The following is a 57671-nucleotide window of genomic DNA, read 5'->3' on the forward strand; positions in this document are numbered from 1 at the left end:
GCGCCCCAGGTGACCTTGGTGTCCTCACCGGTGATCAGCGACTTGGGCCGCGCCACCGGGGTGGTGTCCATGGGCGGCGACGACAGCAGGTTGTCGTAGTCGTAGCTCCACGGCTCGTAGTAGTCGGCGACCGTGGGCAGATCCGGGTTGGCGAAGATGTTCATCAGGCGCTTGAACCGCGAGCCCGACTTCAGGGTCAGCTTGCCGCGCTTGTTGAGCGTCCAGCCACCCTTCCACTTCTCCTGGTCCTCGTACTGGCGCGGATAACCCTGTCCCGGCCGGGTTTCCACATTGTTGAACCAGACGTACTCGGTACCGCCACGGTTGGTCCACGCCTGCTTGCAGGTGACCGAGCAGGTGTGGCAGCCGATGCACTTGTCCAGGTTCATGACCATGGCGAGCTGTGCCATTACGCGCATGTCAGTACTCCACGTTCTGGTTGCGGCGACGGATCGTGGTTACTTCGTCACGCTGGTTTCCGGTGGGGCCGTGGTAGTTCAGGGCGAAGGACTGCTGGGCGTAGCCGCCGATCAGGTGCGAGGGCTTGATCAGCACCCGGGTGAGCGCGTTGTGGATACCGCCGCGCTTGCCCTTGGCCTCCTTGGTGGTGTCCTCGGCGCCTTCGATGCGCGGCACGTCGACCGCGCGGTCCTGGGCGTGGTACATGAAGACAGTGCCCTCGGGCATGCGGTGCGAGACGATCGCGCGGGCCACGACCACGCCGTTGCGGTTGATCGCCTCGATCCAATCGTTGTCGGCCACCCCGATCTTCTTGGCGTCGACGTCCGACATCCAGATCGTCTGACCGCCGCGCGAGAGCGTCAGCATGTGCAGGTTGTCCTGGTAGGCGGAGTGGATCGACCACTTGGAGTGCGGGGTCAGGTACCGCACCGTCAGTCCGTTGCCGCTCACGTTGCCGATGCTCGGCTCCGCGAACAGCGCCGACATGTCGAGCGGTGGACGGAAGATCGGCAGTTGCTCGCCGAGTTCGATCATCCAGTCGTGGTCGAGGTAGAAGTGCTGGCGACCGGTGAGGGTGTGCCACGGCTTGTGCCGCTCGACGTTGATGGTGAACGGCGAGTACCGGCGTCCCCCGGATTCCGAGCCCGACCATTCCGCCGAGGTGATCACCGGCACCGGGCGAGCCTGGGTGTCGGCGAAGGTGATCCGCTTGCCCTCGGCCTCTTTCGCGAGGTCGACCAGTTCGGTGCCGGTACGCCGTTCGAGCGCCTCGAACCCTTCGACGGCCAGGCGGCCGTTGGTGGTGCCCGACAGCGACAGGATGGCCTCGGCGGCGTGGGTGTCCTTGGCCAGCGACGGCCTGCCCGCGGCGATGCCGGACACGATGGTGCCGTTCTGCCCGGCCAGGTACGCCACTTCTTCCTCGGGGAAGGTGGTGACGCCCTTGGTCGTCAGACCGAGCTTCTCCACCAGCGGCCCGAGCGCGGCCAGCTTCTCCGCGATCTTGGTGTAGTCGCGTTCGATCTCCACGATCTTGGGCATGGTCTTGCCCGGAATCGGTTCGCACTCACCGGCTTTCCAGTCCAGCACCTTGCCGCCGGCCTGCGCGAGCGCATCGGGGGAGTCGTGCTGCAACGGCACCGCGACGATGTCCTTGCGGGTGCCGAGGTGCTTCTCGGCCAGCCAGGAGAAACCACGCGCGATCCGGTGGAACGCCTCGAAGTCGGTCTTGGCCTCCCACGGCGGGGAGATGGCGGGGGAGAACGCATGCACGAACGGGTGCATGTCGGTCGAGGACAGGTCGTGCTTCTCGTACCAGGTGGCGGCGGGGAGCACGATGTCGGCGAACAGCGTGGTGCTGGTCATCCGGAAGTCCAGTGCGAGCAGCAGATCCAGCTTGCCCTCAGCGCCTTCCTCGCGCCATTCCAGTTCCTGCGGGCGCACCCCGGTCGCATCGGTGGTCTGCAGGTTGGAGCCGCAGCCGAGCAGATGCTTCTGGAAGTACTCGTTGCCCTTGCCCGAGGAACCGAGCAGGTTCGCGCGCCATACGGTGAGCACGCGCGGGAAGTTCTCCGGTGCGTCGGGGTCCTCACAGGCGAAGCGCAGGTCGCCGGATTTCAAACCGTCGACGACGTGCTCGGCGGGGGTCTTGCCCGCTTCGGCAGCCTCGTCGGCGAGGTCGAGGGGGTTGCGGTTGAACGTCGGGTAGCTGGGCATCCAGCCGAGACGACTCGCCAGGGCGATGTTGTCGGCCGCGGTGCGACCGGCGAACTTGCCCTTGCCCAGCGGCGACGCGAACGAGTCCGAGGTGAACGGGTCGTAGCGCCACTGGTCGTTGGTGAGGTACCAGAACACGGTGCCCTGCATCTGACGCGGCGGGCGCTGCCAGTCCGATGCCGAAGCCAGTGTGGCCCAGCCGGTGACGGGGCGGCACTTCTCCTGGCCGACGTAATGGGCCCAGCCGCCGCCGTTCTTGCCCTGGCAGCCGGTGAGCAGCGTCAGGGTGAAGAAGGCGCGGTAGATCTGATCGGAGTGGAACCAGTGGTTGGTGCCCGCGCCCATCAGGATCATCGAGCGACCGCCGGAACGTTCGGCGTTGTCGGCGAATTCGCGTCCGATGCGAGCGGCCTGCACGGCGGGAACGCCGGTGATGGCCTCCTGCCAGGCCGGGGTGTACGGCGACTCGGCGTCGTCATAACCCTTCGCCCACTCGCCCGGCAGACCGTCGCGGCCGACACCGTACTGGGCGAGCAGCAGGTCGAAGACCGTGGTGACGCGCTTGCCCGCGACGATTTTCGTCGGAACACCACGAATGATCGACCCGGCGACGTCGGTGTCGAAACGCGGCAGCGCGATCGTGGCCGGTGCGTCGTCGGAATGACCGAGCAGCGTGAGCAGTGGGTCGACACCCTCGAGGTCGAGGTTCCACTTGCCCGCGTCGCCCTCGCCGAAGCGGTGCCCCAGCGAGCCGTTGGGCACCACCGGGTTGCCCGCCTGGTCGAGCAGGACCGGCTTGTGTTCGACGCCTTCGCCGGTATGCCCGAGATCGGCGGCGGTGAGGAACTTGCCGGGTAGGGCGCCGTCCTGATCCGCCGCCTCGTCGAGGCAGATCAGGTACGGCAGATCGGTGAAGGACTTGATGTAGTCGGTGAACATCGGAGTCTGCTTCTCGATGAAGAACTCCTTGAGCACCACGTGGCCCATCGACATCGCCAGCGCGGCATCGGTACCGGGCCGCGCGGCCACCCATTCGTCGGCGAACTTGGTGTTGTCGGCGTAGTCGGGGGAGACCACCACGACCTTCTGGCCGCGGTAGCGCGCCTCGGTCATGTAGTGCGCGTCGGGGGTGCGGGTCACCGGGACGTTGGAGCCCCACATGATGAGGTAGCCCGCGTCGAACCAGTCGGCCGACTCCGGCACGTCGGTCTGGTCACCGAAGACCTGCGGCGAGGCCACCGGCAGGTCGGCGTACCAGTCGTAGAACGACAGCATGTAGCCGCCGATCAGCGAGACGAAGCGGGCGCCGGTGGCATGGCTGACCATCGACATCGCCGGGATCGGCGAGAAGCCGGCCACCCGGTCGGGGCCGTACTGCTTGATCGTGTAAACATGCGCGGCGGCCGCGATTTCGGCGGCTTCCCACCATTCGGCGCGGACAAAACCACCCTTGCCGCGCGCGGTCTTGTAGGCCTTGGCCTTGGCCGGGTCCTCGACGATGGACTCCCACGCCAGCACCGGGTCCTTGAGCTCGGCCTTGGCCTTGCGGTACAGGTCGAGCAGCGTGCCACGCACATACGGGTAGCGCACGCGGGCCGGAGAGTAGGTGTACCAGGAGAAGGAGGCGCCGCGCGGGCAGCCGCGCGGCTCGTACTCGGGCTTGTCCGAACCCACCGACGGGTAGTCGGTCTGCTGGGACTCCCAGGTGATCACGCCGTCCTTGACGTAGATCTTCCAGGAGCACGAGCCGGTGCAGTTCACGCCGTGGGTGGAGCGCACCACCTTGTCGTGCGACCAGCGGTCGCGGTAGAACTCGTCGGCATCGCGACCACCGACCTTGTAGACGGACCGGTTGTCGGGCGATACCTCGCCCCGCTGGAAATACTTACCGAGGTTCAGCAATGTGTCGCCGAAATCGGCGGGCGACGGACCTTGCGTGCGCGAATTAACCACGACGCCCCCTTCGAGCTGTGAAATCGGGCTGTTGGGGAAAACTGTAAGGAGGCAGGCTCCTTCGGCAAAACGAACTTTTCACATCCGGATTCGGGCTGCGGTGAGCTGTGAGGTCGGCGCAATGTCGTGGTCACGGGGGAGGTTCGCGACGACGCCCGCGATCGAGGGCTCACCAGGGTGAACGGGCCGCGAGCTGGCCGAACGCGGTGATCGGGGGGTGCGTCGACAGGCGGGCGGTGATGCTTCGGAAACGACTGGTTCTCCCGCGGTTTACATTTGTTTACACACCCGGTGTGCCCGCTGAACAGCGCTGATGTGACGCCACACACAACTATGGCCGGGTCGGGCCCACCTCGACGCGGTGCTCGGGACGGTCGACGGTGGCGGCTGAATCCACCGGTGCCCTACGGGCGCCGCGCTCGGCGGGAGGCGTTTCCGGGGCGATCCGCGGTGACCGGGGCCGTCCGGTCGGAGGCGGGGTGGGGATCGTGACGGTCGTGGTCGAGCGGTGCGGAATCTTATAGCACTGCTGAACGGAACGAATCAGAATCCTTTTAATTCGGTTCGGCACACCGTATTTCGTGACCACGCACACAGTTGCCCGCCGGTAACTACCCAAATGACGGGGCGCCAATATAAAGAAACGGCATCTTTTCCGGTCGGCGGTTGGCTCGAGGTTGAATAGTCATCCAGGATGAGCCCGTGCAGACAGGGAGGGTTGGGGTGATACCGAAGCCATCGTTCGACGGGCCTGACGGGCCGCCGAAACCGCCGACGCTCGGCGGGTTGCTGCGGCGACTTCGCGACGATCGGCGGATTTCGAGGGAAAAGCTCGCCTTCGCGGCGGGAGTCAGCTCCAGTTACATCACCCATTTGGAGAGTGGGGACCGGGACAGGCCCACGCACGCGGTGATCGAGGCGCTCGTGCGCTACCTCGACCGGATCGCGCCGGTGACCGATATCGAGCGCAGGCATCTTTTCGATCTTGCCGGGCTCGCCCCGGTCGACAACCCGACCGTCGAGGATCTGCGAGCCGAGATCAGCACCGAGATGCGCCGAACATTGGCGCTCCAGGAACCCGATCTCGCGGCGTACGTCGACACCCGCTGGAACGTGCTGGCGGTCAACGAATCCTATGATCGCGCGTTTCCCGGACTGGTCGAGGACGTCAATATTCTGCGCTGGTTCTTCGGCAACCCGTTGTCGCGCAAAGTAATGGTCGAATGGGAGACGGAGTCCACGCTCACCGTGCACTGGCTGCGCGGTCTGATCGGCCAGCAGGGCGGCGGCGACTGGGCCACCGAATTGCTCGACGAATTGGCGCAGTATCGAGACTTCCGCCGCATCTGGGACGATGGCGACACCGTCTACGGCCGCGAGCACACCGCCATGCGGCTGTGCGATCTGCACACCGGCGAGAACTACACCGTCGACGTCCAGCTGTTCCGGCTCGACTCCGTCGCCTACCCCGGCCGTATCCAGTACTACCTGGGTGTTCGCGGTCCCGACCGTTAGATCCCGGCGGCCGCCACCGACTCGACGGCGTACGGGGTGCAGGCCGTGACCAGTCCGGCCAGCGCCGCGGCGACCTGCTCGGGATGGGTCAGCGCGCAGCCGTGTCCCGCGCCTGCCACCGTGCGTACCTCGCCCGCCCCCGACAGCCCGGCGGCCAACCGCGCGCACTTGTCCGCGGTGCTGTTGTGATCGTGCTCGCCACGCAGCACGAGCGCGGGCACGGTGATCTCACCGAGCCGCCCATGGACCGAATCGCGGCCGATCAGGCAGTCCGCCGCCGGGCGAATGGCGCTGCGATCGCCGGCCAGCCAGCGGGTGATCCAGGTCTGCCAGATCTGCGGGTCGGTGCCGCCGATCAATCGTGGTGCGAGGTCTTCGGCCAGCGGCCGCAATGGGCCCGCCCCACACCATTCGTCGAAGAAGTTCTCGTAATAGGTTTCCTCGTCCCTGGTGCACGCGTCGGCCTCGGTATCGAGCAGCGCCAGTCCGGTCACGCGTTCGGGAGCCAGCAAAGCCATTCGCAATGCGGTGTATCCGCCCTGGCTCATGCCGCCGACAATCGCGTGCTCGATGCCCAGCGCGTCGAGAACCCGCAGGCCGTCGGTGGCCAGATCCCAGTAGTCGAAGCGCGGGTCGTCGCCGTATCCGGTGCGGCCGTGACCCCGGGCATCCCAGGCCACGACATTGATATCGGTGTGCGCCAAGACTTTCCGGATCGCGTCGAACATCGATTCGTCCATGAGGAATCCATGGGCCAGCAGCAGCGTCGGCCCGTGGACGGCATCGGTGCGGAAATGGACGTTCACAGAATCGGAGTGTACGAAGGGCATTGTCGAAACATACAAGCCATCCGGTCGTTTTCGCCTGGTTGCGGACTGAATGCGGTACTCCCGTCCGGGGTAGCGCCGGTCCTGTGAATTCACTGGCGAGTGTATGTACCTCACCGGGGACAAATATTTGTGCGCGCCCTGTGGACATGTGTGTTCATGGCCGATTGGATAGGGGGCGTACCGATATTCGGCTCGAATCGGAAAATGGGGATTTTGATGAGGGTGACGGAGCAGGGGCTGGACGCTCATATAAGTCTGGCCGCCGCGGGCGACAGTGTCTCGGCGACATTCGCGGTCTGCGATGCGGAGGGCAGGGCGATCTGGTACGGCCCGTTCATCGACGCCGACGCCGACCATCCGCGCGGCGACCAACTAGCGGCCACGATGGGGGCCGCGGGCCGCGCGATCTGGCTCGCGGGGCGAGCACGCGAGGACACCGGGGTCGAGAAGGTGACGTTGCACCTGGCGGTCAGCGAAGAGGGGCTCGACGCCATCACCCTGGCTTGCACCGCGTCGATGGCCGGGCTCGCACTGGATCTGGTTGTCACCGACGACAATCCGGCACTGGACTGGTGCCAGGCGTTCGGCAGGCTCGACTGGTCGTCGGAGCCGTTGACCGGTCTGGTCGATCCGGAAACGCCACAGACGATTCCGGCACTTCGGGCGATCACCGGCGGCCTCGACCAGCAGACCGAACCACAGGAAAGGCTCGTCATGCACGAACTAGCACTCGATCCCTCGATGGAACTGCGCTCGGCACTGGAAAGTCTGCTGCTGCACGACGCTATCGGCATGGATGCCAAGATGCGCCACGCCATCGCCGCCGTCGTCCACCTCGCCGTCGACACCCCCCATGGCCCGCCCGAGGACGCCGAGGAATTCCTCGGCCGCCTCGATGCCTCCTGGCTGGTCGCGGCCTGGCTCGGCCACGACACCGAACTCTCCCTCATCGCCACCCTCGCCGCCGGCGAGATCCCCGCTCTGTCCTGGTGCGAACTGATGTTCACCACCACGCTGGCACCGTGGTCGACCAGCCCGGTCGCGGTCCACGCACGACGGGTGTTCGGGGCGGTGCAGCGGGGGTCGTTAGGGGCGCTTCGAGCTCAGGTCGGCTGAGTCAGCGCTCGACGACGGTGACGCCGAGCTCGCGTAGGCGGTGTCAGATTTCCGGCGGGAACAAGTGCCGGCAGCGCACCGTGGAGGCCGACTAGTCGGTCGGTAGCTGTGGATCTATGTCAGCGAAGGAACTCACCCAGCGGTGGGGTGGGCGTGCGGGGTTGGGCTCGTCGGGGCGGTGTACGCCGACGACTTGCCAGCCCGCGGCGACGGCGGCGTCGAGTTCGTCCGGGTGGTCGGAGAGGAACAGAATGTCCTGTGGGGGGACCCCGATGCGGTCGGCGATGGATTCGTAGGAGGCGGGTGCGCGTTTGGGGCCCGCGGTCACCAGGTCGAAGTGGTCGGTGATGAGGCCGGACAGATCGCCCGCGTCGGCGAAGGTGAACCAATCGCGTTGGTTGCGTTCGGATCCCGAGGAGTAGACGAAGAGCTGGCAGCCGCTGGCGTGCCACGCTTTCAAGGCGGGTGCCACATCGCCGAAGAAGCGGCCGCGCAGTGCGCCCGCGCGGAAGCCCTGGGCGCAGATCGCGCCCTGTGCGGTCTTGAGCGGCTCGGCTTTGACATCGGATTCCAGCCAGCCGCGCAGGATCTCGGCGACGCGGTCGGGCCCCGCATCGGGTTCACCGGCGAGCTCGCGGGTCGCGGTGAGCACCGAATCGGCTGTGCCATCGGTGTTCTCGGACAGCCAGGCGGGCAGGTGAGCGGAGGTGTAGCCGTAGAGGTCGGTGCGGACCGCGTCGGTGGGGCTGGTGGTGCCCTCGATGTCGAGGACGATCGCGCGGGTCACGCGAGCAGTTCGTCGAGCGTCGGGAAGCCCGCGCTGATCTTGTCGCCGGTGAAGTCGCCCACCCAGCCGTCGGCCTCCTCGAAGAAGCGCAGGGCGATGAAGTCGGGGGTGGTGCCCATGTCGAACCAGTGCAGCGTGCCCGCGGGGACCGAGAGCAGGTCGCCCGCTTCGCAGACGGTCGCTAGCACCGAGTCGCCCACGTGCAGGTAGAAGCAGCCACGGCCCGCGGCGAAGAAGCGCACCTCGTCCTCAGCGTGGCGGTGCTCGTCGAGGAACTTCGCGCGCGCACCGGCGGCCGTGGCAGGCCACTCCGGGTTGTCGGCGTCCGGGTGGATGCGGGCGACATCGATGTGCTGGTAGCGGCCCGAGGCGTTGAGTTCGGCGATCTGCGGGCCGTAGTGGGCGAGCAGGGTGTCGGAGTCCGTGGTGGCGGCGTCGGCGAGCACCTCCCAGTGCGAGTACGCGATGCCGTGCTGAGCCAGCTCGGCGCCGATCTCGGTGGGGTCGGTGGTGCGCACCCGGACGTCGGCGGCGCTGTCGGCGGCCATCACTTGCAGCAGGGTCATGTCGGTCCGATCTCGAGGGGCGTGGCGTCGGTTCGTCCGGTGCGGGCGATCAACTCGCACAGGGCTTCCAGGCATTCGGCGCGATCGCGCGCCTGGGCAAGAGTGTCACCCCAGGTGGTGATCCCGTGCCCGGTGATGAACAGAATCGGTGGTGCAGAGGGGTTTTCGCGGAGGTGGAGCTCGATGTCGGCGCCGATCCGTGCTACATCGGGCCAGTTCGCGAACACCGGGACCACCACAGTCGACGGGTCCGCGAGGCCGAACCCCTTGAGCAGCTCGAAACCGCTGATCCGCAACTGGGTCACCGTCTCGCCGGGTCGCGCGGCAGTGGTTGCCAGCGCGGTGGCGAAAGGGGAATGCACGTGCACGACCGCGCCTGCGGGGCGGGTGCGGTACACGGCGGTGTGAATGCTGGTCTCCGCGGACGGTTTCCGGCTCTGGCCCGAATGCGCGGTGGTGTCCGAGATCCCGACGAGCACGCAATCGTCGGCGCTCAGTTCACCTTTGGACAATCCGCTGGCGGTGATGAGCAACGCGGGCCATGTGCCGAGGCTGTCGAGGGCAGCGCCGGCCGTCACGGTCCCCGATGGTGACGTGGGCGCCTCGATCCGCACCGAGATGTTGCCGGCCGTCCCCGGCATCCACCCCCGGCCATAGAGCTGACGCGCGGTGCCGGCGATCGCCCGGCCTTGTTCGGCGAAAGCCACGGTGCTCCCGCCGTCCGGCGGATCGTCGCGTTCGGCGGTCCGCGATCCGCTGCCGGGTCCGTCCGTGGCGGTCGCCCGGCCCTGCGCGTCGAAGGAATCCGAATTGCGGTAGACCACACCGTTTTCCGTGACCACGGCGGTGACGAGGTCGGTGGGTGTCACATCGAAGGCGGGGTTGAATACCGCGGTGTCCGTCGGTGCGGTGGCGACGCCACCGAATCCGGTGACCTCGGCCGCGGCCCGCTGTTCCACCACGATCTGCGCGCCGGTCGCCATCGCGGTATCGCGGGTGGACTCCGGCGCGACCACGATGAACGGAATGCCGTGGTGACGGGCGGCCAGCGCCAGAGTGAAGGTGCCGATCTTGTTGGCGACGTCGCCGTTGGCGGTGATCCGGTCCGCGCCGACCAGCACGGCGTCGACCTGACCGGTCGCCATCGCCCAGGCCGCGGCGGAGTCGATGGTCAGGCGATGTGGAATGCCCGCCTCGGCCAGTTCCCACGCGGTGAGCCGCGCGCCCTGCAGCAGCGGGCGGGTCTCGTCGACGATCACGTCCGCGACGGCGCCACGCTCGTGCAGCACCCGCAAGGCGCCGATCGCGGTCCCCACCGCGCTGGTGGCCAGGCGCCCGGTATTGCAGTGGGTGAGCAAGCGCAGCGGCTGCCCACCGCACAGGCGTTGCACCAGATCGGCGGCGTGGGTGGCGGCGGCCAGGTTGACCCGCCCGTCCTCGGCGAGCATGTCGAGAGTCTCGGCCAGCACCGCGTCGGCGCCCTCGGCGATCCGGGCTCGCACCCGGTCGACCGCCCATGCCAGGTTGACAGCGGTCGGCCGGGCCGCGGCGATCCGGTCGGCCTCGGCCTGCACAGCCGCCACGTCGACCACGTCACCGGCGCGACCACCTGCCTCGCCGGGCGAGTGACTCGGCGAGTCCACCGAGTCGCCGTGAGTGTGCGCCCTGGTGGCGATGACCACGCCGAACGCGCCCGCGATCCCGATCGCCGGAGCGCCGCGAATGGCGAGGGTGGTGATCGCCTCGATGATCTCGTCGACGGTGCGCAGGCGCAGTTGCCGCACCTCGTGCGGCAGTCCGCGCTGGTCGACGGTGACGAGCGCACCGTCGTCCCAGATCAGGGAACTGTCGTCCATCTCCGGCGTCCTGTCTGCGTGGCGATTCTGGCTGATAAACGGTATCCGACCTGGTCGCGACTCGATCCTCGGGGCCCGCGCGCAGCGGCGCCCGGCGAATGGGCGGCGGTCCGTTACTCCGCGGCGTACTCGGCTTCGCGCTCCACCGCGTCGATCGTGCGCTGCGGGACCTGCACGGGGCCGGGCGTGTAGGTGATCGCGCGCAGGCTCCCGGTATAGCGGAACGGGCCGCGGCGCTCGCGCAGATCCCACGAGACCGGACCGCGCGCGTCGACGCCGACGGAGATCCCGGTCCACGGTGCCATGCCGACCAGCTGCACCTGATCGGTGAGTTCCGCGAGCGGCGTGCCGTCGACCTGGATGGTGAAGTCCCAGCGCAGACGCGGCTCGATGGTGGCTCGTACGGTGATCTCGCGCGTCCCGATGGGCAGCGGCACGCCCACCGACGCGTACCGCCCATAGCTGTTCACGCCGAGCACTACTTCGCCGTCCTCGATGTAGAGCAGGTACCCGCCGAGCGGGTCACCGTGCGCCACGAGTACGCCCTCGTCACCGAGCCGGAATCCGGCCACCTCGGCCCGCTCCGCGACATCGGGCGCTGCGTCCGAAGCCCGCGATGTCGTGGGCGCCGTCGCGGCGGCGGGCGGTCGGGCCCCCGTCAGGTCGGCGGTGATGGTGAAGTCGCGGTAGGCGATGAGGCGCTGGGAGCGGTAGCGCTCGAGGGTGGGGGTGCCAGGGAGGAGGCGGACCGGCGCGGCGAACCGGGCTTCCTCGGGGCGGCGGCGGAACAGGTCGGCGCGCGTCAGCAGTGGAAAGACTGTGTTGGCCCAGGCCGACTCGTCCCATGCGGTGGCGAGTTCGGCGGCCTTGTCCGGGTACTGCGCCGAAAGATCGTGCAGCTCTGTGGGATCGGCGCGCACGTCGAACAGTTGCCAGTTCGGCGCGTCGATGTCGGCGTCGGCCTCGTGCAGCGACAGCAGCTTCCAGCCGTCGCGATAGAAGCCACGATGACCGGTCATCTCCGAGTACTGCTCGGTGTGGCGCGCCGGGGCTGCCGGATCGCGCAGCAGCTCGGCCGCGGAGATTCCGTCGAAGTCCTTGGCGGGCAGCCCGTTACGCACAGTAGGGCGGTCCAGGCCCGCCAGGTCGAGCAGGGTCGGCGCGAGATCGGTGACGTAGGCGTATTCGTGGCGGATACCGGAATCGGTGCCGGTGCGCGGCAACCCCTTCGGCCACGACACCACCAGTGGCACTCGCACGCCACCGGCGAAGGTCTGGCCCTTGTAGAACCGGAACGGCGTGTTGGACGCCTGACCCCAGCCGCGCGGGTAGTGCACGCCCAGCTTCGCGGTGCCGATCAGGTCCTCGTCGTGCGGGACATCGCCCACCCAGTCGGGATCGTCGACGTGGGCGAACTCGGCGAAATAGGAGCGTGTGCCCTCCGGTCCGCCCTCGGCGGTGCCGCCGTTGTCGGAGGTGAACACGATGATGGTGTTGTCCAGTTCGCCGAGATCGTCGAGCAGGTCGACGATCCGACCCAGGCTCTGGTCGATGCTGTCGACCATGCCCGCGTACACCTCCATGTACTTGGCGTAGCGCCGCTGCTCGTCGGCCGACAGCGAATCCCACTCCGCCGCCTCGTAACCCGGCTCGGTGTTGCGCGGCTTCTGCTCGGTGCCCGGCGGGAACAAGCCCTGGGCCAGCTGTTCGGCGAAGCGTCGCCTGCGCAGTTCGTCCCAGCCCTGGTCGTAGCGACCCCGATACTTGGCCTGATCCTCGGCCTTGGCCTGCAACGGCCCGTGCATCGCCACGTGCGCGAAGTACAGGAAGAACGGTTTCTCCGCATCGTGCGCGCGCAGATCCTTGATGTAGGACAGCGCCTTGTCGGTGAGATCGTCGGTGAGGTAATAACCCTCCGGGTACTCCTCCACGTCGACCACCGAGCTGTCCGAGACCAGCTGGTTGGGATAGTAGAAGGAGTTCAGACCCTCCAAAGACCCGTAGTAGCGGTCGAATCCGCGCTGGGTCGGCCAGGAGTCCCGATGCGCCGACGGGTTCATCGTGGCGTCGCGCACCAGATGCCATTTGCCCACCGCGTAGGTGGCGTAGCCGTTGCCGCGCAGGATCTCCGGGAGTGTGAGCACATCGTCGGCCAGTTCCAGGCGCAGGCCGGGGTAGCCGGGGTCGGCGTTGGCCACGAAGCCGAAACCCGCTCGGTGGCTGTTGATTCCGGTCAGCAGCGCCGCGCGTGAGGGCGAGCACAGTGGCGTGGTGTGGTAGTTCGAGAGTCGAACACCCCGGGCCGCGAGCCGGTCCAGGTTCGGCGTCTCGATCTCGGAACCGAACGGGCCGATATCGCTGTAACCCATGTCGTCCACGAGCACGACGATGATGTTCGGCGCGCCGGCGGGCGCGGTGGGGGGATACGTCCAATCGGGGGTCGACTCCGCGGAGGTGCGACCGGCCGAGCCGCCGAAGGATGCGTAACCGCGAGCATGGGGTGGAACAGGCATTCTGGCAGTAAAGGCGACGTATTCGCTGGTCACCAGGGTTATGTGCAGTGTGCGTGGAATCGGTGACCGGTCCGCCGCAACTTGTTAGCGTCACTGCCGTGCCCACGAATCAGCCACCCTGCTGCTGTTCGTGTCGCGTCCTGCGCGGCTGACGAACGTCCACGACGTTCGCGGCCGATCCGATGTGTTCCCTTTCCCGCGGTGCGCTGTGCACCCTCCTCGGCCCGCCGCGCGGGTCGATGCGTCTTCGAGGATCTTCACCATGAGTTCAACGCCCAGTGGCTTCGGCCGCCGAGACTTTCTGCGCACCAGCGGCATCGCCGCCGCGGCCATCTTCGGCGGTGCCGCGCTGGCGGCCTGCACCTCGGCGGTCTCGGAACAGAAAGCGGGCGGGGACGGCGCGACACCGGTGCGTGGCGGCACCCTGAAGGTCGGCATCCGTGAGGACCTGGTGCCGGCGAACCTGCTCACCAACACCGCCGCGACCCCGGTCGTGATCGGCCTGGTGTACGAGTCGCTGATCCGCTACCCGAACGACAAGCTGGAACCGCAACCATTACTGGCCACGTCGTGGCAGCTCGCCGCCGACGGCCGTTCGCTGAGCCTGGACCTGCGCGACGACGTGAAGTTCCATTCCGGGCGTCCCTTCACCGCCAAGGACGTGGAGTTCTCGCTGCGCACCTACGCCGACGCCAAATGGTCGGCGCAGCTGCGTAGTTCGGCCGCCGCCGTCACCGGGTTCGACATCGTCTCGCCGACGCGGATCGTGTTGCAGCTCGCCCATCCACTGAGCAACATCTACGACCTGCTCGACACCGTGCCGATCCTGGACAGCGAAACCGCCGACAAGCTCGGCACCGGCGACACCTATATCGGCACCGGTCCCTTCAAATATGTCCAGCGCGTGCCGAACTCGCAGTTGATCTTCGAGAAGAACCCGAACTACTGGGTGCCCGAGCGCCCGTACCTCGACCGGGTCGAGGTCTCGATCATCCCCGACCCGAACGCGCTGCTGAACGCGTTGAAGTCCGGTCAGATCGCCGCGGCGCGCGAACTCGGCTACCGCGATGCCGAAAACCTGGGCAAGAGCGGCGGATTCACGGTGCACGACCTCGAAGGCGCCGAGCTGCAAGCCTATGTCGGCGTCAATGTGACCGAACCCGCGCTGGCCGATGTCCGGGTGCGCCAGGCCATCGCCTACTCCCTCGACCGCGAACGCATCATCAACGAGGTGTTCCGGGGCGCGGGTTATCCGCTGAACGTGCCGTGGCCCAAGAACTCGCCCGCCTTCGACGAATCCCGCAACACCAAGTACAACCGTGACATCGGCAAGGCCAAACAGCTCCTCGACCAGTCGGCGAGGCCGCCGAAGCTGCCGCTGACCTTCGCCCCCGGTTACGGCGAGGTCGCTCAAATCGTGCAGGCCAACCTCGCCGACGTGGGCATCGAGGTCGACCTCGACCCGGTCGACGCCGCCACCTTCGTCAAGCAGCTCACCGGCCAGCAGTTCCGTGGTCTGTGGGTCACCGACCATTCGTGGGCCCAGTTCGTCCCGTCGACTCTCACGGTGAGCGCCTACCCGTTCAACGCCCGCCGCAATGCCTCACGTTACGAATCGCCCGCCTACACCGCGGCCGCCGACACCGCCTGGCAGCTGGCACAGGGCACTGGGCCCGAAGCGGTCCGCGCCTACCAGGCCGTCACCGACCAGCTGCTCGAAGGGCTGTTCCTGATCGAGATCGGCGTGCGTTTCCAGCAGTACTCCACCGTCAACAAGGTGCACGGGTTCGCCTGGACCAAGCGGCGCGAGCCCGTCCTCACCGACACCTTCCTGTCATGACGCGCTACCTGCTGCACCGGCTCCCCTCGGCGCTGCTGGTGCTGTTCGGGGCCTCGGTGCTGATCTTCCTGCTGCTGCGGCTGGTTCCGGGTGACCCCGCCACCATCCTGGCGGGCAACGACGCGACACCGCAGACCATCGAGGTGATCCGCCACCAGCTGGGCCTCGATCGATCCATCCCGGTGCAGTATCTGCAGTGGCTCGGCGACGTGTTCACCCTCGATCTCGGTCGCTCCTACATCATCGGCGGCGAGATCACCGACCTGGTCGGCCGCGGGCTCACCAACACGCTGGTGCTCACGGTGACCGCACTGCTGCTGGCCGTGCTGGTGAGTCTGGTCGTGTCGGTGGCGTCGGTGCTGTGGCCGAGCCGCTGGCTCAATACTGTTGTCGCCGCGGCCAATACGATCGCGGTGGCGCTGCCGACGTTCGTGGTGGGGCCGCTGCTGGTGCTGGTGTTCGCCGTCGCGATTCCGGTGTTGCCCGCCGGCGGGGTGCCGCCGGACGGCTTCATCGCCCGGCCCGATATCGCCGTGCAGTACCTGCTGCTACCCGCGATCTGCCTGGCGCTGCCGGTCTCGGCGGCGCTCACCCGCTTCCTCACCGAAGCGCTGCGCACCGAACTCGCGAAACAGTATGTGCTGACGGCACGTTCACTCGGCGTCGGATATCGCGAGATCGTCACCCGTGGCGCACTGCGCAACGCGCTGCCGACCATGCTCACCGTGCTCGGCATCCAGACCGGGCAGCTGCTCGGCGGTGCGGTGCTGGTGGAGGCGGCCTTCGTGTGGCCGGGGATCGGGCAGCTCATCGAGCAGGGGATCAGTCGTCGCGATTATCCGCTCGTGCAGGTGCTGTTGCTGCTGTCGGTGGCGGTGTTCGTGGTGATCCAGCTGATCACCGATGTCGCGCACGCGTGGCTGGACCCGCGGATTCGCATCGGAGGACGCTCGTGACCGTCACCAAAACCACTGTGGCAGTGGACGAATCACCACGGCACGAGGGACCCTTGCGCGCGCTGCGCCGTGGGCAGGGACTGGCCGGGGTACTGCTGGTAGCCGTGGTGGCACTGGCCGGGGTGTTCGCCGGGCTGCTCAGCTCCTACGATCCGCTCACCCAGATCCCCGGCGCCAACCTGCTCGGCCCCAGCGCGCAGCACTGGCTCGGCACCGACCACCTCAACCGTGACGTGGCCGCCAGGGTGCTGGCCGGTATCCGGATCGACCTGCTGATCGCGCTGCTCGCCGTGCCGATCGGCGCCCTGGTCGGTGCGCTGGTCGGGCTGGCCGCCACCGTCCACCCGATCGCGGACGTGACCGTCCAGCGGGTGTTCGATCTGATTCTGGCCTTCCCCACCCTGATCTTGGGGATCACGCTCGCCGCGATCACCGGGCCCGGCTGGCACGCGGTGGTCATTGTGATCATCGCCGCCGAGATCCCGATCTTCGGCAGGCAGATCCGCACGGCGGTACTGGCCGTGCGCGAACAACCGTTCGTAGAAGCCTCGGAGGTGATCGGCGCCGACACCTGGTGGACCTTGCGAAAGCACGTGCTGCCCAATGTGATCGAACCGCTCGGCGTGCAGTTCGCGCTGTCGCTGTCGGTGGCGGTGTTCATCGAAGGCGCGATGAGTTTCATCGGGATCGGTGTGCTGCCGCCGCAGCCGTCGCTGGGTTCGCTGATCGCAGGCTCGATCGCCAACCTCGACGCCAACCCGTGGATCGCGATCGGACCGCTGATCGTGGTGGCCGCGTTGACCCTGGGATTCCTGTTGATCGCCCAAGCATTGGGCCGCGCAAGGAGATTGGCATGAGCACACCAACCGACCAGCTCGACCCCGTGCTCGACATCGACGAGTTGACGGTGAGTTTCGGCGACCGGACGGTTGTCGACCGGGTGAGCTTGCGGGTTCGCCGGGGTGAAGTCGTCGCCCTCGTCGGGGAGTCCGGCTCGGGCAAGTCGCTCACCGCGCGATCGGTGCTCGGGTTGCTGCCGGAGACCGCGCGCGCAGGCGGGTCGATCCGGCTCGCGGGCACGCAGGTCGTCGGGGCCGCCGAATCGGCGTTGCGGGACCTGCGGGGAACCAAGGCCGCCATGGTCTTTCAGGAACCGCAGACCGCGCTGAACCCGGTGCAGAAGATCGGCACCCAGATCGCGCAGGCGCTGCGCGCGCACGGCGTGACCGACAAGGCCGCCGCGCGAACCCGCGCGATCGAACTGCTGACGGCCGTGGACATTCCGGAGCCGGACAAGCGCCTCGACTGGTACCCGCATCAGCTCTCCGGCGGGCAGAAACAGCGCGTGGTCATCGCGCTCGCCCTGTCCGGGGAGCCCGCACTGCTCATCGCCGACGAACCGACCACCGCACTCGATGTCACCGTGCAGGCCGAGATCCTCGCACTGCTGCGCACCCTGCAACGTCAGCGCGGGACGGCGATCCTGTTCATCACCCACAATCTCGGGGTGGTCGCGGAGATCGCCGACCGGGTCGTGGTGATGCGCGAGGGGCGGGTGGTCGAAGAGCAGACGGTGTTCGGGTTGTTCGCCGAACCGGGCGAGGACTACACGCGGACGCTGCTGGCGGCGGTGCCGCGGTTGCCCGCGGTGTCGTCGCGGGAGGGAGATCCGGAACCTGCAGCCGATGCGGATGGTGAGAATCGGGTTGCCGCAGGGAATGCTGAGGTCAGCGAGGCTGCAGTCGATGTCGATGTCGATGTCGATGCCGGTGCCGGTGCCGGTGCGACGGGTGACGGTCGGTCGACGGTTCGGCGTGCGGCCGCGGACAACGGCGAAGCTGGTGAGGTTGCCGATGGGGTCGACGCGTCCGATCGCGTCGACCCCGAGACGGAGGCTCTCGCGGACGAACCGGATGACAACGCCACGGCAGAACCTTCGGAACGCGGTGTTCGCCGGATCCTGCGGCGGGTCGTCGTGCGTGGGCCTGCCGTTGTCGCGGAAAAGGGTGGCGGGCGAGGGGAATCCGAATACCGCGACGTGCTCCGGATCGACGATCTGTCGGTGGTGTACCCGGGCCGCCACGGCGGTGCGTCTTTCCCCGCGCTACAGGATATTTCGATCACTCTCGGGCCCCGTGAAGTCCTCGGGCTGGTCGGTGAGTCCGGGTCGGGCAAGAGCACGCTGGGGCGCACTGCGCTCGGGCTCGTCCCTGCTACCTCGGGACGGGTTGAGCTGCAGGGTGTTCCGTTGGCCGGATTGTCGCGGCGCGAACTGCGTGGACTGCGCAAGCATGTCGCGCTTGTGCATCAGGATGTGAGTGCCTCCCTCGATCCGCGACGCACTGTCGCCGACTCGATCGGCGAACCGTTGCAGGTGCATCGGGCGGCATCGGGGACTCTGTTGCAGGCCAAGGTCGAGAACCTGCTCGAATCGGTGCGACTACCGAGGGATTACGCGCAGCGCAGGCCGGGGGAGTTGTCCGGCGGGCAGCGTCAGCGGGTGGCGCTGGCTCGCGCGCTGGCCTTGGCGCCGCGCCTGCTGGTGGCCGATGAGCCGACCAGCGCGCTCGATGTGTCGGTGCAGGCGCAGGTGCTCGACCTCTTCGTCGACCTCCGTGCCGAGTACGGCTTCGCCAGCTTGTTCATCAGTCACGATCTGGCCGTGGTGCACCAGGTCGCCGACCGGGTTGTGGTGCTGCGGCAGGGCCGGATCGTCGAAACCGGCGAGGCGCGCGCGGTATTCGCCGCACCGGCTCAGGAGTACACCCGCCGCCTGGTCGACGCGGTACCCGTTCCCGATCCGTCGACGGCTCGGCGTGGGCGGGACGGATCCGGGGCAGGCGCGCTACTGAGCATCGGGGCATGACGTGGACGAGCCGCCGGTAGCGATACCGGCGGCTCGTCGACTCACGTATTTCAGTGATGGCCGGGGCGGCGCTGTTCACGCCGATCGTCCTGGCCTGCTCGCGTCATCCCTTGCGAGTCCTGCCCCTGCCCCTGCTCCTGCCGCTGCTCCTGCTGCTGGCGCGGCATCTGCTTGGGCATTTTCTTCGGTGCTTTTTTAGACTTGTCAGCCATCTCCACACGGTCCTTTCCGAGGGATAAGTGATTAAGCCTTCAACGCACTGTCCGACGCAATCCACCTCGCGTGCGGGGCGTCCCACGCCTGACCCGTCCAACAATAAGCACCATTACGGCGCGAGGATAGACCTGCGGCAAAAATAGGTTTCTGACCTGTGTGAATTCGGCGTGTCAAGCATGTGCGGGCGTGCTCCGGCCAATTAATCCGGACTTCGCCGTTCTGTGACAATGTGAGAATTGCGGCGAGTGCGCGAGATTCGACTTCGGCCATTGTCAGGAGTCGCGGTCAGGAGGGGAGGGGGATGAATTCGACGATCGAGCCGTCGGTGGCATTCGGGGGGACGATGACCAGGCCGTCGCGGTCGATCAGGCCGGCGAGGTGGGCGGTGCGGACCGTGGGGTCGCCGAGCCAGCCGCCGTCGGGGGCGTAGCGGGCGGGGGTGATGCGCTGGACCGGGGCGGTGATGTCGGCGGCGTTGTGGAGCGAGCCGAGGATTCTTCGGGGGAGGGGGGAGCCGGTGCGGGCGGCGACGATCGCGGGGGTGAGGGCGAGGAGGACGGCGATGGCGGCGAAAGGGTTGCCGGGAAGGCCGAGGACGGTCTGGCCGGTGGGGAGTTCGGCGACGACGGTGGAACCGCCTGGGCGCAGGGCGAGTCGGGGAACCAGGACGCGGGCTTCGGCTCGGGCGATGGCGGTACGGAGTTGATCGGCCGCGCCGCCGCCGGTGGCGCCGACCACGACCAGCAGGTCGAAATCCGAGGTGCCGGTGAGCATGTCGTCGAAGCCATGGGCGGTGTCGCGCAGATGGACTCGGTCGGTGACGCGAACGCCGCAGCCCGCGAGCAGATCTGGCAGGACGGGCCCGATCGAGTCGCGGGTCTGGCCGGTCTGGAGCGGGCCGGTGCTGCGAATCTCGTCGCCGGTCATGACAATTCGCGCACGCACCGGTCCGCGAACCGTACCCGTGGTGACCTCCACCGAGGCCGCTGCCGAGCGCAGGGCGGCGGTGACCCGGGTGCCCGCCGGTGCCACGAGGTCGCCGATCTTCCTGTCCTCACCGCTTTTTCGGACATCGCCGCGGATCGGGCTGTCGGGCAGGCGGGCCAGCTCGTCGCCGGTGATCGCGGCGAATTCGTCGCGCACCACCGACGTGGTGCCGTCCGGAACGTGGGCGCCGGTGGCGATGCGCACCGCCTCGCCGGGGAGCAGGCCCGCCGGCCGCGCCCCACCCGCGAATCCGACGTCGCGGCGCAACTGCCACGGGCCGTCGCCACACACGGCGTAACCGTCCATCGCCGAGACATCGAAGCGGGGAAGTGGTCCCGCGGCGGTGATCGCGGCGGCCAGCGCGGCACCGGAGACCTCGTCCAGGGCGGCCTCGTAGGTGACCAGGGGTGTGAGGCCGGAACCGATACGCTCGCGCGCTTCGGTGAGATCGAGGCGGTCCGACGCGCGGTCGGTGGCCAAGGATTCGCGCGCGCGACGGACCTCTTCCTCGGTGTCGCAGTCGGCGATGTCGGGCAGCTCGACCAGGACGGTCTCGGCGGGCACGATGGCCTTCATGGGCTGGTTCACCAGTGAATCCAGTCCGGCCAGTGCCGCCACCAGCGCACTGCGTCGCCAGACACCGACGAGGTATTGCGGGCGACCGGAAGCATCGATCGCGAAAACGGCGTCAGCGGTGGACTCGGTTGCGCTGCGCAGCAGTTCGTGGACGGTCGCATCGGTCAGGAAGGGCATGTCGGCCGCGAGCACGACGACCAAGGGCGCGGTGGAGCCGAGTGCGGTGAGGCCGGTGCCGATCGCCGCGACCGGGCCGGAACCCGGTGGCACCTCACGAACCTGCCCGAACCGCGCATCGAGTTCGGGGCGATGCGGACCGACCACGACGACCTCGGCACAGTCGCGCACGGCATCCAGCGCGGCATCGAGCATCGACCGCCCACCGATCATGATCGCCGGTTTGTCGACCCCACCCATCCGACTGGCTCGCCCACCGGCGAGCACGATCGCATCGGCGGTCATCGGCTGACTCGGAATCGGGTGATCGGCACGAAAGTCATGCTAGTAGGCGCGGCCCCGATGCTCGAGACCCCGCAGCCGAGCGGGCCGCTCCCGCCGGGAAGTCCGTGGCGGATGCGGAGCAACGATCGGCGTGCTCAGAGACGCGCCGTCCGCAGAACGACCCGGCCGTCGACGATCGGCACGCCCTCCTCGCCGAGAAGCCGGAGCTGACGAGCGGCCAGGTGGGCGGCGGGACGTCCGGACGCGCCGATGACACGGTGCCACGGGAGGTCGGCGGAATCGGTGCGCATGATCCAGCCGACCGTGCGGGCCGAGGACAGCCCGGCCGCGGCGGCGATATCGCCGTAGGTGGCGACCCGGCCGGGCGGAATCGCGGCGACCAGTTCGCGGACCTTCTCCACCTGTTCCTCCGTCGTGACGGCCACCGGGCTACAGCACCGCGGCGATCAGCGCGGCCGTGTCGGCGGGGCGGGCCTGGGCGACCATGTGGTCGCAGTCCCAGACCTCGGCGGTGAACGTGTCGAGGTGGGCGGTGAGGGCGTCGAGGAACTCCGCGGTGACATACGGCGGCTGCACCTTGGCGGCGCGCACCAGCACCGTCGGCAGGTCGGCGGGCGGCAACACGAACGGTCGCGCCAGCTGACCCCAGTACGAGGTGATGGCCGGTTGGAAGATGCGCCAGCCGACCCGGCCGCCCTCGGTCGGCACGAGGTGCTCGGCCAACTCCCGTTCCAGCACCTCGGGATCGACCTCGTCGGGTCCCCACGCGCTGACCTGCTTGTCGGAGCGGGCTTCGGCGAGATCGGTGTAATCGGGGGAGGCCAGGTTGGCGAGGGCGACCTGCTCGATCAGCTTCGCGTCGATGCCGATGGCGGGATCGAGCAGGACGAGCGCCCGCACGAGGTCGGGGTGCTGCCGGGCCAGATAGATACCTGCGGCGCCGCCGAAGGAGTGGCCGACCACAACGACCGGGCCGTCGGTCTCGGCGCGCAGCAGCTGCGCGAGATCGGCGACGATCGTTTCCAGATCCCAGGGCGGCAGCGAGGTGGAGCGGCCGTGTCCGCGCAGGTCGGGGGCGATGATCCTGGCCTGGGGCAGATGCTCGGTGGCGAGGGTTTCCCACCGGTTGCCATGGCCGGTGAGACCGTGCAGGGCGAGGACGACGGGACCGTCGGCGGGGCCGAATCGGTGCACATGAAGCGACGACACGACTGCCATTCTGGCCGGTCGCGCGCGGTCTCGCAGTACGGCCCTCGCGGTAGGGGTGCGCCGGTGTGTCGGACTGGTCTGTTGCAATAGCCGATGTGGTGCGATCGGATAGCTCGGTGCGACTCGTGCGCCGGACAACGCGGGCGCCCCGGCCGCGGGCCTGGGGCGCGTCCGTTCGCGCGCTGTTCGCCGAGCAGGCCCAGCCCGCGCCGCCGCGCCCCGGGTGGCGACCCTGGCAGGTGATGGGCGGGCCGGGGACGGGCAAGACCGCGCTGCTGGTCGACCTGGTGACCGCGCGGATCGCCGACGGTGCCGACCCGGCGTCGGTGCTGGTCCTCACACACACCAAGCACGCGGCCGCGGCGTTGCGGGATGCGATCACCCACCAGCTGGGGCCCGCCGCGGGTGGTATTCCGGGCGCGAGCCGGGAACCGATGGTGCGCACACTGCACTCCTACGCGTTCTCGGTGCTGCGCCGGCACGCGGATCTGCACGGCAATCCGCCGCCGCGGCTGCTCACCGGCGCCGAACAGGACGCGGTGCTGCGGGAGATGCTGCGCGGAGATCTCGCCGACATCGAAGCCGGGGCGGGCGGTTTGTGGCCGCCGCGATTACAGCCCGCACTGGCATTGGGCGGGTTCGCCGAGCAACTGCGTGACCTGATGCTGCGCGCGACCGAGCGCGGGCTCGGCCCGGAAGACCTGATGGCGCTCGGTCGCGAGCACGACAACGACGCGTGGGTGGCGGCCGGGCGCTTCTTCCAGCGGTACGAACAGGCCTCGATGCTGCGGTGGTCGGTCGGTGTCGCCGCGCCGGAGGCCACCGCGCCCGCGCTCGACGCCGCGGAACTGGTCGGCGCGGCGCTCGATGCCCTGGCCGGCGACCGGAATCTGCTCGCCGCCGAACGGGATCGGATCCGCTACCTGCTCGTCGACGACGCCCAGCACCTCGACCCGCAGGCCGCGACACTCGTGCGCGCCATCGGCAGCGGCAGCGCGAGCACCGTTGTCACCGGCGACCCGGACCAGGCCGTCTTCACCTTCCGCGGCGCGGATTCGCACTTCCTCACCGACCTCGACACCGTCGCGCAGCGGCGAATCATCCTGCGTCACAACCATCGCAGTGGCGCGCCGATCCGCTTGGCGAATGCGCGCATCGCGGCGAGGTTGCCGGGGAGCGCGCGGCACCGGGTACTGCCGGGACAGGAGAACGAACCACCCGAGCCCATGGGGCAGCCCGTCGTCGGCCAGGACCCGGCACTCGAGGGCGCCGTCGATCTGTTCGCCCACGCCGGTCCGAGCGCCGAACCAGATCTGTGGCCGGTGCCGCAGGACCTGCCGCCCGAGGACGAACCGCCGCCCGAGGACGCGTGGACGCCCCCGGCCGATCTGCCTCCCGCCGACGAGTCGAGTGTGCGAGTGCGGGTGTTGTCGACGCCGGCGAAGGAGGCGGCGCTGATCGCCGACCATCTGCGCCGCGCGCACCTCACCGATGGTGTGCCGTGGTCGGCGATGGCGGTGATCGTGCGGTCGGTGCCGTTGTCGCTGGCGCCGTTACGGCGGGCCCTGCTGGCAGCCGGGGTGCCGGTGCGCAGGCCCGCGGTGGCCGAGCCGTTGGCACGCCGGCGCGGGGCGGCGTGGATGGTGCTGGCGCTGCGGGTGTTGCTGGCGGGGGATGCGTCGCGGCCGGGGTCGCGCCGGGCGATCGATGCGATGTTCTCGTCGGACGACGCGATGGATCTGCTGTCCGGGCCGCTCGGCGGGGCCGACCAGATCGCCCTGCGTCGGTTGCGGCGCGGTGTGCGGCGCAGCGTGCTCGACCTGGAACGCACGGGTGCGCTCGCCGAGCCCTTGGTCGATGGAGCCGACCAGTTCCTGCTCTGGGACGAAGCCGTGCCCGCGCCGGAAATCGCTGAACCCGAACCGGATCCGATCGACGACGAATGGTTGCCGCCCCCGGACCCCGAGGATCCGCTGCGCCCGGAACCCGAACCGGACTGGGACATCGCCGAACGGCTGCCCGACGATATCGACCTCCTCGATGCCGAAAACCAGCCCGCCGCGCACACCGTCGTGGAAACCGTGCGCCCGGAGTCGCCCGCGGTGCCGCTGGTCGATCAGTCCTCGGCCGAGGTGCTGCGCGACCTGATCGTCGGTATCGGCGAGGAACGGCTGCTCGACGGGCTCACCGAGGTCGAGGCGGCGCCACTGCGCCGCGTGTTGCGCGCGGTGGCGAAGGCGAAACAGACCCAGGCCAGGGGGCAGGGGCTCGAAGACGTGCTGTGGACGTTGTGGACGAATTCGCGGCTGGAGCGACGCTGGTTCCGGCAGTCGCGACGTGGCGGGGCGCCGGGCATGCAGGCCGACCGCGACCTCGACGCGGCTGTCGAATTGTTCGATGCCGCTGCCGCTTACGTCGACCGGTTGCCCAAGGCGAGTATCGACGGTTTCGTCGAATATCTGCTGCACCAGCAACTCGCGCAACAGGGTAGGCCGCTGACCGCCGAGGGTGAGGCGGTGACCCTGCTCAGCGCGCACGCCGCGGCGGGCCGGGAATGGGATGTGGTGGCGGTCGCGGCCGTGCAGGAGGGTATCTGGCCCAACCCGCGCTCGCGGGGCACGCTGCTGCACACCGAGGATCTCGTCGACCTGGTCGCCGGGGTCGATCCGAGCGCGACCGTGAGCCGCGCCGCGCCGATCCTGGCCGAGGAACGCAGGCTGCTGCTGGTGGCGTGCAGCCGCGCGCGACGGTCGTTGCTGGTGACCGCCGTCGAATCCGCTGCGGGAGACCAGGATCTGGTGCCCTCGCGGTTTCTCACCGAACTCGTCGGCGACGACGACAGCGGCGAACCCGGCGCGCTGCCGGTCGCCGATCCCGGACGGGCGCTGGTGATGCACGCGCTCGTCGCCGAACTGCGCGGGGTGGTGTGTGATCCCGGTGCCGACCCCGAGCGGCGTGACCGCGCCGCTCGGCAGCTGGCGCGGCTGGCCGACGCGGGCGTGCCAGGTACCGACCCCGGCGACTGGTACGGCACCGCCGAACTCAGTTCGCAGCGCGAACTCTGGGACGACGACGATTCCCCGATCGGGTTGTCACCGTCGACGGTCGAACTGCTGCGCACCTGTCCGCTGCGATGGGCGCTGGAACGCCACGGTGGCACCGACGGTGACAATCCGCACGCCGTGAAGGGCAATCTCGTGCACACGCTCGTGCAGGCGCTGGCGGGCGATGTCCCCGAGGCGCAGGTGCGGGCGGCGCTGGATCAGGCGTGGAAAACGGTCGACCCGGCCGACGGCTGGCATTCGCGCCAGGAACTACGCCGCACCGAGACGATGCTGGAGACCTTCCTCGCCTGGGTGCGCACCACGCGCGGCGAGCTCACCCAGGCCGGGGTGGAGGTGCCGGTGGACTGTGTGCTGCCCGCGCGCACGGAAGGCGCACGGGCCGTACGCATTCGGGGGCGCATCGATCGGCTCGAACGAGATGCGCAGGGGCGCTTCGTCATCGTCGATGTGAAGACGGGCAAGACGCCGGTCAGCGAGAAGGCGGTGGCCGATCACGCGCAGCTGGCGACCTACCAGGTGGCCGCCGCGCACGGGGCGCTGGACGAGGACGAGTCCGACGAACCTGCCCCCGTGGCCGACCCCGGTGGCGCGCGGTTGGTCTATGTCGCCAAGCCGAACCGCAAGACCGGCGCGGCCGAACGGACACAGAGCGCGCTCGACGGCGACGGCCTCGAGCAGTGGCGCACCACCATTCACGACGCGGCCGACGCGACGCGCGGGCCCGGCTATCTGGCGGTGCGCAACGACGGGTGCAGGCACTGCCCGGTCGCGGGCAGTTGCCCGGTGCAGGACACCGGACGGCAGGTGACCGACGAGTGAGCGGTGTGCGCGTCACCCCGCAACGGTTGGCCGACGCGCTCGGCCTGCCGCCCCCGACCGATGAGCAGTCGGCGGTCATCGCCGCGCCGCCGGAGCCGACGCTGGTCGTCGCGGGCGCGGGCGCGGGCAAGACCGAGACGATGGCCGCGCGCGTGGTGTGGATGGTGGCCAACCAGCTGGTCGCTCCGGACGAAGTACTCGGGTTGACCTTCACCCGAAAAGCCGCCCAGCAGTTGACCTCCCGGATCCGGACCCGGCTCGCCCGGTTGGCGGGCGCGCCGCTGCTGCGTGAGATCGATCCCAGTGGCGCGTTGCGCACGATCGTCGCCGGTGCCGAGCCCGAGATCAGCACCTACCACTCGTACGCGGGCAGGCTGCTCACCGCGCACGGACTGTTGTTGCCGGTGGAACCCTCGGCGGCGCTGCTCACCCAGACCCAGTTGTGGCAGCTCGCGCACGAGGTGGTGCGTTCCTGGGACGGCGATCTCGACACCGATCGCACGCCGGTCTCGGTGACCGAGGCGGTGCTCGCCCTGTCCGGGCAGCTCGCCGAACATCTGGTGGAACCGGAGCAGTTGGCCGAGGCACACGCGGAGCTGGAGAAACTCGTCTACACGCTGCCCGCGGGCCCCCGGCAACGCGGCGGACCGAGCCAGGCACTGGTCGGCGTGGTGACCGCGCAACGTGAGCGCGTGGCGCTGCTCCCGCTGGTTCGCCAGCTCGCCGACGCGCTGAACCGCCGTGGCGCACTGGATTTCGGCTCCCAGATGTCGCTGGCCGCGCAATTGGCTGTCGACCATCCGGAAGTCGCCGCCGCCGAACGCGCGCGGTTCACACTGGTCCTGCTCGACGAATACCAGGACACCGGACACGCGCAACGGGTGCTGTTGTCGGCGCTGTTCGGCAATGCCGAAGCGGTACAACGAGATCGGCAGCGAGAGCCGGTGCGGATCCGGGGTGAGGAGCACCCGGCTCGAACACGCGAAGCCGACACGTTGTTCGCGATGGATGAGCGCGAAGATGCCATCGCGGGCACCCGGTCGCCGGCCGATCACCCTGGCGCGCGGATGTCTAGCGCTGGTGCGCGTGGGGGCGAACGGCCGCGAGGCGAGCCGGCGGCCCGCGAGGGCAGCAGTCGCACCGTGCCGGGGGAATCCGCCCCGCTCTCGCGTGCGCTCGCGGTGACGGCGGTGGGTGACCCGATGCAATCCATCTACGGGTGGCGTGGCGCCTCGGCGGCCAACCTGCCGCGCTTCGCCACGGACTTCCCCGCTGCGCCAGGGGTGCCCGCGCCGGTGTTGCCGCTGCTGACCAGCTGGCGGAACCCGCCCCAAGCGCTGGCGCTGGCGAACCTGGTGGCCGATCCGCTGCGGGCGGTGGCGCGGGCGGCCGGTGGGGCGACGGTGGACGCGTTGCGGGCCAAACCGCAATCGCAGGCGGGGGTCGTCGAGTTCGCGCTCACCGAAACCATCGCGCAGGAGCGGGACTGGATCGCCGAGCGGATCGCGCGCGAGTGGGCGACGGCGCGGGAGAACGAGGGTCCGCCGCCCACCTCGGCGGTGCTCATCCGGCGCAATGCCGATGCGGCGCCGCTGGCAGAGGCCCTGCGCGAGCAGGGATTGCCGGTGGAGATCGTCGGACTCGGTGGGTTGCTGGCGACGCCGGAGGTCGCCGATATCGTCGCCACTCTGCGCTTGATCGCCGAGCCGGGGACCGGAAGCGCGGCGGTCCGCATTCTCACCGGGGCCCGGTGGCGGATCGGGGTGGCGGACCTGGCCGCACTGGCGCGGCGAGCGCAGATGCTGTCCATCAGCAGCGGGTCGGGTGCCACCGACGCCATCACCGACGCGGCCGGACTCGCGACGGCGTTGCGCGAGGTCGCGCCCGAACCGACCGAGAAAGCCGGTCTCGCCGACGCCATCGCCGACCCCGGTGCGGCGGACCAGTATTCGGAGGCCGGGTTCGCGCGGATCGCTGCCCTGAGCGAGGAGCTGGCCGCACTGCGCGAACGCAGTGGGCAGCCGCTGGTGGAACTCGTCGCCGATGTCGAACGGACGATCGGCGTCGGGGTGGAGACCCAGGCCAGGCGGGCGATCGCCGGTGGTGGCGCCGGACGCGAGCACCTCGATGCCTTCGCCGAGGTGGTCGCCGGGTACGCGGCCGATTCCCGGGCATCGCTGAGCGGCCTGCTCGCCTTCTTCACCGCGGCGGAATCGGTCGAAAACGGTTTGGAGCCAGGCGAAGTCGAGGTCGCGCGCGACCGGGTGCAGGTGCTCACCGTGCACGCCGCCAAGGGCCTGGAATGGGAAGTCGTCGCCGTGCCGCACGTGAGCGCCACGGTGTTCCCGTCGACCACCGCACTGAGCACCTGGCTCGGCGCGCTCACCGAACTCCCCACCACGCTGCGCGGCGACCGCGCCCAGCCGGACGCGTCCGAGGGCGTGCCCGTCCTGGACTTGAGCGCCGTGGGTGACCGCTCCGAACTCGAACACGCGATTGCCGACCACAAGGACGCGCTCAAGAGCCGCCGGCTCGACGAGGAACGGCGCCTGTTCTATGTGGCGCTCACCAGAACCGAACGAGTCCTGCTGGTTTCGGCCTACTACTGGCCCGAGACGGGGACCTCGCAGAAGGGTCCGTCGGATTTCCTGCTCGAGCTCAAGGAGGCGAACGAGAACCCGGGCAGCGAGGCCTACGGCGTCGCCACCGTCGCCCGCTGGGACGACAAGCCACCACCGGACGCGGTGAACCCGTTCGCCGACAACCCGCCGACCGCCCCGTGGCCACGCGACCCACTGGGCAACCGTCGCGATCCCATCGAACAGGGCGCCGCCCTCGTCCGCGAAGCACTCGACGAATTGCGCAGCGGCACATCGGTGGCCCACAGCACCGCCGACGATCAGGCCGAGATCGACGACCCCGAGGGCTGGGTCAACGATGTCGACGCCCTCCTCGCCGAATTCACCGCCGCCGAACTCGCCGAACAGCAGGTGGAACTTCCCGGCCAACTCCCCGCCACCGCCCTCGTCGAACTCCGCGCCGACCCGACCCGCCTGGCCGCCCGTCTGCGCCGCCCGCTCCCGTACCCCCCGAACCCGATGGCCCGGCGCGGCACCGCCTTTCACGCCTGGGTGCAATCCTGGTTCGGCACCGAACAGCTGCTCGGCCTCGACGAACTGCCCGGCGCCGCCGACAGCACCACCGAAATGGGACGCGCCGACCAGGAACTCGCCGCCATGCAGTCCGCCTTCCGCCGCTCACCGTGGGCGCACCGCAATCCGGTCGACGTGGAAGTGCCCTTCGAAACCAGCATCGCGGGCACGGTGATTCGCGGTCGCATGGATGCCGTCTTCGCCGAACCCGGCGGCCGCTGGATCGTGGTCGACTGGAAGACCGGCGCCGAACCCGGCCCCGCCGACGAGCCCGCCGTCGCCGTGCAGCTGGCTGTCTACCGCCTCGCCTGGGCCCGCCTGATGGCCGCGCGCACCGGCGAGACCGAGGACCGGATGCTCCAACGTGTCGGCGCCGCATTCCATTACATCCGCTCCGGCCGCACCATCGCCCCCGCGCGACTGGCGGGCCCCGCCGAGCTGGAGCGCCTCATCCGCGACGCCGCACCGGAAAACGCCGACACCGATCCACACGAGGTTCACTGAGCCGATAGTGTTGCGGTCGCCGCCGGGTTTTCGGCCGCCTTGATCTGGACTGACCAGAGGGTGCGACGAAGGAGTGCCCGGCGGGAGGGAAGACCAAGGTACCCAGGCCGAAAACCCGCGGCGCCAGCCGCCAGAAATACAGGAGCAGGCATGTTCGGTGACACGCGCAACCCGGTCGGGTTGAGCAGCAGTCCCGACTACGCCCTGGTCGGTCTGTTGCGGATCCCGGCGGCGCAGTCCAGCCCGTGGGTTTCGCTCACCCGTCGCGTGTTGTTCGCGATCGCACTGCTGTTCACCGCCGCGACAGTGGTCTACGTCGGCCGCCACGGCTACAGCGACAACACCGGCGACGAGCTGTCGTTCCTGGACGCGATGTACTACGCCACGGTGTCGCTGTCGACCACCGGCTACGGCGATATCGCCCCGGTGACCCCGTCGGCGCGGTTGGTGAACATCATCGTCATCACCCCCCTGCGCGTCCTGTTCCTCATCGTGTTGGTCGGTACCACTCTCGGCGTGCTGACCGAACGGTCGCGGCAGGCATTCAAGATTCAGCGATGGAGGCACACCGTGCGTAATCACACCGTCGTCGTCGGCTACGGCACCAAGGGCCGGACCGCGATCGATGCGATGGTCGGTGACGGGATCCAGGTGTCCGACATCGTGGTGGTCGACACCGATCCCATCGCGCTCGAGGCCGCTGCCGCGGCGGGCCTGGTGACCGTGCACGGTTCGGCGACCAAGTCCGATGTGCTGCGACTGACCGGTGTGCAGCGTGCCGCCGCGGTCGTCGTCGCCACCAATCGCGACGACACCGCCGTGCTGGTGACGCTCACCGCGCGCGAACTGAACAAGACGGCCAAGATCTCGGTGGCCATCCGCGAAGCGGAGAACACCCACCTGGTCCGCCAGTCCGGCGCCGACTCGGTGGTGGTGTCCTCGGAGACCGCGGGCAGGCTGCTCGGTATCGCCACCACCACGCCGACGGTCGTGGAGATGATGGAAGACCTGCTCACGCCCGAGCAGGGCTTCGCCGTCGCCGAACGCGAGGTGGAGACGACCGAAGTGGGCGGATCGCCGCGCCATCTCAGCGATATCGTGCTCGGTGTGGTGCGCAACGGCGCGCTGATCAGGGTCGGCGAACCCGAGGTCGATGCCCTCGACACCGGCGACAAACTGCTCTACATCCGTCGCGCCGGAAAGTAGTCGGCCGCCCGGGCGCACCCGCGCCCGCGCCTTCGCTCTATGCTCGGATCGTGTCGTTCCGGCTGAAAAACGTTCCGCTGCTGTCACGTTCCACCATCGACCGGGCCGAGCACGCCCGGCTCGATCCCGGCGCCCTGCGCGAAGGGTGGGGGAAAGCGAAGATTCTGCGTATCGACGCGCGGGGGAAAGTGCGGGTCGAGGACGGCAAGATCGTCCTCGACGCTGCCGTCTCGGTGGCGCAGGAGCCCGGTGAGGGCGCGGTGTTCCTCGGTGCCGCCGATGGCAGCCACCTGTGGGCGGTGCGAGCGAACGATCTGGACGGCACCCTGAAGGATCTGCGAACCCTCGGCGCTGTCGACGATTTCACCGCGGAACTGCTGTCCACCGCGTACGCGCTGCTCAACTGGCACGATCGGGCCGGGTATCACGGCGGCGACGGCACGGCGACCACGACGGCGCGCGGCGGTTGGTCGCGGCTGACCGCGGCAGGCGAGGAAGAGTTCCCACGGATCGACCCCGCCGTGATCTGCCTGGTCCACGACGGCGCCGATCGGGTGCTGCTGGCCCGTCAGCAGAGCTGGCCGGAGACGATGTTCTCACTGCTGGCAGGCTTCGTCGAAGCCGGTGAATCGCTGGAGCACTGCGTGGAACGCGAGGTCCGCGAGGAGGTCGGTGTCGACCTGCGCGAGATCGAGTATCTCGGCAGCCAGCCGTGGCCGTTCCCGCGCTCGCTGATGGTCGGCTTCGCCGCGGTCGGCGACCCCGCCCAGGAACTCGTGTTCTCCGATGGCGAGATCGCCGAGGCGCACTGGTTCACCCGCGAGGAGGTCCGCGCGGCACTGCGGCTCGGCGACTGGTCGGCGCGCGAACCCGGCGCCCGGCTGCTCGTCCCCGGGTCCATCTCGATCGCGCGCTCGATCATCGAGTCCTGGGCGGACTGACGCGGCGAATCAGGCCTGCTGGGCGGCCAATGCCTGCTTGACCGCGGCCAGCGATGGGTTGGTCGCGGTGGAGCCGTCGCGGTACTTGATCGTCGGCACGACGTGGTTGCCGTTGTTGACGCTGCCGACGAACTCGGCCGAAGCGGGATCGTCCTCGATATCGATCACCGAGTAGGTGATGCCCGCCTCGTCGAGCTGGGTCCGCAGGCGCCGGCAGTAGCCGCACCAGGTGGTCGAGTACATCGTCAGATCTGGGGTTGCTTCAGTCACGGGATGTGCAACGTCGCGAGGTGGCGCTGTGTTCCTTGCCCCTGCATCCGCGGGCGTCGCGGCACGTTGTCGGTGGGCGCTGTCATGATGGTGCGCGTGCCAGCACTCGATCTCACCGCCCTCGACCCGGAACAGGCCGCCGCGGTGCGGGCACCGAGGGGGCCGGTCTGTGTTCTCGCGGGTGCGGGGACCGGTAAGACCAGGACGATCACGCATCGGATCGCGCACCTGATCGCGGGCGGGCATGTGAAGGCCGACCAGGTGCTGGCGGTGACGTTCACCGCACGCGCGGCGGGAGAGATGCGCAATCGGCTGCGCACGATGGGACTCGGGGGCGATGCCGGGCAGGTGCAGGCGCGCACCTTCCACGCCGCGGCGCTGCGGCAGTTGCGGTATTTCTGGCCGCAGGTGGTGGGGGATGTGCCGTGGCGGTTGATCGACAGCAAGTTCCCCATCGTCTCGCAGGCCGCGCAGCGGGCGGGGCTGCGTGCCTCCACCGAAATGGTGCGCGACCTGCTCAGCGAGATCGAATGGGCCAAGGCGTCGCTGATCGCCCCGGAGGACTATCCGGCCGCTGCCGCCAGACATCATCGTGACGCGCCGGTCGACGTCGCCAAGGTCGCCGAGGTGTACCAGGGCTACGAATCCGCGAAAGCCTCCGCCGACGGCCTGCTGCTCGACTTCGACGACCTGCTCCTGCACACCGCGGCCGCACTCGAGGACTATCCGGCCGTCGCCGACGAATTCCGCGGTCGCTATCGCAGTTTCGTCGTCGACGAATACCAGGACGTGACGCCGCTACAGCAGCGAGTGCTCGACGCGTGGCTGGGCGAGCGCGACGACCTGACCGTGGTCGGCGACGCGAACCAGACCATCTACTCGTTCACCGGGGCCACCCCGTCCTACCTGCTCGATTTCTCCCGGCGCTTCCCCGACGCCACCGTGGTGCGGCTCGAACGCGACTACCGGTCGACACCCCAGGTGGTGTCGCTGGCCAACCAGGTCATCGGTGCGGCGCGCGGACGCATCGCGGGCACCCGCCTTGCCCTGATCGGTCAGCGATCCGACGGGCCCGAGCCGGAATTCGCCGAGTACGCCGACGCGCAGGCCGAGGCCGTCGCGGTCGCCGGGCGGATCGAGAAGCTGATCGCCGCCGGAACCCCGGCGTCCGAGATCGCGGTGCTGTACCGGACCAACGCGCTGTCGGAACCGTTCGAACAGGTGCTCGGGGCGCGGGAGATTCCGTTCCAGGTGCGCGGCGGCGAGGGGTTCTTCCAGCGTCAGGAAGTGCGGCAGGCGGTGTCGGCGCTGCGCCAGGTCGACGCTCGCGACGATCTGCCCGACGCGGCGCGCAGTGGGTCGTCGCTGATCACGCTGGTGCGGGCCGCGCTGGCGCCGGTCGGGCTGACCGCGGAGGAACCGGCCGGTGCGCAGGCGAAGGAACGCTGGTCGGCGCTGCTGGCGCTGGTGCAGCTCACCGAGGAACTGGTCAGCCACGACGACGACATGGATCTCACCGCGCTGCTGCGCGAGCTCGCGACCCGCGCGGAGGCCAAGCATCCGCCGATCGTCGACGGTGTCACTCTGGCTTCGCTGCACGCGGCGAAGGGCCTGGAATGGGACGCGGTGTTCCTGGCCGGGCTCACCGACGGCACGCTGCCGATCTTCCATGTGCTCGGCCGGAAGAACGCGCCCGTCGACGAAGCGGGACTGGAGGAGGAGCGCCGGCTGCTCTATGTCGGTGTCACGCGGGCACGCGAACATCTGAGCCTGTCGTGGACCCAAAGGCGGCTGCAAGCGAGCGGTGACTATCGGCCGGTGACCCGGTCGCGGTTCCTCAACGGGTTGATTCCGGACAGTTCGGCGGCCTCGCGGATCGCCGTGGAAGTCCCGGTCAAGGCCGACACCCCGCGTCCACTGTGCCGGGTGTGCCTCAAGCCGCTGATCGGCACCTATGCCACCATGCTCGGCCGGTGCAGGCGCTGCCCGGGCGAGGTCGACCCGCAGCTGCTCGAGGCACTGAAGGAATGGCGAGCCGAGAAGGCCGAAGCGTTGCAGCGGCGCGACTTCGTGGTGTTCACCGACACCACCCTCACCGCCATCGCCGAACAGCTGCCCGCCGACGACGCCGCGCTGGCGGCCATCGCCGGCATCGGCGCGAAGAAGATCGAACAGTACGGTGCCGATGTGCTCGCCATCGTTGCGTCACGTTTGCGGGCAACAGCACAAAACCCCAGGTAGAAAATAAGTTGTTCGGTTCTCGATCATTGCCTATGGTGGAGAACACGCACCGAGAGTGATCCCGGTGCGCGGTAATTGTTCACACACGAGTTCAGGAGGGAGGCAGACACATGAACACGAACACGAACACCACGTTCGATGCGATGAGCAATCGCGTCCTGGTGAACGGATTTGTCATGTCCGCCTCCCGGGGGGTCCTCGCTCTGCAGGGGACCGGCCTGTCCGGCGTCGATGCCAAAGCTGTGCCGATGACTGTCGTTCATCAGCACACTCCGATTCGTCTCCAGGACAAGCCCAACGTGGGTTGGCAGCCGACCGCCGTCGCGGCACCGGCAGCAATCGCCGAGGAAGCCGGTTACGCACCGGAGTTCACCGGCGCAATCCGCCTCCGCGTCCACCCAGCGACCGTGATCAGGTCTCGACAGAGATGTCGAACTAGGTAGGGAACACCTCCCAGACCTCCTGGCCACGGATCGCGAGAAGCGAAAACCGTGGCCATCTTTATTTCGGCTCCTCAGCCGTTGGCACCGGGTTCGCACACCGAACATTCGACCGCTGCAAACGAGCTGAAGGAGAACGACGTGTTCACCGCCCAGGACTGGCCGACGGCCACTACTGACGTGACATGCCGAACCGTGGCGCAGACCCCTCGCGTCCGTGAGGTCACCAAGACTCTGCCCTGTAGGGGCGGAAACCCCGATCTGTGGTTCGCCGAGAGCCCCACCGATCTCGAGCAGGCCAAGGAACTGTGCGCGGCCTGCCCGATCCGCAAGGGCTGCCTGACCGCGGCCATCGATCGTGCCGAGCCGTGGGGCGTGTGGGGCGGTGAGATCTTCGACCAGGGTGTCGTGATCGCCCGCAAGCGCCCCCGCGGTCGCCCGCGCAAGGTCGCGATCGTGGCATGAACCCGGGAAAAGGGTTGTACCGCAAGCGAACCGCTCACCTCGTCATGGTGAGCGGTTCGTTTTGCTATATGCGGGATGCGCGTTTGACGGTGCGACCGTCGGCGACGGCGAGGACCAATGTGGTGGTGTCCGGGGAGTGCGCCCACCACCTGTGCTTCTCACCCGCGCGGCAGTAATAGGTGTCACCGGCGCCGAGGTCGTGTTCGGTGCCCTCGGCGATCAGGGAGATCCGGCCGCGGATCACGTGGATGATCTCGTCGGATCGGTGGACGAAATCGCGGTCACCGCGATCGGTGCCGCCGGTGAATTCCAGGGCGCGCAGGTCGCGGTCACCGTGGACGAGGGACCGTACGGTGCCCGCACCGGGCTCGGTTTGGGGCAGGGCGGTGTCGTCGGCGGCGCGGACCACGGCCGCGGGCGCGGTGTCGTCGGCCGCGGCCAGCAGGGCTGTCGCGGTGGTCGAGAGGGCGTCGGCGATCAGCTGGAGCGAGCGCAGGCTGGTGTTGGTCCGGCCGTTCTCGAGTTGGCTCAGAAATGACTGGGACAGACCGGTTTCGGTGGCAAGGCGGGCGAGGGTGTATTCGGCGGCGAGGCGCCGATCGCGGATCACGGTGCCGAGTTGCCGATTCCGGATGTGCTCACTGGCCACTGATCGCCTCCGTGTCCTCGGTCCTGGCTGTGCGTGTGACTGTAGTGAATTTTCAGTGCCCGCAACCGGTGCTGGTCCGCTGTTTCGGTGTCCGACCAGGGGGTGAGCCGGTTTCGCGCACCATGATCGGAACGGTTCCCGTGTGCGCGATTCTACTGAATATTCAGTGGGGTCGAATATTCAGGAAGAGGCGGCATGGAACAGAACACCCTCAAGCGCCGGGGCATCGGGCTGATCGGCAGCGATGCCGAGCTGGCCTCGCCCGGCTTCACGCTCTACGCGCCGCTGGCGGGCAACGGCCGAGTCGACCTGGTCGACCTCGACGGCGCGATCGTCCACCAGTGGCACCTGCCCTACCGCCCGGGCAGACACGCCCGCATCCTCGCCGACGGCTCCCTCGCCTACAACGGTGCGACCCTGGCCCGTGCACCCCTGTTCGCCATGTGGCGCAAGTACTCCGGCGGTTCGATGGCCCGCTACGACCACACCGGTGCCCAACTGTCCGAGATCCGCGACGATCTGGCCCACCACGACGCCCACCACTACGACGACGGGCGCGTGCTCTACGCCGCAGTGCAGCCGCTCACCGGCGCCGACGCGGCACGGATCCAGGGCGGTGTGCCCGGCACCGAAGCCGACGGGATCGTCTGGTCCGATGTGATCCGCGAGGTCGGCCCCGACGGCGCGCCGATCTGGGAGTGGCGCGCGGTCGAGCATCTCGATCCCGCGAAATTCGCGCTGCAGCCGCACTATTGGCGTGAGCACTGGCCGCTGATCAACAGCGTGTACCCGCTCGACGAGCACACGGTGGTGGCCAGTCTGCGCAGTGTCTCCGCGGTGATCCTGATCGATCGGCGCACCGGCGCGGTCACCGAGCTCGCCGACCGCGACACCGTCGCTCAACAGCATCACGCCACCCCGCTCGGCGACGGCCAGATCCTGGTGTTCGACAACGGCACCTTCCGCACCGGAGAGTCGGTCACCTACAGCCGCGTCATCGAAATAGACGCTGCTACCGGCGAAGTCGGGTGGACCTATCAGGACTCCCCGCGTGAGGCGTTCTTCACTCCCTTCATGGGTGGCGCGCAGCGGCTGCCCAACGGCAACACGCTGATCACCGAGGCGGCGTTCGGCCGGATCTTCGAGGTGACCCCGGAACGGGAGATCTGCTGGGAGTACGTGGTGCCCTCGTTCACCGAATACCCCGATCCCGATACCGCCCAGGTGTTTCCGGGTATCTCCAACGCGATCTTCCGTGCCTACCGTTACCGCGCCGAGGAACTCCCATGGCTGCGGTGACCGAACCGATGGTGGCGCCGGTCGACGAGATTCCGCCCGCGGGCCGGGCTTTCGCCGGTGCACTACAGCACCTGGTGGTGATGATCGCGATGCCGCTCACCTCGGTGCTGCTGATCAGCCGCAGCCTGCACCTGGACGACGAGGCGGCCCGCGCCCTGCTCTGTGGCGCACTGCTTTTCAGCGGTATCGGCACCATCCTGCAGTCCGGGGGCCGATACGGTCTCGGAGCCGGGCTGCCGTTCGTCATGCTGCCCGGTGGCGCGGCGGTGGTGCTGTTCATCCAGACCGCGCAGACCTACGACCCCGCCACCGCCACCGGCGCGGTACTGATCACCGCGGTCGCGGGCATCGCGCTGGTGCCGATCGCGCGCAAGCTGGTGCGGTTCCTGCCGATGGTCGTGATCGCGAGCATGATCCTGGTGATCGGGGTGAACCTGGTGAAGGTCGGCGCGAATCTGATCACCTCCGCCGACGACCCCACCCCGGTCAGGTCGGTGACCATCGCCGGGGTGACGATCGCGGCGACAGTGCTGGCACACCGTTTCCTGCCTCCCGGTTGGCGACGCGTGTCGGTGCTGATCGGGATGGGGGTCGGGACCGCGGTGGCGGCGGCGCTCGGCCGATTCACGCTCGCCCCGGGTGACGCGCTGGTGCAACTGCCGGAGCCGCTGCTGTTCGGCGCACCGCATTTCGACCTGCTGGCGGCCGTGCCGCTGCTGGTGTTCAGCATCGGCTCGATGGCCGAGGCCACCGGGCAAACGGTGCTCAACGCGCAGGTCGTCGGCAAGCAGATCGACACCGCGCCGACGGTCGGGCGCACGATCCGCGGTGACGCTGTCACCTCCCTGTTCTCCGGGCTGTTCGGTGGACCGACCATGGTGACCAGCGGTGAGAACATCGGGCTGATCCGGCTCACCGGTGTTCGCAGTCGCTACGTCACCGCGCTGACCGGCCTGATGTTGATCCTGGCCGCGTTCGTGGCGCCGGTCGGCCGGATCGTGAATTCGCTACCCGGTCCTGTCGTCGGCGCGACGGCGGCCATCGTGTTCGCCACGATCATCGCTTCCGCGATCGGCTTGTTCCGCGAAGTCGACCTGAACGACGACGCGGCCCTGCTCACCACCACCGCGGCCCTCACCGCGGGCCTGCTGCCGATTCTGGTTCCCGCCCTCTATCGCGGCTTCCCCGCCGATCTGAAGCTGCTACTCGGCAGCGGAGTCACCATGGCCGCCGTGGTCGGCATCGCGGTGCACGTGCTGTGCACGGTGGGCCGACGCTCGTCCAGGGCTTCCGTCGACTGAGACGCCCCGGGTGAGGGTGCGCCTACGACGCCTGTTCGGCGCGGAAGCCCGGCACCCAGGTGCGGACCAGGTTCATGAAGCCGAGTTCCGCGTCGAGCTGGGCCAAGATGCCGACCGAGCCACCGAGCACCCGGAAGACAGTGAGGTACTCGGCCGGAAGTTGCAGGGCACGAGCGGTTTTCATCTCCGGGCTGGAGAACTCGGAGGCCTTGCCCGCCACCCGCTGCATCCACGAGCGGGTGAAGTGGAACGTGTCGGTGCGAATCGGGTCGCTGAACGGGCGCAGGTACGCCTCGATCTCCTCGTGGGTCACCACCCGGCCGGGAATGACCCAGCCGTGCTCGTAGAGCAACTCGGTGAGGGCCGCGTGCTCGTCGGCGACAGCGAGGGCCAGCATGCGGCCCAGGATCTCCGGGAAGCCGTCCGGCATCGGCGCACACGCGCCGAAGTCGAGCACGGCCAAGGTGCCGTCGGCCCGCACCAGGAAATTGCCGGGGTGCGGGTCGCCGTGCAGCAGGCCGACCAGTTCGGGCGAGCTGAAGTGGAAGGTTCCCATCAGCTCGGCGATCCGGTTGCGCTGCGCCCGGGTGCCCTCGGGATCCTCCGCGCCTGCCTTGATCAGCGCCGACACCGGGGTGCCGTCGAGCCATTCGGTGACGATCACCTTCGGCGCGCCCGCCACCACCTTCGGGATCGCGATGGTGGGGTGGCCATCGAACGCGGCGGCGAAGCGGCGCTGGTTGGCGGCCTCGATGCGGTAGTCGAGTTCTTCCTCGGTGCGTTCGGTGATCTCGGCGAGCAGCGGCTTCACATCGGCGCCGGGGATCACCGACGAGAGCAGCCCGGTCATCCGCGACAGCGTCTTCAGGTCGGCGCGCAGCGCGTCGTCGGCGCCCGGATACTGCACCTTCACCGCCACCGCGCGGCCGTCGGACCAGACCGCGCGATGCACCTGGCCGATGCTGGCCGAGGCGGCCGGGGTGTCGTCGAAGGACGCGAAGCGTTCCCGCCACTTGGTGCCCAGCTGCTGGTCGAGCACGCGGTGCACCGTCTCGGCGGGCATCGGCGGTGCGGCGGCCTGGAGCTTGGTCAGCGCCTCGCGATAGTGCTCGCCGAACTCCTCCGGGACCGCGGCCTCCATCACGCTCAGCGCCTGCCCGAACTTCATCGCGCCGCCCTTGAGCTCACCGAGCACGGTGAACAGCTGCTCGGCTGCTTTCTGGTTCAGGTTCGCGTTGATCTGCTTCTTGTCACCACCGACGAGCTTCTTGCCGAACCCGACAGCGGCTCGTCCGGCGATGCCGAGCGGAATCTTGGCCAACTTGGCATTGCGGCTGGAACTGCGGCGCACGATCTCGGACACGGTACCCATCATGGCCGAACTCGCGGGGTGTGTGCCATAAGAATGCTCACACCGGCTGATGCGACGCCCGTCACCGGGCGGTTTCCGGCGCGCGGGAGGTCATGTTCCGGCACCCGCATTCCTGATGTGGCAGCCACGGCCGGCGCTGGATCTCGTGGGTGTCGAGGTTCAATTCCACGGTGGCGTCGAGAGTGCGCGGTGGACGCCGCGGTGAACAGGCGACGATCGCCTCCAGTTCGCCGAGCGCCAGCGCGGTCGTCGCCGCGATGCCCGCCGGGGATGCGTGCCCGGTGCGGCCCAGTAGCTGGGCGGCCAGATGCGGCCAGTCGTGATCGAATCCGGCCCGGGTCAGGTCGGCACAGCGCAGGCAGCTGGTTTCGCCGGGCAGTACGAGCGGGCCGACCACGCCGACCCCGTCGCGAACTCGGACCTGCAGGTGCGGCACCCGGCGCAACACCAGATCCACCGACAGTCCGGGGTCGATCATCAACGCGTCGGTGAGTACCACCAGATCGCCCGTGGCGGTACCTGGCGGACTGTCGGGTCGGTACGCGCGCGAGCGGGTGGGGCGAAAACCCATGCGCCGCAATCCGATCGCTACGGCGTCCGAGAGCGGGCCGAGGCCGTGCACGGTGATACCGCGGATCTTGCCCAGCGCGGGTTCGGGCTCGAGCAGCAGGCCCGCACGCTCGATCGCGGTGAGCATGCCCATGGTGCGATCGGGGCTGATGCCGAATTCACCTGCCCGCCAGATGATCTGGGGCCGCGATTGCAAGCCGTCGAGCAGGCGGAGGAAGGCGAGAACGGTACCGGTGTCGTGATCGGTGGTTTCCAGCAGCAGTGCGCGTTCGGGGTCCCAGCCGAGCTGGACCGTGCCGGACGGGCGAACCAGGGTGGTCACTCGCGGGTTGAGCATCGGCCCGCGCAGTGGGGAAGTGGTCGTCATGCCAAAAGTATCGGCATCCGACAGCGGCGCGAGGTGCGCCGAAAGTGCAGTTATCCACAGGCTTTCGGCGTGTCGGCCGACGGATTCCGCAGTGTGAACAACCGCTGTACCGCGGGTCGTCGCCGCGTTTCGCGACGAACGTTAGCCTCGGAACCGTGTTGCGCCACCGAGATCGGAAGTTTCTCACCGACCTCGGCGGCGAGGTGGATCAGGCCTTGCCGGAATCCGAGTCGGAATCACCCTCGTAGCGCGGGGTTTCGTCGGAATCGGACTCTTCGGCCTCGGCTTTGCCGAGACCGGCCGCGTCGCGCTCCCGCGCCTCGGTCGCGGCCAGCTGGGCCAGCGGGTCGTCGAATGCGCCGGTGCTGCCACCGATGATGGAGTCGATGAACCCGGCGGGCGAGTCGAGATCAGTGGAATCGGGCAGCAGATCGGGGTGTTCCCACACCTTGTCGCGCCGCTCCATCCCCGCGTCGGTGGTGAGCCGCCGCCACAGCGCCGAGGCCTCACGCACCTTGCGCGGCCGCAACTCCAAGCCGACGAGCGTGGCGAATGTCTGTTCGGCGGGTCCGCCCGTCGCCCGGCGGCGACGCAGTGTCTCCGACAGCGCGTTCGCGCCCGGCAGACGCTCACCCACCGCGTCGCTGACCACGACATCGACCCAGCCCTCGATCAGCGCCAGCAGGGTCTCCAGACGCTCGAGCGCCTGCTTCTGCTCCGGCGTGGTCTGCGGTTCGAACGTGCCCTGGGAGAGCAGTTCCTCCAGCTTGGAGGGGTCGCTCAGCGACATCGGGTCGATGCCCTGCGCGGCTTCCTCGATCGCGGAGAAGTCCATCTTGATGCCGCGCGCGTAGTCCTCCACGGCGCCGAGCACCTGCTGACGCAGCCACGGCACGTGCGCGAAGAGCCGCTGGTGGGCGGCCTCGCGGGCAGCAAGGAAGACCATGATCTCGCTCTCGGGCTGCTCGAGCCCCTCGCTGAACGCCGAGATCGCGGTCGGCAGTAGCGCGGCGGTACCGGCCGGGCCCAGCGGCAGACCGATATCGGTGGAGGTCAGCACCTCCTTGGCCAGCTGGCCGAGCGCCTGACCGAGCTGGGAGCCGAACGCCAGCCCGCCCATCTGGCCGAGCATGCCGACCATCGGCCCGGCGAACTGCTTGGCCTCCTCGGGTAACTGCGCCGTCCACATGCCCGAGATCTGCTCGGCCACCGGATCGCACAGGCGCTTCCAGGTGGGCAGCGTCTCCTCGATCCAGTCGTTCGGGGTCCACGCGACCGTCTTGGTGGCGCCCGCGGGCAGCACCGTGGCGCCGTCGAGCCACAGTTCGGCCAGGTGCGCCGCGTCGGTCACCGCGGTCGTGGTCCCCGACGCGATCGGGGCGATGGTGGAGCCGAGCTGCTGGCGGGCCAGTCGCTTGGCGACGTCGTAGTTGACCGGGCCGGACTGCGCGCCGCCGGGACCCATGCCCTGGCCCATGCCGCTGATCATCTGCCCGAGCTGGCTCAGCATCTGGCCCAGCTGCGACGGATCGAAGCCGCCCGCACCGCCGGCGCCGCCCGCTCCGAACCCGAACGGATCGTTTCCGCCGGGTCCGTTGCCCTCGTCGCGACGCTTGCCGGAATCGTCGTCGTCGCCGGTCGAGAAGCCGAAGGGGAGATCGCTCATACCTCTTACGTTACGCGGGACCCCCGGGCCCACGGTGTTCGCGCATCGCGAAATCGCGCGACGACGCCCACGCCGTAAAGCGTGCCACTGCCGTCGGTCACGGGCGTTGATCACTACTGTGGTCCGAGTGAATCGTCGGATCCTCACCCTGATCGTCGCCCTCGTCCCTGTCCTCGTGCTCGGTGTGGCAGGCAGCGTGGTCACCGTGCCGTTCGTCGCGCTGGGCCCCGGCCCCACCTTCGACACCCTCGGCCAGGTCGAGGGCAAGCAGGTGGTCGATGTCACCGGCGCGCCACTGGATCCCACGAGCGGGCACCTGAACATGACGACCGTGTCGGTGCGCGACGGGCTGAACCTGTTCGAGGCGTTCGGGTTCTGGGCCAGCGGTGAGCACGGCCTTGTCCCACGCGCCGAGGTGTACCCGCCCGGCGTGTCACGCGAGGAGGTCGACAAGTCCAACCAACAGGACTTCAAGGATTCCGAGAGCGATGCCGAGGTCGCCGCGCTGCACTACCTGAAGATGCCGACGGTCGTGCTGGTCCGCGGACTCGGCGAGCAAGGCCCGGCCAACGGCGTGCTCGAGGTCGGTGACGAGCTGATCAGCATCGACGGCGCCCCGATCACCGCGCCCAAGGACGTGATCGACATCGTCGGCACCAAGGCGCCCGGCACCACCATCACCGTCGTCCACCGTCGCGGCGATCTCGAGCTGACCAGTCCGATCACCCTGGCGGCTCGCCCCGGTGACGAGGCGAAGGGCTACCTCGGCATCACCCCGGGCGAAGGCGGACGTCCGCCGTTGCAGGTCGAGTTCAACCTCGCCGATATCGGCGGACCGTCGGCCGGCCTGATGTTCAGCCTCTCGCTGGTCGACAAGCTCTCGCCGGGCGAACTCAACGGCGGCAAGTTCGTCGCGGGCACCGGCACCATCGACCAGGACGGCAAGGTCGGTCCGATCGGTGGCATCCAGTACAAGATGATCGCGGCGCGCGAGGCAGGCGCGGAAACCTTCCTGGTCCCCGCCGACAACTGCAACGAGGCCGGTCAGCGTGCTCCGGAGGGCCTGCGCTTGGTGAAGGTCGACACCCTCGACAGCGCGATCGCCGGACTGGCCGAGATCAACGCGGGTCGCGAGCCGATCGGCTGCAAGTAGTCACTCCAGCGTGTGATGCAGGGCCTCGACCAGGCCCGGTGCCAGGTTGGGGTAGGTGCGCAGGTCGAGGTCGCCGAAGCCGTCGTCGTCCTCGGGACGGATCTGCAGCAGGCACAGGGTGGCGCCCTGGCGCAGCACACCCGCGATGAGCCGGGCGTCGCGCCGACCCGGGTGCGCGTGCGCGGCGGCGCGCCCGGCCGCGTCGGCGGCCTCGTCATCGGCGAGTAGCGGAACCAGCGCGTCGTCGAGATCGCTCTCGGCGTCGGGCGGCAGCACCACGATCTCCTGCACCAGCACGCAGCCTTCGACCGCGGGCGGCCAGGTGGTGGTGGCCAGGAACTCGTCCAGCGCCATCGACCCGCCGGTGATGTCGTCGGGGAAGGCTTCCTGGGCCACGGGGGTCAGCTCGCTGCCGTCGTCGAGCTGGTCTTGCAGGTCCGGTTCGGCCGCGGCCAGATCGGCGGTCGGCACCAACGCGAACATCTGCGGCGGGTTTCCCCAGCCCTCGGCGTCGGCGAACTCGACGACCTCGCGCACACAGCGGGCGAGGAGAACTTCGGCGTGCTCGTCTTCGGTCACCCGCACATCCAATCATTTTCGGCCCAGACGCTTGCACGGTGTCCGATTTCCGTAGAGTGGGCGCAAACGGTCCGGCAACGGATCACCCGCAATATTCGGACTGCGGTGACTGCGCCGATCACGGTGTGGAACCGCCGGAGCATGGAGAGTGGCACCGTGGGCATGCGGCCCCCCACCGGCTTACCTTCGTTGTCCCGACGCAGCCGTGTGCTGCTGGTGACAGCAGTCGTCCTCGCGGCGCTGCTGCTGCTCGGGCCCCGCTTCACCGATGCCTATACCAATTGGTTGTGGTTCGGTGAGGTCGGTTATCGCAGTGTGTATCTCGGCGTGTTGCGCACGAGGCTGATGCTGTTCGTGGTCGTCGCGTTGCTCGTCGGCCTGGTGGTCTGGGCGGCGCTGCTGCTGGCCTATCGGTCACGTCCGGTCTTCGTGCCGGTCGCGGGGCCCAACGATCCGATCGCGCGCTACCGCACGACCGTGATGAGCAAGCTGCGGCTGTTCGGCGTCGGTATCCCGGTGCTGCTCGGCGTACTGTCGGGTTTGGTCGCGCAGTCGAACTGGGCGACGGTGCAGCTGTTCCTGCACGGTGGCGAGTTCGGTCAGCAGGACCCGCAGTTCCATCTCGACATCGGCTTCTACACCTTCGATCTGCCGTTCTACCGGATGGTGCTGAACTGGCTGTTCGTCGCCGTGGTGATCGCGTTCTTCGCGAACCTGGTGACCCACTATGTGTTCGGCGGCCTGCGGCTGGCCGGGCGTGAAGGCACTCTCACCAGGGCCGCGCGCGTGCAGCTCGCGGTGATCGCGGGAATCTTCGTGCTGCTCAAGGCGGTGGCGTACTGGTTCGACCGGTACGACCTGTTGTCGAGTACGCGTAAGGAGCCGACGTTCGGCGGTCCGTCGTTCACCGATATCAACGCGGTGCTGCCCGCCAAGCTGATCCTGTTGTCGATCGCGGTGATCTGCGCGATGGCGTTCTTCGCCGGGATCGTGCTGCGCGATCTGCGGGTTCCCGCGATGGCGGCCGCGCTGCTGGTGCTGTCGTCGATCCTGGTCGGTGCGGTGTGGCCGATGGTGGTCGAGCAGTTCTCGGTGCGCCCCAACGCCGCGGAGAAGGAAAGTCCGTATATCGAGCGCAATATCCAGGCGACTCGCGAGGCGTACGGGATCACCGACGACAAGGTCGAGTATCAGAACTACCAGGGTGAGAGCAGGAAGAGCCCGCTCGAGGTGCCTGCCGACGCGGCCACCATCGGCAACGCCCGACTGCTCGACCCGAATATCCTCTCGCCGACCTTCACCCAGCTCCAGCAGCGCAAGAACTTCTACGGCTTCCCCGAGTCGCTCGACATCGACCGCTACAGCCTCAACGGCGACGTCCAGGACTACATCGTGGCCGCGCGCGAGCTGCACCCGGCCGCGCTGTCGGGCAACCAGAAGGACTGGATCAACCAGCACACCGTCTACACCCATGGCAACGGCTTCGTCGCCGCGCCCGCCAACCGGGTCAACAAGCCGCAGTCCGAGGCCCAGAGTGCCACGGGCGGCAGTGATTCGGGCTATCCGCTGTTCATGGTGAGCGACCTGTTCACCAAGGTCGAAGACCAGCAGATCAAGGTCGAGCAGCCGCGGATCTACTACGGCGAGCTGATCGCGCAGACCGATCCCGACTACGCCATCGTCGGCACCGCGGAGGGCCAGGCGCCGCGGGAGTACGACTCCGATCAGGCGCAGTTCACCTATGACGGCAGCGGTGGCGTGCCGATCGGGAACTGGTTCAACCGGTTGGCCTTCGCGGCCAAGTACGCCGAGCGCAACATCTTGTTCTCGTCGGCGATCAGCGAGGACTCCAAGATCCTGTTCAACCGCGGTCCACGCGACCGGGTGCAGAAGGTCGCGCCGTGGTTGACCACCGACGGCAACGCCTACCCGGCAGTCGTCGGCGAGCGCGTGGTCTGGATCGTCGATGCCTACACCACGCTGGACAAGTACCCCTACGCCCAGCCGACGTCGCTCGACGGCGCGGTCGAGGACAGCATCGACAAGAAGACCGGGCGGGTCATCCCGCGCAAGGAGGTCAGCTACATCCGTAACTCGGTGAAGGCCACCGTCGACGCGTACGACGGCACCGTCACCCTGTACGAAACCGATACCACCGACCCGGTGCTCAAGGCCTGGCGCGGCGTGTTCCCCGATGCGGTGAAGCCGCAGAGCGAGATCTCGCCCGAGCTGCGCGCGCACTTCCGCTACCCGGAGGACCTGTTCAAGGTCCAGCGCGACATGCTCACGAAGTACCACGTGGACAACCCGCGTGAGTTCTTCACCAACAACGCGTTCTGGTCGGTGCCCAGTGATCCGACCATCGAGGGCGGCACGTTCAACCAGCCCCCGTATTACGTGTTGCTGGGTGACCCGAAGACCAACAAGCCGGTGTTCAACCTGACCTCGGCGATGGTCGGCTACAACCGGCAGTTCCTCTCGGCCTACATCTCGGTGCGGTCGGACCCCGACGGGTACGGCAAGTTCACCGTGTTGCAGCTGCCGGTGGAAACGCAGACGCAGGGTCCGCAGCAGACACAGAACTCGATGACCACCGCCGACGCGGTCTCCCGAGAGAAAACCCTGCTGTCGAACTCGAACAAGATCCGCTACGGCAACTTGCTCACGCTGCCGGTGGCCGACGGCGGCATCCTCTACGTGGAGCCGTTCTACAACGAGCGCAACACCGGTTCGTCGACCTTCCCGCAGCTGCTTCGCGTGCTGGTGAGCTATCGCGACGCGGCGGGCAGCGTGAAGGTGGGCTACGCGCCGACGCTGGCCGAGGCGCTGAACCAGGTGATGCCGGGTGCGGGTTCGCTGGCGACGCCGTTCGGTGGCGATCCGTCGGTGAAGCCGAAACCGGGGGCGATCCCGCCGGTCGACCAGGGCACGGTCACTCCGCCCGGTAACGGCACCACGCCGCAGCCGGGGACTACGCCGCCCGCTGGATCGACGCAGGAGGCCGCGGCCGCCGAGCTGAGCCGCAAGATCGAGGCGGTGCGCACGGCGATGCGGACGGGCAACTTCACCGATTTCGGTAAGGCGCTGGAAGAGCTGGATGCCGCGGTGAAGGCGTATCAGGACGCAGGCGGCCGGTAGCCGACCGCCGCATAGCAGCAAGAAAGGCCCCGTCTGGTCGACGGGGCCTTTCTTGTGCAGGGGGAACGGTGGATCAGCCGCCGATCGAGGCGATCAGCGGAGCGTTGGCGTCGAGCAGGGCCTGGTACTGACCCGCGACACCGTACTGGTCGGCCAGCGCCTTGCCCGTGGCCTTGGCCTGGTCGACGGCAGCCTGGACGTCGGTCTTGGCCTCGGCGGGCAGTTCGACCGGCAGTTCGACGGCGGGCTCCTCGACCACCTCGGGCTCGGATGCGCCCGACTGGAGGAACTGGCCGCAGTGCGGCCAGGCGCCGACGCCCTGGCTGGCGAGCACGTTCTCCGCGACGCGGATCTGCTCTTCCTTGCTGGCGTTGTGCGCCGAACCCTGGCCGCCGTTGGCCGCCCAGGTGCTCTGCGAGAACTGCAGGCCGCCGTAGTAACCGTTGCCGGTGTTGATGCCCCAGTTGCCACCGCTCTCGCACTGGGCGACGCCGTCCCAGTTGTAGGCGGCGGCGGAGGCGGTGCCGGTGGCGAGGCCGAACGGAACGGCAACAAGGGCGCCGGCGATGGCGACGACGCCAAGGGCGCGGGTGCTGAATTTCCGGGTCTCAGTCATGGGGGAGACGCTAACCAAAGAATCGACGCCGATCACATCTTGATAACGAGCGGATTCTATGAATGGAATAGTCGTCTTTTCGATGTTTACACTGCATAACCAGTGGGAATACCTAGATTCCGGTCAGTCTGTTATTGCGCCGTTATGTGTTCGGGATCACGAGGTGATAGTGACGCCACTCACTGAAACTCGGCCTCGCCCCGCGCGATTGCCGGAATGTGTGATGGCTGCCACAGTCGCGGGGTTCGATATGCGGTGTTGCCCGTCGAGGATTGGGCTTCTTGGTGATAAAACCCGTGTTGACCTCGCGATTTGGCGCCTGCGTGAACCTGTGTGTAATGTTGTGTTCACACCGACGCGGGGTGGAGCAGCTCGGTAGCTCGCTGGGCTCATAACCCAGAGGTCGCAGGTTCAAATCCTGTCCCCGCTACAAAGAAGAGGCCCGGAACCACTGGTTCCGGGCCTTTTCCGTTTCTCCGGGTCGGTTCAGGCGTCGAGGTCGCTGGCGACGAGCTCGGCGATCTTGTCCAGAGTCGGCTGATCGTCGCTGGTGATCACCACCTCGGCGCCCTGGCCCGCGCCGAGGGTCATGATCATCAGCGCGGAGCCCGCGTCTACCGGGTCGCCGCCCGTGAGCGCGATGGTGACGGGAACGCCTGCCGCGCCGACCGCTTCGGCGATGAGGGCCGCGGGGCGGGCGTGCAGGCCGACCGAGGAGCCGACGGTGACGGTGGTGCTTGCCATGGGATATCTCCTTGTGTGCGAATGGATTACGCGGTGGTGAGAACGGGGGCGACGGACTGCTTACCGGTGAGTTCCTTGGCGAGGGTGACGCAGGCCGCGGCGACGAGCGTGCCGGCGACCAGCGACACCAGGAACCAGCCGAGGTGCCCGATCGCGAAGAACACGAAGATGCCGCCGTGCGGTGCGCTCGAGGTGACGTCGGTGGCCATGATCAGTCCGCCGGTCACCGCGCCGCCGACCATCATCGACGGCAGCACCCGCAGCGGGTCGGCGGCGGCGAACGGGATCGCGCCCTCGGAGATGAACGAGGCGCCGAGCAGCCAGGCCGCCTTGCCGTTCTCGCGTTCGGCCTCGGTGTAGAGGCGCGGGCGCAACACGGTCGACAAGGCCATCGCCAGCGGCGGCACCATGCCCGCGGCCATCACCGCGGCCATGATCCGCAGGGTCGCGGTATCGGTGACCGAGAGTCCGGCGGCGGCGAACGAGTAGGCGGCCTTGTTGACCGGACCACCCAGGTCGAAGCACATCATCACGCCCAGGATGACGCCGAGCGCGATGGCGGAGGTGCCGGACAGGCCGTTGAGCCAGTCGGTGAGCCCGTTGGTCACGGCGGCCAGGGGCTTGCCGAGCAGGACGAACATCAAGATGCCGACGATCGCCGACGCCAGCAGCGGGATGACCACCACCGGCATGAGCCCGCGCGCCCACGTGGGCACCGACAGCTTGCTCACCCACAGCGCCGCGAATCCGGCCACCAGGCCGCCGACCAGACCGCCGAGGAATCCCGCGCCGACGAAGACCGCGATCGCGCCCGCGGTGAAACCCGGCGCCAGGCCGGGACGGTCGGCGATCGCGAAGGCGATGTACCCGGCCAGCGCCGGGACCAGGAAGCTGAAGGCGAGCGAGCCGATCTGGAAGAGCACGGCGCCGACATAGGTGGCCAGGCCGCCGTCGGGCAGGTCGGTGATCGAGTTGTCGAGCACGATCGTCTTCGCGCTGTCGGAGATCTCGTAGCCGCCGAGCAGGAAGCTCAGGGCGATCAGCAGACCACCCGCGGCGACGAACGGGATCATGTAACTGACGCCGGTGAGCAGGATCTGGCGCAGGCGGGTGCCCCAGCCGATGCCCTTGGCCGCCGCCTGCGAGGGCGCGGGCGCGGTACCGCCGACGGTGGCGGCACTCGCGGTGGTACTCGCCGCGACGGCTTCCGCGATCATCGTGTCGGGCTCGTTGATGGCGCGTTTGACGCCGGACTCGACCACCGGCTTGCCCGCGAACCGGCTTCGGTCCTTCACCCCGACATCGGTGGCGAAGATGACGGCGTCGGCGTCGGCGATCGTGGCCGGGTCGAGCGTGTCGCCCCCGCTCGAGCCCTGGGTTTCCACCGCCACGTCGACGCCGGCGCGTTCGCCCGCGGCGACCAGGGCGTCAGCGGCCATGTAGGTGTGGGCGATGCCGGTCGGGCAGGCGGTGACCGCGACGATCCTCTTCGGCGCACCGGACTTCGCCGTGCCGACGGCCGGTGCATCGCCTCCAGTTGACGCTGGGTTGTCGCCCGGGTGTCCGGTGGGGGCCATCGTCGCGCCATCGGTTGTCGCGCCGGAACCAGCCACACCCACTGCGGCGGTACCGGCTGCCGCCGCGCCGACTCCGGCGGCCGATGACTCGGAGACGGGAGTCGCGTCCCTCTCGCCCGCAGCGGAGGAGGTTCCCGTTCCGCCGTCGGCGGGCGAACCGGACCCGGCCGCACCAGCCGATCCCGTCGCCGCTGTGCCACCGGGGGAAGGTGTGGTCGCGGCCGGTGGGGGATTGATGACGCCGTCGACCAGGGCGACCACGTCTGCCGGTGTCGCGGCGGCGCGTAGGTCGGCGACGAAGGCAGGCCGGACCAGTGCGCGAGCCAGCGACGACAACAATTTCATGTGCTCCGCGCCCGCGCCTTCCGGAGCGGCGATCAGGAAGACCAGATCGGCGGGCCCGTCGGGAGCGCCGAAATCGACGGCGGGTGCGAGTCGGGCGAAAACCAGCGAGGCGGTGGTGACGGCGGCCGATCGGCAGTGCGGGATCGCGATGCCGCCGGGTAGCCCGGTGGCCGATTGCGACTCCCTGGCGAGGGCGGCTTCGGCCACCGCGGCGACGTCGGTCGCGCGGCCCGTGATGGCGAGCTTGTCCGCGAGCGCGGTGATCACGGTGCTCTTGTCGGCGCCGAGATCGGCGTCGAGCGCGATCAGGTCTGGGGTGATGATCGAATCGGCCATCGTCGTGTCTTTCCGGAGTGGGGGTGGAGCAGGAGCTTGTCGGGTCCAGCGGTGTCGATCCGCGCGGTTATCGGCGTCGGCCGGTGGGGTAGCGCTGGGTGATGGACGTGTGGCGGTGGTGTTCGCCGTCTGCGGCCGGATCTCGGATCAGCGGCGGACGAACGCGCAAGTCGCAGCGGTTCGAGTGCGGCGATGGGCGAAGGCGCCGGGCGCCGATCGTGGGGACGCTCATGCCGGGGCCGATGGTCGGTCGGCGGTGAGTGGGTGCGCGGTGACGGCTTCGAGGACGATGTCAGCGGGGCCGGGTAGTTCGGTGCCGGGGAGCGCGGTGGCGGCGCTGCCGTAGGCGACGGCGGTGCGCAGGCGGTCGGCGGGGGGTTCGCCCGCGAGGTCGGCGAGCAGGTAGCCGGCCAGGGCCGAGTCGCCCGCGCCGACAGTGCTGCGCGCGACGATCGGCGGGGCGGCGGCGAACCACGCGTCCTCGGCGGTGACCAGAACGGCGCCCGCCGCGCCCAGGGTTGCCAGCACCGCGCCGACGCCACGGTCGATCAGTTTCACGGCGGCTTCGGCCGCGGCCGTGGGGTTTTCGAGGTCGACGGCGTCGAGACCGGTGAGCTGAGCCAGCTCTTCCGAGTTGGGTTTGATGAGATCCGGTGTGGCGCCGACTGATTCGGCGAACAGGGCGAGCAGCGGAGCATCGGAGGTATCGACGGCGACGCGGGGGCCACGCGTTCTGTTCGGCGACAGGCACGGTGTGGACAACGTCGCGACGAGCTGCGCGTACCAGTCGACGGGCACGCCCGGCGGTAGTGATCCGGACAGCACGATCCACTCGGCTCCCGTGGCCACCTCCACGAGCAGCGCCGTGAGCTCGGCCAGATCGCGCGCAGTCAAGGGACGGCCGGGCTCGTTGATCTTGGTCGTGGTGCCGTCGGATTCGGCGATGGTCAGATTCACCCTCGGCCCACCGGTCACCTGCACCGCGCGGAATTCGATTCCCGCCGTGCGTAATCCGTGCACCACGGGGTCGTCGTCGCCCCCCGGTAGCACCGCCGTGACCGCCGCCCCACCCCCGGACACCACCCGCGCGACATTGACTCCCTTGCCGCCGGGGTGCGACGTGACACTCGCCGCGCGATGCACCTGCCCGCGCCGCAACGGCTCGGTGAGGGTGATCGTGCGGTCGACACTCGGGTTCGCGGTCAGCGTGACGATCATGCGAGCACCACCTCGATTCCTTCGGCGACCAGTTCCGCGTGTGCGGTGGCCGGGATGTCGGTATCGGTGACCAGGACGTCGACCTCGGCGGCACGGCCGAAGCGCACGAAGTCCTCGCGCCCGATCTTGCTCGCGTCGGCGACCACGACGACCCGGTCGGCGGCGGCGATCATGGCGCGTTTCACGGCGGCTTCCTCCGGATCGGGGGTGGACAGCCCGTGTCGCACGGTCAGCGCGTTGGTGCCCAGAAACGCGACGTCGACCCGCAGTTCGCCGAGCAGTCGCAAGGTCTCGGCGCCGACGGCGGCCTGGGTGACGCCGCGAACCCGCCCACCGAGCAGGTGCAACCGCACACCCGTGAAGCCGGTGAGGCGCGCGGCGACCGGCAGCGAGTTGGTGACGGTGACCAGGTCGAGGTCGGCCGGCATGGCCGCGGCCACCCGCACGGTCGTCGTGCCCGCGTCGAACAGCACGCTGCCGCCCGCTCGCGGCAGGTACCGCTGCGCGAGTTCGGCGATCCGGTCCTTCTCCGCGGCGCGCGTGCTGTCGCGCTCGGCGGTGCCCGGTTCGAAGGTCGTGAGCGCGCCGGAACCGACCGCGCCCCCGTGCACCCGCCGGATCACCCCGAGTCGGTCGAGCACCGTCAGATCGCGGCGCACGGTTTCGGTGGTGACCCCGTACTGGTCGGCGAGTTCGGCGACGGAGACGCGCCCGCGATGCCCGATCAGGGTCGCGATCGCCTGCTGCCGTTCCTCGGCGTACATGGAGTTCCTCCGGTCTCGGTGAATCTTTACTTATGTTGTTTTATGCCCATTTATGTGGGTTTGTCAATGGATTTTGGTGAGCCGAGTCACAACCGTTGCCCTCCGACTATCGACGCAATGGTGCCGGCGGTCACACCCGAACAGCGTGGGTGCTCGACATCACTGCGGAAATCGGTGCAGGTCAACAGCTTTGGCGCGCGCTTTCACGTCGCTGTTACGCACCTCGTCCAAGATCGACACGAAGGCCGGAGACGCTGACCCCATGTGGCGATTCGCAGTGCGACCCCGTGTCACGGTCCTGGCCTGCGAGGTATGCGGCAGACTGCCGCATCCCGGCCGGACCAGGCTCACGCTGGCCAAATTCGCGGCGGTGTTCCCGGTGGAGCTGGCGCTGCACGCGTTGGTCGTCCATGCGCACCCGCCGTACCTGCTGACCGTCGCCCTGCTCACGGTCACCACCACGATCCTGGTGATCTGGGTGGTGGAGCCGTCGGCGATGCGCATGCTCGGCGGCTGGCTGCACAGCCCGGAACTACGGCACCGCGACCGCATCGACTCCGCGCCCGCGCTCTGGCGGATCCGGGTGCGCCTGGCCGACCGTCCCGGCGCGCTCGAGACGTTGGCCAAACATCTCGCCCACCGCGACGCCAACATTCTCACCGTGCACGTGCACCAGCTGGAGGACGCCGTCCTCGACGAACTCGTCGTCGCCGCGCCCGCCGAGGTCACCGCGCACGCGATCACCTCCGCCGCGGAACACGCGGGAGGGTCCGGAGTGCGGGTCTGGCCCGCGACCGTGCTGTCGCTGATCGATGGTCAGACCAAGGCGCTGGCCATCGCCGCCCGCATCGTCGGCGATCCGGACGAATTACCCTTGGCCGTCGCCGAACTGCTGGGCGCGCGCTACCTCGCGCCCGGTACGCCCCAGGTGAGCGAACCGGGCGAGGGCACGCTGCTGGAACTGGACCGTGACGATCGTCGCTGGGGTTTCGTACGCCCCGACGAACCGTTCACCCCCGCGGAGATCGCCCGCGCGCATCGGCTCGCCGATCTGGCGGTGCTCACCGCGCGGCGACAGTGACGTTCAGTCGAAGCCGAGGTCGCTGGTGAGCGGATCGCGTAGGGCGCCCTCGGCGGCCCGCAGACGATCGGTGACCGAGGTCAGCAGATCCATCGAATCCTGGGACAGCCCGAGCGCGAGGCGGGTCAGGTGACGGATGGCATCGCAATGGAAGAGGTCGGCGAGTAGAGCGTCCGGGTCGGCGGGCGCGGCCGAGTGTTCGACGACGGTCACGGCAGGGGCACTCACAATCTCGTATTTTCGAGTATGACGCACCTTACATCCACCCTGCGGTCCGTGAACCCCGGTCGGCGTGCGAAAGTGCAGCAATGAGTCAGTTCGCCGACTATCAGAACGAGATCTACCTGGCCGCGCTCGGTGGGATCCAGCCCGAATTTCCCATGGATTACGCGACACTCGAGCGCAAAGCCACTGCGGCACTGCCGGATTCGTTGCTGAACTATATCGCAGGCGGGGCGGGCGACGAGCTCACGCAGCGGCGCAACGCCGAAGCGTTCGCCGATTGGGGTCTGGTGCCGCGAATGCTGGTCGGCGCCACCGAGCGCGACCTCGCCGTCACCGCCTTCGGTCACACCTTCGCCAACCCGCTGTTCCTCGCGCCGGTCGGGGTGATCGGTCTGGTCGGCGAGAAGGGCCACGGCGACATCGCGGTGGCCGAGGCGTCGGCGCAGACCGGTGTGCCCGCGATGTATTCGACGCTGATGGAGGATCCGCTCGAGGACGTCCGCCCGCACGCGGGCGACACGCCCTCGTTCTTCCAGCTGTACACACCGAAGAACCGTGAGCTCGCCGAGAGCCTGGTGCACCGCGCCGAGGCCGCGGGGTACGCGGGGATCACGGTCACCCTCGACACCTGGGTGCCCGGTTGGCGTCCGCGCGACCTGGCCAGTGGGAACTTCCCGCAGCTGCGTGGGCACGTGCTGAAGAACTACACCAGCGACCCGGTCTTCCAGCAGATGGTCGGCTCCGACGATCCCAAACTGATTGTCCTGCACTGGATCGCGACCTTCGGCAATTCGCTGACCTGGGATGATCTCGGCTGGCTGCGGTCGATCACCGATCTGCCGCTGATCCTCAAAGGCATCTCCCATCCCGAGGACGCGCGCAAGGCGATCGACTTCGGCGCCGACGGCATCTACTGCTCCAATCACGGTGGGCGCCAGGCCAACGGCGGGCTGAGTGCGCTGGAGACCTTGCCCGCGGTCGTGGCCGCCTGTGACGATCGGGTGCCGGTGCTGTTCGACTCCGGGGTGCGCTCGGGCGCCGATGTGGTGAAGGCGCTCGGACTCGGCGCGACGATGGTCGGGCTCGGCAGGCCGTATGTGTACGCGCTCGCACTGGGTGGAGTGCGCGGCCTGGTGCATCTGCTGCGCAGCTACGCGGCCGAAGCGGACCTGCTGATGGCGGTCAACGGCTATCGCGATGTGGCCGCGGTGCGCGAGAACATCCGGCCGACAACGCGCGGCAACGCCACTCTCGGCTGAGAGTGGCGCGGCCCGGAACCCTCGCGCAGGAGGGTGTTTCGGGCCGTGTGGGCGGCTCGGGGGAGAACTTGTCGGTGCAGTGCGGCATCATCGGTGCGAAGACCACGCTGTAGCACCAACCCCCGGAGTCCACGATGTCCTCGCCGAGCACCAAGTCCGCATCCCGCCGATCAGCACCGCCGGTACTATCCGACGCCGAGCTCGCGCGTATCGCAGGCGAGCTCGCTGAGGGCAAACCGCCGATGGTGTGGTTCACCGCCGCCGCTGTCGGTGTCGCCGAGGGGAAGTCGGGCAAGGTTGTCGCGCTCGACGATCCGTCCGCGGGCGACTTCCTGCAGGTGCGGCCCACCGGTTCCAAAGATGTGCTCTCGTTCGGCCCGAGCGAGGTGACGCTGACCAAGCCGGCCCGCGGGACTACCGTAGCGCCGGGCGGATCCGCACGGACCCGCCCGGACAGTGCCCCCGCGCCGAGCAACCGAAAGGACAACACTGTGACCCAGCCGTCGACCCTGCCGAGCGCTGCTACGCCCGCGCCGAGGTCGCTCGCCCCGGTAGCCGATGATCCCAAGCCCGCCCCGGCAGCGCCGCGGCCGGCGAAGGCTCCCGCGGTGCGCAAGGCCAAGGTGGCCGAGGTGACCGTGACCCTCACCGGAACCGCCGACGGTGAGTGGACTGTCGATGTGATCAACGGTAAGAAGCGCAGTGTGAAGGGGTTGGCGGTCAGCAGTGCGGCCGTCGCTCAGGCCGCGAAGATCCTGCACCCCGAGGTAGAGGAAGTGGTGGCCGGGATTCTGGAGGCTGCTCGGGGGGCGCAGCAAGCGAAGGTCGCGCAGTTGCAGGCCGAGCTGGAGGCGGCTCGGAAGCTGTTGGAGGAGTTGGGGGACTGACCTACTGGGCCACCCGCTGAATCCGCGGGGAGGCGGAGATGCGCCGCCGCGTCGACGGCTTTCTCAGTTCGTCGTGGAAGCTGAGACCGAGGCGGTATTCCTTGGCGTGATACATGGCGGCGTCGGCGGTGCGGATCAGGTCGTAGATGGTTGTTTCGGTGGGGCGGGTGGTCAGGCAGGCGACGCCGATGCTGGCGGTGATGGGGATTTCACCGCAGCTCAGTTCGAAGGGGCGGATGAAGGCGCCGAGGATGTGTTCGGCCAGCACGGCGGCTTCGGTGCGGCTGCGTGGTGCCAGGACCACGAATTCGTCGCCGCCGTAGCGGGCCGTGAGGTCGGCGCTGGCGGTGGTGCGGCGGATGCGGGACGCGGCGTTGGCGATGAGTTCGTCGCCGACGGCGTGACCGTAGCTGTCGTTCACCATTTTGAAGCCGTCGAGGTCGATGAACAGCAGACACAGTGGTTTTCCGGCCCACTGATCGCGATAGCGGTGTGGTGCGCGCAGCAGCGCGGCCCGGTTGAACAGCCCGGTGAGCAGGTCGTGGTCGGCCTGGTACTGGGCGCGGCGTTCGCTGCGTGTGCTGCGCGCGATGGCGCGTTCGCTGCGCACCAGGACACCGGCCAACAGCAACGTGAGCAGCGCGCAGATCACCACGCGGTCGACCACGCCGAGGTCGGCGCCGACCACACTCACCAGCGAGGCCGCCACCAGTGCCACCGCGATCATCCCGGCCCGCTGCCGCGATCGATGCGGTCCCACACTCTCGGCGTCGCGCAACCCGCCCATCGTCGGCTGCACCGCGGCCAGCCCGGCCAGCAGGTACGCCCACTGCTGCGGCACCAGCGCGACTTCGGGATCGACCGCGATCGTGCCTGCGGCAGTGAGGCTTTCGATCAACCCACCGATGAGTACGGCGATCAATGCGGCCTGCAACAACCGCAGCGATGTCTCCGAGCGGACCACCGTCGCCAGCGAATGCGCGAGCACGGTAGCCA

44 protein-coding genes and 1 tRNA gene (2 of these 45 cut by a window edge) are annotated in these 57671 nt (G+C 68.7%); 21 read left to right on the forward strand and 24 right to left on the reverse strand.

Translation table 11 applies throughout. The features are described from left to right. A protein-coding gene (gene narH / locus ACFQ9R_RS15675) for a nitrate reductase subunit beta (protein WP_378991622.1) crosses the window boundary here: on the reverse strand, positions 1-410 show its 5' end (the start). Its footprint begins 1270 nt before the window's first position; only the first 410 of its 1680 coding nucleotides appear in the window; the start codon lies at positions 408-410; its stop codon lies off the left edge, out of view. 10 nt (positions 411-420) lie between these two features. Continuing rightward, complete coding sequence (locus tag ACFQ9R_RS15680; protein WP_378991306.1) at positions 421-4131, reverse strand: nitrate reductase subunit alpha; 3711 nt, start codon at positions 4129-4131, stop codon at positions 421-423. Positions 4132-4854: 723 nt separating this feature from the next. Between ACFQ9R_RS15680 and ACFQ9R_RS15685 the strand changes: the two genes are divergently transcribed. Next, positions 4855-5646 carry a helix-turn-helix transcriptional regulator gene (locus ACFQ9R_RS15685; RefSeq protein WP_378991307.1) on the forward strand — a complete coding sequence of 264 codons (792 nt, stop codon included), beginning with the start codon at positions 4855-4857 and terminating at the stop codon, positions 5644-5646. On the opposite strand, the gene ACFQ9R_RS15690 is transcribed toward ACFQ9R_RS15685, so the two are convergent. Then, positions 5643-6452 (reverse strand): alpha/beta fold hydrolase, encoded by an 810-nt coding sequence (locus tag ACFQ9R_RS15690; protein WP_378991308.1) that lies wholly within the window; start codon positions 6450-6452, stop codon positions 5643-5645. The genes ACFQ9R_RS15685 and ACFQ9R_RS15690 overlap by 4 nt on opposite strands. 240 nt (positions 6453-6692) lie before the next feature. Between ACFQ9R_RS15690 and ACFQ9R_RS15695 the strand changes: the two genes are divergently transcribed. Continuing rightward, the gene (locus ACFQ9R_RS15695) at positions 6693-7592 is read left to right on the forward strand and encodes a hypothetical protein (RefSeq protein ID WP_378991309.1); all 900 of its coding nucleotides are present in this window, start codon (positions 6693-6695) and stop codon (positions 7590-7592) included. Between the two features lie 91 nt (positions 7593-7683). On the opposite strand, the gene mtnC is transcribed toward ACFQ9R_RS15695, so the two are convergent. The 4 genes from mtnC to ACFQ9R_RS15715 all read right to left on the reverse strand — a co-directional run bounded on the left by mtnC (position 7684) and on the right by ACFQ9R_RS15715 (position 13314). Further along, on the reverse strand, positions 7684-8379 hold the full coding sequence (mtnC, locus tag ACFQ9R_RS15700; RefSeq protein ID WP_378991311.1) for an acireductone synthase: 696 nt from the start codon (positions 8377-8379) through the stop codon (positions 7684-7686). Next, complete coding sequence (locus ACFQ9R_RS15705; RefSeq protein WP_378991313.1) at positions 8376-8945, reverse strand: acireductone dioxygenase; 570 nt, start codon at positions 8943-8945, stop codon at positions 8376-8378. The genes mtnC and ACFQ9R_RS15705 overlap by 4 nt, the downstream gene beginning before the upstream one ends. Next, a complete protein-coding gene (mtnA, locus tag ACFQ9R_RS15710) occupies positions 8942-10801 on the reverse strand; it encodes an S-methyl-5-thioribose-1-phosphate isomerase (RefSeq protein ID WP_378991314.1) in 1860 nt (619 codons plus the stop codon). The genes ACFQ9R_RS15705 and mtnA overlap by 4 nt, the downstream gene beginning before the upstream one ends. A gap of 113 nt (positions 10802-10914) precedes the next feature. Next, positions 10915-13314 carry an arylsulfatase gene (locus ACFQ9R_RS15715; protein ID WP_378991315.1) on the reverse strand — a complete coding sequence of 800 codons (2400 nt, stop codon included), beginning with the start codon at positions 13312-13314 and terminating at the stop codon, positions 10915-10917. 262 nt (positions 13315-13576) lie between these two features. Between ACFQ9R_RS15715 and ACFQ9R_RS15720 the strand changes: the two genes are divergently transcribed. The 4 genes from ACFQ9R_RS15720 to ACFQ9R_RS15735 are packed head-to-tail and all read left to right on the forward strand — an operon-like array spanning position 13577 to position 18976. After that, positions 13577-15154, forward strand: coding sequence for an ABC transporter substrate-binding protein (locus ACFQ9R_RS15720; RefSeq protein WP_378991317.1), 1578 nt, complete (start codon positions 13577-13579; stop codon positions 15152-15154). Next, positions 15151-16110 (forward strand): ABC transporter permease, encoded by a 960-nt coding sequence (locus tag ACFQ9R_RS15725; RefSeq protein ID WP_378991318.1) that lies wholly within the window; start codon positions 15151-15153, stop codon positions 16108-16110. Before ACFQ9R_RS15720 ends, ACFQ9R_RS15725 begins: the two co-directional genes overlap by 4 nt. Continuing rightward, positions 16107-16967, forward strand: a complete 861-nt coding sequence (locus ACFQ9R_RS15730) for an ABC transporter permease (protein ID WP_378991320.1) — start codon at positions 16107-16109, stop codon at positions 16965-16967. Before ACFQ9R_RS15725 ends, ACFQ9R_RS15730 begins: the two co-directional genes overlap by 4 nt. Beyond that, positions 16964-18976 carry a dipeptide ABC transporter ATP-binding protein gene (locus ACFQ9R_RS15735; RefSeq protein ID WP_378991321.1) on the forward strand — a complete coding sequence of 671 codons (2013 nt, stop codon included), beginning with the start codon at positions 16964-16966 and terminating at the stop codon, positions 18974-18976. The genes ACFQ9R_RS15730 and ACFQ9R_RS15735 overlap by 4 nt, the downstream gene beginning before the upstream one ends. Positions 18977-19026: 50 nt before the next feature. Here ACFQ9R_RS15735 and ACFQ9R_RS15740 read toward each other — a convergent pair whose 3' ends face one another. From ACFQ9R_RS15740 to ACFQ9R_RS15755, 4 genes are all read right to left on the reverse strand, one after another. Beyond that, complete coding sequence (locus ACFQ9R_RS15740) at positions 19027-19188, reverse strand: hypothetical protein (protein ID WP_378991322.1); 162 nt, start codon at positions 19186-19188, stop codon at positions 19027-19029. A 289-nt stretch (positions 19189-19477) separates the two neighbouring features. Beyond that, positions 19478-21217, reverse strand: a complete 1740-nt coding sequence (locus tag ACFQ9R_RS15745; protein WP_378991323.1) for an NTP transferase domain-containing protein — start codon at positions 21215-21217, stop codon at positions 19478-19480. 134 nt (positions 21218-21351) lie between these two features. Beyond that, positions 21352-21642 (reverse strand): MGMT family protein, encoded by a 291-nt coding sequence (locus ACFQ9R_RS15750; protein ID WP_378632834.1) that lies wholly within the window; start codon positions 21640-21642, stop codon positions 21352-21354. Between the two features lie 4 nt (positions 21643-21646). After that, a complete protein-coding gene (locus ACFQ9R_RS15755) occupies positions 21647-22435 on the reverse strand; it encodes an alpha/beta fold hydrolase (RefSeq protein ID WP_378991324.1) in 789 nt (262 codons plus the stop codon). Positions 22436-22551: 116 nt separating this feature from the next. Here ACFQ9R_RS15755 and ACFQ9R_RS15760 point away from each other — a divergent pair, with 116 nt between their 5' ends. From ACFQ9R_RS15760 to nudC, 4 genes are all read left to right on the forward strand, one after another. After that, positions 22552-26310 carry an ATP-dependent helicase gene (locus ACFQ9R_RS15760; RefSeq protein ID WP_378991326.1) on the forward strand — a complete coding sequence of 1253 codons (3759 nt, stop codon included), beginning with the start codon at positions 22552-22554 and terminating at the stop codon, positions 26308-26310. Beyond that, on the forward strand, positions 26307-29966 hold the full coding sequence (locus tag ACFQ9R_RS15765) for an ATP-dependent helicase (protein ID WP_378991328.1): 3660 nt from the start codon (positions 26307-26309) through the stop codon (positions 29964-29966). Before ACFQ9R_RS15760 ends, ACFQ9R_RS15765 begins: the two co-directional genes overlap by 4 nt. Positions 29967-30116: 150 nt before the next feature. Further along, entirely contained in the window at positions 30117-31172 is a 1056-nt protein-coding gene (locus ACFQ9R_RS15770) for a potassium channel family protein (RefSeq protein ID WP_378991330.1), read from the forward strand. Positions 31173-31219: 47 nt separating this feature from the next. Next, positions 31220-32113, forward strand: coding sequence for an NAD(+) diphosphatase (gene nudC, locus ACFQ9R_RS15775; protein WP_378991624.1), 894 nt, complete (start codon positions 31220-31222; stop codon positions 32111-32113). Between the two features lie 9 nt (positions 32114-32122). On the opposite strand, the gene ACFQ9R_RS15780 is transcribed toward nudC, so the two are convergent. Next, positions 32123-32356 carry a mycoredoxin gene (locus ACFQ9R_RS15780; protein ID WP_143876199.1) on the reverse strand — a complete coding sequence of 78 codons (234 nt, stop codon included), beginning with the start codon at positions 32354-32356 and terminating at the stop codon, positions 32123-32125. A 111-nt stretch (positions 32357-32467) separates the two neighbouring features. On the opposite strand from ACFQ9R_RS15780, the gene ACFQ9R_RS15785 reads away from it, so the two are divergent. The 3 genes from ACFQ9R_RS15785 to ACFQ9R_RS15795 all read left to right on the forward strand — a co-directional run bounded on the left by ACFQ9R_RS15785 (position 32468) and on the right by ACFQ9R_RS15795 (position 35529). Then, entirely contained in the window at positions 32468-34624 is a 2157-nt protein-coding gene (locus tag ACFQ9R_RS15785) for an ATP-dependent DNA helicase UvrD2 (protein ID WP_378991332.1), read from the forward strand. A gap of 110 nt (positions 34625-34734) precedes the next feature. Then, the gene (locus ACFQ9R_RS15790; protein WP_378991334.1) at positions 34735-35067 is read left to right on the forward strand and encodes a hypothetical protein; all 333 of its coding nucleotides are present in this window, start codon (positions 34735-34737) and stop codon (positions 35065-35067) included. A 138-nt stretch (positions 35068-35205) separates the two neighbouring features. After that, positions 35206-35529 (forward strand): WhiB family transcriptional regulator, encoded by a 324-nt coding sequence (locus tag ACFQ9R_RS15795; protein WP_378632852.1) that lies wholly within the window; start codon positions 35206-35208, stop codon positions 35527-35529. A 64-nt stretch (positions 35530-35593) separates the two neighbouring features. Here ACFQ9R_RS15795 and ACFQ9R_RS15800 read toward each other — a convergent pair whose 3' ends face one another. After that, on the reverse strand, positions 35594-36178 hold the full coding sequence (locus tag ACFQ9R_RS15800; RefSeq protein WP_378991335.1) for a helix-turn-helix domain-containing protein: 585 nt from the start codon (positions 36176-36178) through the stop codon (positions 35594-35596). A gap of 195 nt (positions 36179-36373) precedes the next feature. On the opposite strand from ACFQ9R_RS15800, the gene ACFQ9R_RS15805 reads away from it, so the two are divergent. Together ACFQ9R_RS15805 and ACFQ9R_RS15810 are read left to right on the forward strand one after the other, a co-directional pair. Then, a complete protein-coding gene (locus ACFQ9R_RS15805) occupies positions 36374-37477 on the forward strand; it encodes an aryl-sulfate sulfotransferase (protein WP_378991337.1) in 1104 nt (367 codons plus the stop codon). Then, a complete protein-coding gene (locus ACFQ9R_RS15810) occupies positions 37465-38778 on the forward strand; it encodes a uracil-xanthine permease family protein (RefSeq protein ID WP_378991338.1) in 1314 nt (437 codons plus the stop codon). The genes ACFQ9R_RS15805 and ACFQ9R_RS15810 overlap by 13 nt, the downstream gene beginning before the upstream one ends. A gap of 22 nt (positions 38779-38800) precedes the next feature. On the opposite strand, the gene ACFQ9R_RS15815 is transcribed toward ACFQ9R_RS15810, so the two are convergent. From ACFQ9R_RS15815 to ACFQ9R_RS15825, 3 genes are all read right to left on the reverse strand, one after another. Continuing rightward, positions 38801-40150, reverse strand: a complete 1350-nt coding sequence (locus ACFQ9R_RS15815) for an ABC1 kinase family protein (protein ID WP_378991626.1) — start codon at positions 40148-40150, stop codon at positions 38801-38803. 61 nt (positions 40151-40211) lie between these two features. Next, positions 40212-41087 (reverse strand): TOMM precursor leader peptide-binding protein, encoded by an 876-nt coding sequence (locus ACFQ9R_RS15820; RefSeq protein ID WP_378991339.1) that lies wholly within the window; start codon positions 41085-41087, stop codon positions 40212-40214. Between the two features lie 208 nt (positions 41088-41295). Next, positions 41296-42753 carry a zinc-dependent metalloprotease gene (locus ACFQ9R_RS15825; RefSeq protein WP_378991340.1) on the reverse strand — a complete coding sequence of 486 codons (1458 nt, stop codon included), beginning with the start codon at positions 42751-42753 and terminating at the stop codon, positions 41296-41298. Between the two features lie 127 nt (positions 42754-42880). Here ACFQ9R_RS15825 and ACFQ9R_RS15830 point away from each other — a divergent pair, with 127 nt between their 5' ends. Further along, positions 42881-43906, forward strand: a complete 1026-nt coding sequence (locus ACFQ9R_RS15830; protein ID WP_378991342.1) for a PDZ domain-containing protein — start codon at positions 42881-42883, stop codon at positions 43904-43906. Here ACFQ9R_RS15830 and ACFQ9R_RS15835 read toward each other — a convergent pair whose 3' ends face one another. Beyond that, complete coding sequence (locus ACFQ9R_RS15835; protein ID WP_378991343.1) at positions 43907-44485, reverse strand: PPA1309 family protein; 579 nt, start codon at positions 44483-44485, stop codon at positions 43907-43909. A 156-nt stretch (positions 44486-44641) separates the two neighbouring features. Between ACFQ9R_RS15835 and ACFQ9R_RS15840 the strand changes: the two genes are divergently transcribed. Next, a complete protein-coding gene (locus tag ACFQ9R_RS15840; RefSeq protein WP_378652411.1) occupies positions 44642-47623 on the forward strand; it encodes a UPF0182 family protein in 2982 nt (993 codons plus the stop codon). A 73-nt stretch (positions 47624-47696) separates the two neighbouring features. Here the strand turns inward: ACFQ9R_RS15840 and ACFQ9R_RS15845 are convergent, their stop codons facing one another. Then, positions 47697-48239: a transglycosylase family protein gene (locus ACFQ9R_RS15845; RefSeq protein ID WP_378991345.1), complete on the reverse strand. Its 543-nt coding sequence runs from the start codon at positions 48237-48239 to the stop codon at positions 47697-47699. 356 nt (positions 48240-48595) lie between these two features. On the opposite strand from ACFQ9R_RS15845, the gene ACFQ9R_RS15850 reads away from it, so the two are divergent. Continuing rightward, positions 48596-48669: transfer RNA gene (locus ACFQ9R_RS15850), tRNA-Met, on the forward strand. 56 nt (positions 48670-48725) lie between these two features. Here the strand turns inward: ACFQ9R_RS15850 and ACFQ9R_RS15855 are convergent. The 4 genes from ACFQ9R_RS15855 to ACFQ9R_RS15870 all read right to left on the reverse strand — a co-directional run bounded on the left by ACFQ9R_RS15855 (position 48726) and on the right by ACFQ9R_RS15870 (position 53223). Beyond that, on the reverse strand, positions 48726-48983 hold the full coding sequence (locus ACFQ9R_RS15855; RefSeq protein ID WP_378991347.1) for an HPr family phosphocarrier protein: 258 nt from the start codon (positions 48981-48983) through the stop codon (positions 48726-48728). Positions 48984-49009: 26 nt separating this feature from the next. Continuing rightward, positions 49010-51241, reverse strand: coding sequence for a fructose-specific PTS transporter subunit EIIC (locus tag ACFQ9R_RS15860; RefSeq protein ID WP_378991349.1), 2232 nt, complete (start codon positions 51239-51241; stop codon positions 49010-49012). Between the two features lie 228 nt (positions 51242-51469). After that, entirely contained in the window at positions 51470-52459 is a 990-nt protein-coding gene (locus ACFQ9R_RS15865; protein WP_378991351.1) for a 1-phosphofructokinase family hexose kinase, read from the reverse strand. Further along, the gene (locus ACFQ9R_RS15870) at positions 52456-53223 is read right to left on the reverse strand and encodes a DeoR/GlpR family DNA-binding transcription regulator (RefSeq protein ID WP_378991353.1); all 768 of its coding nucleotides are present in this window, start codon (positions 53221-53223) and stop codon (positions 52456-52458) included. Before ACFQ9R_RS15870 ends, ACFQ9R_RS15865 begins: the two co-directional genes overlap by 4 nt. A gap of 262 nt (positions 53224-53485) precedes the next feature. Between ACFQ9R_RS15870 and ACFQ9R_RS15875 the strand changes: the two genes are divergently transcribed. After that, positions 53486-54304, forward strand: a complete 819-nt coding sequence (locus ACFQ9R_RS15875; protein ID WP_378991355.1) for an amino acid-binding protein — start codon at positions 53486-53488, stop codon at positions 54302-54304. 3 nt (positions 54305-54307) lie between these two features. Here the strand turns inward: ACFQ9R_RS15875 and ACFQ9R_RS15880 are convergent, their stop codons facing one another. Further along, positions 54308-54532 (reverse strand): hypothetical protein, encoded by a 225-nt coding sequence (locus ACFQ9R_RS15880; protein WP_378632882.1) that lies wholly within the window; start codon positions 54530-54532, stop codon positions 54308-54310. Positions 54533-54612: 80 nt separating this feature from the next. Between ACFQ9R_RS15880 and ACFQ9R_RS15885 the strand changes: the two genes are divergently transcribed. Further along, on the forward strand, positions 54613-55788 hold the full coding sequence (locus tag ACFQ9R_RS15885) for an alpha-hydroxy-acid oxidizing protein (protein ID WP_378991357.1): 1176 nt from the start codon (positions 54613-54615) through the stop codon (positions 55786-55788). A gap of 134 nt (positions 55789-55922) precedes the next feature. Next, positions 55923-56675 carry a DUF6319 family protein gene (locus tag ACFQ9R_RS15890; protein WP_378991358.1) on the forward strand — a complete coding sequence of 251 codons (753 nt, stop codon included), beginning with the start codon at positions 55923-55925 and terminating at the stop codon, positions 56673-56675. Position 56676: 1 nt separating this feature from the next. Here the strand turns inward: ACFQ9R_RS15890 and ACFQ9R_RS15895 are convergent, their stop codons facing one another. After that, a protein-coding gene (locus ACFQ9R_RS15895) for a diguanylate cyclase (protein WP_378991359.1) crosses the window boundary here: on the reverse strand, positions 56677-57671 show its 3' portion. It continues 511 nt past the right edge of the window; 995 of the gene's 1506 nt are visible here — the last part of the coding sequence; its start codon lies off the right edge, out of view; its stop codon occupies positions 56677-56679.

The organism is Nocardia sp. NPDC056541 (genome assembly GCF_042794235.1).
Classification (GTDB): Bacteria; Actinomycetota; Actinomycetes; order Mycobacteriales; family Mycobacteriaceae; genus Nocardia.

What these genes read in the sequence shown, in the direction of transcription:
- ACFQ9R_RS15695 (WP_378991309.1), top strand. Translation starts at nt 6,693, where the DNA reads ATGAGGGTGACGGAGCAGGGGCTGGACGCTCATATAAGTCTGGCCGCC.
- ACFQ9R_RS15705 (WP_378991313.1), bottom strand. Translation starts at nt 8,945, where the DNA reads ATGACCCTGCTGCAAGTGATGGCCGCCGACAGCGCCGCCGACGTCCGG.
- mtnA (WP_378991314.1), bottom strand. Translation starts at nt 10,801, where the DNA reads ATGGACGACAGTTCCCTGATCTGGGACGACGGTGCGCTCGTCACCGTC.
- ACFQ9R_RS15715 (WP_378991315.1), bottom strand. Translation starts at nt 13,314, where the DNA reads ATGCCTGTTCCACCCCATGCTCGCGGTTACGCATCCTTCGGCGGCTCG.
- ACFQ9R_RS15720 (WP_378991317.1), top strand. Translation starts at nt 13,577, where the DNA reads ATGAGTTCAACGCCCAGTGGCTTCGGCCGCCGAGACTTTCTGCGCACC.
- ACFQ9R_RS15725 (WP_378991318.1), top strand. Translation starts at nt 15,151, where the DNA reads ATGACGCGCTACCTGCTGCACCGGCTCCCCTCGGCGCTGCTGGTGCTG.
- ACFQ9R_RS15735 (WP_378991321.1), top strand. Translation starts at nt 16,964, where the DNA reads ATGAGCACACCAACCGACCAGCTCGACCCCGTGCTCGACATCGACGAG.
- ACFQ9R_RS15740 (WP_378991322.1), bottom strand. Translation starts at nt 19,188, where the DNA reads ATGGCTGACAAGTCTAAAAAAGCACCGAAGAAAATGCCCAAGCAGATG.
- ACFQ9R_RS15745 (WP_378991323.1), bottom strand. Translation starts at nt 21,217, where the DNA reads ATGACCGCCGATGCGATCGTGCTCGCCGGTGGGCGAGCCAGTCGGATG.
- ACFQ9R_RS15755 (WP_378991324.1), bottom strand. Translation starts at nt 22,435, where the DNA reads ATGGCAGTCGTGTCGTCGCTTCATGTGCACCGATTCGGCCCCGCCGAC.
- ACFQ9R_RS15770 (WP_378991330.1), top strand. Translation starts at nt 30,117, where the DNA reads ATGTTCGGTGACACGCGCAACCCGGTCGGGTTGAGCAGCAGTCCCGAC.
- ACFQ9R_RS15780 (WP_143876199.1), bottom strand. Translation starts at nt 32,356, where the DNA reads ATGTACTCGACCACCTGGTGCGGCTACTGCCGGCGCCTGCGGACCCAG.
- ACFQ9R_RS15785 (WP_378991332.1), top strand. Translation starts at nt 32,468, where the DNA reads ATGATGGTGCGCGTGCCAGCACTCGATCTCACCGCCCTCGACCCGGAA.
- ACFQ9R_RS15790 (WP_378991334.1), top strand. Translation starts at nt 34,735, where the DNA reads ATGAACACGAACACGAACACCACGTTCGATGCGATGAGCAATCGCGTC.
- ACFQ9R_RS15805 (WP_378991337.1), top strand. Translation starts at nt 36,374, where the DNA reads ATGGAACAGAACACCCTCAAGCGCCGGGGCATCGGGCTGATCGGCAGC.
- ACFQ9R_RS15810 (WP_378991338.1), top strand. Translation starts at nt 37,465, where the DNA reads ATGGCTGCGGTGACCGAACCGATGGTGGCGCCGGTCGACGAGATTCCG.
- ACFQ9R_RS15815 (WP_378991626.1), bottom strand. Translation starts at nt 40,150, where the DNA reads ATGGGTACCGTGTCCGAGATCGTGCGCCGCAGTTCCAGCCGCAATGCC.
- ACFQ9R_RS15820 (WP_378991339.1), bottom strand. Translation starts at nt 41,087, where the DNA reads ATGACGACCACTTCCCCACTGCGCGGGCCGATGCTCAACCCGCGAGTG.
- ACFQ9R_RS15825 (WP_378991340.1), bottom strand. Translation starts at nt 42,753, where the DNA reads ATGAGCGATCTCCCCTTCGGCTTCTCGACCGGCGACGACGACGATTCC.
- ACFQ9R_RS15845 (WP_378991345.1), bottom strand. Translation starts at nt 48,239, where the DNA reads ATGACTGAGACCCGGAAATTCAGCACCCGCGCCCTTGGCGTCGTCGCC.
- ACFQ9R_RS15855 (WP_378991347.1), bottom strand. Translation starts at nt 48,983, where the DNA reads ATGGCAAGCACCACCGTCACCGTCGGCTCCTCGGTCGGCCTGCACGCC.
- ACFQ9R_RS15860 (WP_378991349.1), bottom strand. Translation starts at nt 51,241, where the DNA reads ATGGCCGATTCGATCATCACCCCAGACCTGATCGCGCTCGACGCCGAT.
- ACFQ9R_RS15865 (WP_378991351.1), bottom strand. Translation starts at nt 52,459, where the DNA reads ATGATCGTCACGCTGACCGCGAACCCGAGTGTCGACCGCACGATCACC.
- ACFQ9R_RS15870 (WP_378991353.1), bottom strand. Translation starts at nt 53,223, where the DNA reads ATGTACGCCGAGGAACGGCAGCAGGCGATCGCGACCCTGATCGGGCAT.
- ACFQ9R_RS15875 (WP_378991355.1), top strand. Translation starts at nt 53,486, where the DNA reads ATGTGGCGATTCGCAGTGCGACCCCGTGTCACGGTCCTGGCCTGCGAG.
- ACFQ9R_RS15885 (WP_378991357.1), top strand. Translation starts at nt 54,613, where the DNA reads ATGAGTCAGTTCGCCGACTATCAGAACGAGATCTACCTGGCCGCGCTC.
- ACFQ9R_RS15890 (WP_378991358.1), top strand. Translation starts at nt 55,923, where the DNA reads ATGTCCTCGCCGAGCACCAAGTCCGCATCCCGCCGATCAGCACCGCCG.